The 56,258-nt window shown below is 69.5% G+C and carries 59 protein-coding genes; 39 read left to right on the top strand and 20 right to left on the bottom strand.

The genetic code is table 11. From position 1 onward, the window contains the following. Nucleotides 1-132 precede the first annotated feature (132 nt). Nucleotides 133-1,386 (top strand): IS256 family transposase, encoded by a 1,254-nt coding sequence (locus H036_RS0115505; RefSeq protein ID WP_017935717.1) that lies wholly within the window; start codon nt 133-135, stop codon nt 1,384-1,386. A gap of 412 nt (nt 1,387-1,798) precedes the next feature. Here H036_RS0115505 and H036_RS0115500 read toward each other — a convergent pair whose 3' ends face one another. The 5 genes from H036_RS0115500 to H036_RS23100 form a co-directional block, all read right to left on the bottom strand. Next, complete coding sequence (locus tag H036_RS0115500; RefSeq protein ID WP_017935716.1) at nt 1,799-2,689, bottom strand: NmrA family NAD(P)-binding protein; 891 nt, start codon at nt 2,687-2,689, stop codon at nt 1,799-1,801. 537 nt (nt 2,690-3,226) lie between these two features. Beyond that, nucleotides 3,227-3,841 (bottom strand): hemerythrin domain-containing protein, encoded by a 615-nt coding sequence (locus tag H036_RS0115495; protein WP_017935715.1) that lies wholly within the window; start codon nt 3,839-3,841, stop codon nt 3,227-3,229. Nucleotides 3,842-3,873: 32 nt separating this feature from the next. Further along, complete coding sequence (locus H036_RS0115490) at nt 3,874-4,743, bottom strand: SDR family oxidoreductase (protein ID WP_026146087.1); 870 nt, start codon at nt 4,741-4,743, stop codon at nt 3,874-3,876. Between the two features lie 203 nt (nt 4,744-4,946). Beyond that, on the bottom strand, nt 4,947-5,390 hold the full coding sequence (locus H036_RS0115485) for a MarR family winged helix-turn-helix transcriptional regulator (protein WP_026146086.1): 444 nt from the start codon (nt 5,388-5,390) through the stop codon (nt 4,947-4,949). A 308-nt stretch (nt 5,391-5,698) separates the two neighbouring features. After that, nucleotides 5,699-6,652, bottom strand: a complete 954-nt coding sequence (locus H036_RS23100) for a GGDEF domain-containing protein (RefSeq protein WP_017935711.1) — start codon at nt 6,650-6,652, stop codon at nt 5,699-5,701. Nucleotides 6,653-6,923: 271 nt separating this feature from the next. Between H036_RS23100 and H036_RS25945 the strand changes: the two genes are divergently transcribed. Beyond that, nucleotides 6,924-7,385, top strand: coding sequence for a nitroreductase/quinone reductase family protein (locus H036_RS25945; RefSeq protein ID WP_017935709.1), 462 nt, complete (start codon nt 6,924-6,926; stop codon nt 7,383-7,385). 86 nt (nt 7,386-7,471) lie between these two features. On the opposite strand, the gene H036_RS0115460 is transcribed toward H036_RS25945, so the two are convergent. Next, nucleotides 7,472-8,080 carry a dihydrofolate reductase family protein gene (locus H036_RS0115460; protein ID WP_232421885.1) on the bottom strand — a complete coding sequence of 203 codons (609 nt, stop codon included), beginning with the start codon at nt 8,078-8,080 and terminating at the stop codon, nt 7,472-7,474. Nucleotides 8,081-8,373: 293 nt separating this feature from the next. On the opposite strand from H036_RS0115460, the gene H036_RS23095 reads away from it, so the two are divergent. From H036_RS23095 to H036_RS0115420, 8 genes are all read left to right on the top strand, one after another. Beyond that, the gene (locus tag H036_RS23095) at nt 8,374-9,717 is read left to right on the top strand and encodes a peptidoglycan-binding protein (protein WP_017935707.1); all 1,344 of its coding nucleotides are present in this window, start codon (nt 8,374-8,376) and stop codon (nt 9,715-9,717) included. Between the two features lie 49 nt (nt 9,718-9,766). Beyond that, complete coding sequence (locus H036_RS0115450) at nt 9,767-10,228, top strand: SRPBCC family protein (protein ID WP_017935706.1); 462 nt, start codon at nt 9,767-9,769, stop codon at nt 10,226-10,228. Between the two features lie 28 nt (nt 10,229-10,256). After that, nucleotides 10,257-10,544 carry an EthD family reductase gene (locus H036_RS23090; RefSeq protein WP_017935705.1) on the top strand — a complete coding sequence of 96 codons (288 nt, stop codon included), beginning with the start codon at nt 10,257-10,259 and terminating at the stop codon, nt 10,542-10,544. A 20-nt stretch (nt 10,545-10,564) separates the two neighbouring features. Beyond that, nucleotides 10,565-11,431, top strand: coding sequence for an alpha/beta fold hydrolase (locus H036_RS0115440; RefSeq protein ID WP_017935704.1), 867 nt, complete (start codon nt 10,565-10,567; stop codon nt 11,429-11,431). 225 nt (nt 11,432-11,656) lie between these two features. After that, nucleotides 11,657-12,100 (top strand): TM2 domain-containing protein, encoded by a 444-nt coding sequence (locus tag H036_RS25760; protein ID WP_017935703.1) that lies wholly within the window; start codon nt 11,657-11,659, stop codon nt 12,098-12,100. 161 nt (nt 12,101-12,261) lie between these two features. Further along, complete coding sequence (locus H036_RS0115430; protein WP_017935702.1) at nt 12,262-13,524, top strand: EAL and HDOD domain-containing protein; 1,263 nt, start codon at nt 12,262-12,264, stop codon at nt 13,522-13,524. 74 nt (nt 13,525-13,598) lie between these two features. Continuing rightward, on the top strand, nt 13,599-13,835 hold the full coding sequence (locus H036_RS24965) for a DUF3099 domain-containing protein (RefSeq protein ID WP_036488683.1): 237 nt from the start codon (nt 13,599-13,601) through the stop codon (nt 13,833-13,835). 130 nt (nt 13,836-13,965) lie between these two features. Further along, entirely contained in the window at nt 13,966-14,271 is a 306-nt protein-coding gene (locus H036_RS0115420; protein ID WP_157417446.1) for a hypothetical protein, read from the top strand. A gap of 31 nt (nt 14,272-14,302) precedes the next feature. On the opposite strand, the gene H036_RS0115415 is transcribed toward H036_RS0115420, so the two are convergent. Beyond that, on the bottom strand, nt 14,303-14,527 hold the full coding sequence (locus H036_RS0115415; protein ID WP_017935699.1) for a hypothetical protein: 225 nt from the start codon (nt 14,525-14,527) through the stop codon (nt 14,303-14,305). Nucleotides 14,528-14,703: 176 nt separating this feature from the next. Here H036_RS0115415 and H036_RS0115410 point away from each other — a divergent pair, with 176 nt between their 5' ends. Both H036_RS0115410 and H036_RS0115405 read left to right on the top strand, forming a co-directional pair. Continuing rightward, entirely contained in the window at nt 14,704-15,267 is a 564-nt protein-coding gene (locus tag H036_RS0115410) for a GrpB family protein (RefSeq protein WP_017935698.1), read from the top strand. Between the two features lie 121 nt (nt 15,268-15,388). Then, nucleotides 15,389-15,685, top strand: coding sequence for a DUF4193 domain-containing protein (locus H036_RS0115405; RefSeq protein WP_017935697.1), 297 nt, complete (start codon nt 15,389-15,391; stop codon nt 15,683-15,685). 83 nt (nt 15,686-15,768) lie between these two features. Here the strand turns inward: H036_RS0115405 and H036_RS0115400 are convergent, their stop codons facing one another. Continuing rightward, nucleotides 15,769-17,448 carry an alpha/beta fold hydrolase gene (locus H036_RS0115400; RefSeq protein WP_017935696.1) on the bottom strand — a complete coding sequence of 560 codons (1,680 nt, stop codon included), beginning with the start codon at nt 17,446-17,448 and terminating at the stop codon, nt 15,769-15,771. A gap of 109 nt (nt 17,449-17,557) precedes the next feature. On the opposite strand from H036_RS0115400, the gene H036_RS0115395 reads away from it, so the two are divergent. Beyond that, on the top strand, nt 17,558-19,291 hold the full coding sequence (locus H036_RS0115395; protein WP_026146084.1) for a helicase: 1,734 nt from the start codon (nt 17,558-17,560) through the stop codon (nt 19,289-19,291). 12 nt (nt 19,292-19,303) lie between these two features. Here H036_RS0115395 and H036_RS0115390 read toward each other — a convergent pair whose 3' ends face one another. The 3 genes from H036_RS0115390 to H036_RS0115380 are packed head-to-tail and all read right to left on the bottom strand — an operon-like array spanning nt 19,304 to nt 20,790. Then, complete coding sequence (locus H036_RS0115390; protein ID WP_017935694.1) at nt 19,304-19,936, bottom strand: cytochrome b/b6 domain-containing protein; 633 nt, start codon at nt 19,934-19,936, stop codon at nt 19,304-19,306. Further along, nucleotides 19,929-20,615 carry a molybdopterin-dependent oxidoreductase gene (locus tag H036_RS0115385; RefSeq protein ID WP_017935693.1) on the bottom strand — a complete coding sequence of 229 codons (687 nt, stop codon included), beginning with the start codon at nt 20,613-20,615 and terminating at the stop codon, nt 19,929-19,931. Before H036_RS0115385 ends, H036_RS0115390 begins: the two co-directional genes overlap by 8 nt. Then, on the bottom strand, nt 20,599-20,790 hold the full coding sequence (locus tag H036_RS0115380; RefSeq protein ID WP_017935692.1) for a hypothetical protein: 192 nt from the start codon (nt 20,788-20,790) through the stop codon (nt 20,599-20,601). The genes H036_RS0115385 and H036_RS0115380 overlap by 17 nt, the downstream gene beginning before the upstream one ends. A 168-nt stretch (nt 20,791-20,958) precedes the next feature. Here H036_RS0115380 and H036_RS0115375 point away from each other — a divergent pair, with 168 nt between their 5' ends. From H036_RS0115375 to H036_RS0115360, 4 genes are all read left to right on the top strand, one after another. Further along, nucleotides 20,959-21,969: an ABC transporter ATP-binding protein gene (locus H036_RS0115375; RefSeq protein WP_017935691.1), complete on the top strand. Its 1,011-nt coding sequence runs from the start codon at nt 20,959-20,961 to the stop codon at nt 21,967-21,969. Then, complete coding sequence (locus H036_RS0115370) at nt 21,966-23,327, top strand: ABC transporter permease (RefSeq protein ID WP_017935690.1); 1,362 nt, start codon at nt 21,966-21,968, stop codon at nt 23,325-23,327. Before H036_RS0115375 ends, H036_RS0115370 begins: the two co-directional genes overlap by 4 nt. Before the next feature lie 61 nt (nt 23,328-23,388). Continuing rightward, nucleotides 23,389-26,553 (top strand): bifunctional YncE family protein/alkaline phosphatase family protein, encoded by a 3,165-nt coding sequence (locus H036_RS0115365; protein WP_017935689.1) that lies wholly within the window; start codon nt 23,389-23,391, stop codon nt 26,551-26,553. 119 nt (nt 26,554-26,672) lie between these two features. After that, nucleotides 26,673-27,200 carry a DUF1990 family protein gene (locus H036_RS0115360; RefSeq protein WP_017935688.1) on the top strand — a complete coding sequence of 176 codons (528 nt, stop codon included), beginning with the start codon at nt 26,673-26,675 and terminating at the stop codon, nt 27,198-27,200. A 16-nt stretch (nt 27,201-27,216) separates the two neighbouring features. Here H036_RS0115360 and H036_RS23075 read toward each other — a convergent pair whose 3' ends face one another. The 4 genes from H036_RS23075 to H036_RS0115345 all read right to left on the bottom strand — a co-directional run bounded on the left by H036_RS23075 (nt 27,217) and on the right by H036_RS0115345 (nt 30,364). Beyond that, a complete protein-coding gene (locus H036_RS23075) occupies nt 27,217-27,465 on the bottom strand; it encodes a VOC family protein (protein ID WP_198289992.1) in 249 nt (82 codons plus the stop codon). Continuing rightward, entirely contained in the window at nt 27,372-27,572 is a 201-nt protein-coding gene (locus H036_RS26185) for a VOC family protein (protein WP_442852443.1), read from the bottom strand. The genes H036_RS23075 and H036_RS26185 overlap by 94 nt, the downstream gene beginning before the upstream one ends. Nucleotides 27,573-27,703: 131 nt before the next feature. Continuing rightward, entirely contained in the window at nt 27,704-28,981 is a 1,278-nt protein-coding gene (locus H036_RS0115350; RefSeq protein WP_017935687.1) for a cytochrome P450, read from the bottom strand. A gap of 30 nt (nt 28,982-29,011) precedes the next feature. Continuing rightward, a complete protein-coding gene (locus tag H036_RS0115345; protein WP_017935686.1) occupies nt 29,012-30,364 on the bottom strand; it encodes a glutamine synthetase family protein in 1,353 nt (450 codons plus the stop codon). Between the two features lie 132 nt (nt 30,365-30,496). Between H036_RS0115345 and H036_RS0115340 the strand changes: the two genes are divergently transcribed. Together H036_RS0115340 and H036_RS0115335 are read left to right on the top strand one after the other, a co-directional pair. After that, nucleotides 30,497-31,309 carry an acetoacetate decarboxylase family protein gene (locus H036_RS0115340; RefSeq protein ID WP_017935685.1) on the top strand — a complete coding sequence of 271 codons (813 nt, stop codon included), beginning with the start codon at nt 30,497-30,499 and terminating at the stop codon, nt 31,307-31,309. Nucleotides 31,310-31,327: 18 nt separating this feature from the next. Then, complete coding sequence (locus H036_RS0115335; protein ID WP_017935684.1) at nt 31,328-31,825, top strand: MarR family winged helix-turn-helix transcriptional regulator; 498 nt, start codon at nt 31,328-31,330, stop codon at nt 31,823-31,825. A gap of 60 nt (nt 31,826-31,885) precedes the next feature. On the opposite strand, the gene H036_RS0115330 is transcribed toward H036_RS0115335, so the two are convergent. The 4 genes from H036_RS0115330 to H036_RS0115315 are packed head-to-tail and all read right to left on the bottom strand — an operon-like array spanning nt 31,886 to nt 36,033. Then, on the bottom strand, nt 31,886-32,623 hold the full coding sequence (locus H036_RS0115330; RefSeq protein WP_017935683.1) for a gamma-glutamyl-gamma-aminobutyrate hydrolase family protein: 738 nt from the start codon (nt 32,621-32,623) through the stop codon (nt 31,886-31,888). 12 nt (nt 32,624-32,635) lie between these two features. Beyond that, complete coding sequence (locus H036_RS0115325; protein ID WP_017935682.1) at nt 32,636-33,496, bottom strand: fumarylacetoacetate hydrolase family protein; 861 nt, start codon at nt 33,494-33,496, stop codon at nt 32,636-32,638. 56 nt (nt 33,497-33,552) lie between these two features. Then, entirely contained in the window at nt 33,553-34,512 is a 960-nt protein-coding gene (locus tag H036_RS0115320) for a catecholic dioxygenase (RefSeq protein ID WP_017935681.1), read from the bottom strand. 3 nt (nt 34,513-34,515) lie between these two features. Then, complete coding sequence (locus tag H036_RS0115315; protein ID WP_017935680.1) at nt 34,516-36,033, bottom strand: aldehyde dehydrogenase; 1,518 nt, start codon at nt 36,031-36,033, stop codon at nt 34,516-34,518. A gap of 196 nt (nt 36,034-36,229) precedes the next feature. Between H036_RS0115315 and H036_RS0115310 the strand changes: the two genes are divergently transcribed. Further along, nucleotides 36,230-37,741, top strand: a complete 1,512-nt coding sequence (locus H036_RS0115310) for an APC family permease (protein WP_017935679.1) — start codon at nt 36,230-36,232, stop codon at nt 37,739-37,741. A 69-nt stretch (nt 37,742-37,810) separates the two neighbouring features. Here the strand turns inward: H036_RS0115310 and H036_RS0115305 are convergent, their stop codons facing one another. Further along, a complete protein-coding gene (locus H036_RS0115305; RefSeq protein WP_017935678.1) occupies nt 37,811-38,698 on the bottom strand; it encodes a LysR family transcriptional regulator in 888 nt (295 codons plus the stop codon). Between the two features lie 84 nt (nt 38,699-38,782). Here H036_RS0115305 and gabT point away from each other — a divergent pair, with 84 nt between their 5' ends. The 19 genes from gabT to H036_RS0115210 all read left to right on the top strand — a co-directional run bounded on the left by gabT (nt 38,783) and on the right by H036_RS0115210 (nt 55,962). Next, nucleotides 38,783-40,135, top strand: a complete 1,353-nt coding sequence (gene gabT, locus H036_RS0115300; protein WP_017935677.1) for a 4-aminobutyrate--2-oxoglutarate transaminase — start codon at nt 38,783-38,785, stop codon at nt 40,133-40,135. Continuing rightward, entirely contained in the window at nt 40,132-41,517 is a 1,386-nt protein-coding gene (locus H036_RS0115295; RefSeq protein ID WP_017935676.1) for an NAD-dependent succinate-semialdehyde dehydrogenase, read from the top strand. Before gabT ends, H036_RS0115295 begins: the two co-directional genes overlap by 4 nt. Before the next feature lie 3 nt (nt 41,518-41,520). After that, nucleotides 41,521-43,011: an aspartate ammonia-lyase gene (locus H036_RS0115290; RefSeq protein ID WP_017935675.1), complete on the top strand. Its 1,491-nt coding sequence runs from the start codon at nt 41,521-41,523 to the stop codon at nt 43,009-43,011. Between the two features lie 291 nt (nt 43,012-43,302). Beyond that, entirely contained in the window at nt 43,303-43,746 is a 444-nt protein-coding gene (locus H036_RS0115285) for a flagellar FliJ family protein (protein ID WP_157417445.1), read from the top strand. Continuing rightward, a complete protein-coding gene (locus H036_RS0115280) occupies nt 43,743-44,816 on the top strand; it encodes a transglycosylase SLT domain-containing protein (protein WP_232421884.1) in 1,074 nt (357 codons plus the stop codon). The genes H036_RS0115285 and H036_RS0115280 overlap by 4 nt, the downstream gene beginning before the upstream one ends. Beyond that, nucleotides 44,813-46,168 carry a flagellar hook-length control protein FliK gene (locus H036_RS0115275; RefSeq protein WP_020485880.1) on the top strand — a complete coding sequence of 452 codons (1,356 nt, stop codon included), beginning with the start codon at nt 44,813-44,815 and terminating at the stop codon, nt 46,166-46,168. The genes H036_RS0115280 and H036_RS0115275 overlap by 4 nt, the downstream gene beginning before the upstream one ends. An 18-nt stretch (nt 46,169-46,186) precedes the next feature. Continuing rightward, nucleotides 46,187-46,690: a flagellar hook assembly protein FlgD gene (locus H036_RS23070; RefSeq protein ID WP_017935672.1), complete on the top strand. Its 504-nt coding sequence runs from the start codon at nt 46,187-46,189 to the stop codon at nt 46,688-46,690. A gap of 33 nt (nt 46,691-46,723) precedes the next feature. Next, nucleotides 46,724-47,740: a flagellar hook protein FlgE gene (locus tag H036_RS0115265; protein ID WP_017935671.1), complete on the top strand. Its 1,017-nt coding sequence runs from the start codon at nt 46,724-46,726 to the stop codon at nt 47,738-47,740. A 239-nt stretch (nt 47,741-47,979) separates the two neighbouring features. After that, nucleotides 47,980-48,297, top strand: coding sequence for a flagellar FlbD family protein (locus H036_RS24960; RefSeq protein ID WP_017935670.1), 318 nt, complete (start codon nt 47,980-47,982; stop codon nt 48,295-48,297). Beyond that, nucleotides 48,297-49,067 carry a motility protein A gene (locus tag H036_RS0115255; RefSeq protein WP_017935669.1) on the top strand — a complete coding sequence of 257 codons (771 nt, stop codon included), beginning with the start codon at nt 48,297-48,299 and terminating at the stop codon, nt 49,065-49,067. Before H036_RS24960 ends, H036_RS0115255 begins: the two co-directional genes overlap by 1 nt. Then, nucleotides 49,067-50,011, top strand: a complete 945-nt coding sequence (locus H036_RS23060; RefSeq protein ID WP_017935668.1) for an OmpA/MotB family protein — start codon at nt 49,067-49,069, stop codon at nt 50,009-50,011. Before H036_RS0115255 ends, H036_RS23060 begins: the two co-directional genes overlap by 1 nt. An 11-nt stretch (nt 50,012-50,022) precedes the next feature. After that, on the top strand, nt 50,023-50,442 hold the full coding sequence (locus tag H036_RS0115245) for a flagellar basal body-associated FliL family protein (RefSeq protein ID WP_157417443.1): 420 nt from the start codon (nt 50,023-50,025) through the stop codon (nt 50,440-50,442). Nucleotides 50,443-50,676: 234 nt separating this feature from the next. Continuing rightward, complete coding sequence (locus H036_RS0115240) at nt 50,677-51,552, top strand: flagellar motor switch protein FliM (RefSeq protein WP_232421883.1); 876 nt, start codon at nt 50,677-50,679, stop codon at nt 51,550-51,552. Then, nucleotides 51,549-52,460 carry a flagellar motor switch protein FliN gene (fliN, locus tag H036_RS0115235; protein ID WP_017935665.1) on the top strand — a complete coding sequence of 304 codons (912 nt, stop codon included), beginning with the start codon at nt 51,549-51,551 and terminating at the stop codon, nt 52,458-52,460. Before H036_RS0115240 ends, fliN begins: the two co-directional genes overlap by 4 nt. Before the next feature lie 19 nt (nt 52,461-52,479). Beyond that, a complete protein-coding gene (fliO, locus tag H036_RS24515; RefSeq protein WP_017935664.1) occupies nt 52,480-52,917 on the top strand; it encodes a flagellar biosynthetic protein FliO in 438 nt (145 codons plus the stop codon). Next, nucleotides 52,914-53,708 (top strand): flagellar type III secretion system pore protein FliP, encoded by a 795-nt coding sequence (gene fliP, locus H036_RS0115225; protein WP_017935663.1) that lies wholly within the window; start codon nt 52,914-52,916, stop codon nt 53,706-53,708. The genes fliO and fliP overlap by 4 nt, the downstream gene beginning before the upstream one ends. Continuing rightward, on the top strand, nt 53,698-53,991 hold the full coding sequence (locus tag H036_RS0115220) for a flagellar biosynthetic protein FliQ (protein WP_017935662.1): 294 nt from the start codon (nt 53,698-53,700) through the stop codon (nt 53,989-53,991). The genes fliP and H036_RS0115220 overlap by 11 nt, the downstream gene beginning before the upstream one ends. A gap of 7 nt (nt 53,992-53,998) precedes the next feature. Continuing rightward, a complete protein-coding gene (locus H036_RS0115215) occupies nt 53,999-54,766 on the top strand; it encodes a flagellar biosynthetic protein FliR (RefSeq protein ID WP_017935661.1) in 768 nt (255 codons plus the stop codon). Then, nucleotides 54,766-55,962, top strand: a complete 1,197-nt coding sequence (locus H036_RS0115210) for an EscU/YscU/HrcU family type III secretion system export apparatus switch protein (protein WP_017935660.1) — start codon at nt 54,766-54,768, stop codon at nt 55,960-55,962. Before H036_RS0115215 ends, H036_RS0115210 begins: the two co-directional genes overlap by 1 nt. Nucleotides 55,963-56,258 lie beyond the last annotated feature (296 nt).

The raw sequence follows: 56,258 nt of genomic DNA, 5'->3' as shown, positions 1-56,258 counted from the left end.
CCATCCGCCGCAGTTGAGTCCACGGGCGTGGTGTACGACGGGCCTGACCTGAGCGTGGCGTCCTGACACAGCGACGGCCACCGCGTGATCCTTCAGAAGACCTGCGAAAGCACGACTGAAGGAGTCACCACGATGACCGTCGCCCCCAACTCTATTGACCTGCCCACGTTCATGGCCGAGCACCTCCAGCGTGCCGAGCCCGACCTGCTCCGGGCGATGCTGTCCACGTTCGTGCAGGCGTTGATGTCGGCCGAGGCCGACGCGATCTGCGGCGCTCCGTATGGCGAACGGTCGCCCGAGCGGACCAACTCCCGCAACGGCTACCGGACCCGTGACTTCGACACCCGCACCGGGACGATCGAGGTCGCGATCCCCAAGCTGCGTGAGGGGTCCTACTTCCCCGACTGGCTCCTCGAGCGATGCCGGCGCGCCGAGCGGGCGCTGGCCACGGTGGTCGCGACCTGCTACCTGCTCGGTGTCTCGACGCGGCGGATGGAGAAGCTCGTCGAGACCCTCGGGATCACCAGGTTGTCGAAGTCTCAGGTCTCGGTGATGGCCAAGGAGCTCGACGCCCACGTCGAGGACTTCCGCACCCGGCCCCTGGACGCCGGTCCGTACACGTTCGTGGCCGCGGACGCGTTGACGATGAAGGTCCGCGAGGGCGGCCGGGTGGTCGCCACCCACGTCCTGGTCGCGACCGGCGTCAACGCTGATGGGCACCGCGAGATCCTCGGTGTGGACATCTGCTCGGCCGAGTCCGAGGCCGGCTGGTTGACCCTGTTCCGGGGCCTGAACGCCCGCGGCCTGTCCGGGGTCAAGCTCGTCACCTCTGACGCCCACACCGGGCTCGTGGCTGCCCTGGGGGCCACCATGGGCGACGCGTCCTGGCAGCGTTGCAGGACCCACTACGCCGCGAACCTGATGGCGATCTGTCCCAAGCACGCCTGGGGCGGGGTGAAAGCGATGCTGCACTCGGTCTACGACCAGCCCGACGCCAAGGCCGTGCACGCCCAGTTCGACAAGCTCCTCGAGGCCGTGGCCGACAAGCTCCCCGAGGTCCACGACCACCTCGACGAGGCCCGCGCCGACATCCTCGCCTTCACCGCGTTCCCCAAGGAGATCTGGCGCCAGATCTGGTCCAACAACCCCAACGAGCGGCTCAACCGCGAGATCCGCCGCCGCACCGACGTCGTCGGGATCTTCCCTGACCGCAACTCAGCGATCCGGCTCATCGGTGCCGTGCTGGCCGAGCAACACGACGACTGGATCGAAGGCCGCCGCTACCTCGGACTCGACGTCCTGGCCCGCTCCCGCATGGCCCTGATCAACACCGACGAGACCACCACCGAGAAGGAGGACCTGACACACGCCGCACTCACTGCCTAGAGTGCAGCCACCGGATCACGCGGTGGCCCCTTCATCCACCACGACCCTGGACTCGACCCAGGTCGACGCGCTGGATTCTTGAGTCGCCACGCAGTGCCCTCCCGGACCCGTCCCAGCGGCTCGCCGCACGGTGCGGGTGGCTGCTGGTTCGAGCCGGGCCGGATCCGGGGAGCTCACTCCTCGGCGGGAGGTGTCGGCGTTCCCAATCATCGCTACCTGGATGTCGCTAAGAGCATGGCCGACGACCACGTCCATACTTCGCGAGCGCCGAGCAGGCAGGTGACGCGCACGCCGTGACCACACGCTTGCATCACCGGGGTTCCGCCTGACGTGGTCGCTGCGGGTCCAGGTCGCCGCGGCGGCCACGCGCCGGTGCACTTCCGCCCTGGGCACCACTCGTGCTCAACCTGGGTCAGAATCGCGGCAGCGACGTTCCCGCTGGCCGGAGGAACGCGGCCCGCGCCTCGCCCAGCCAGGCCTCCAGCGGCAGGGGCTCGTGGCCGGTCGCCTTCCGCACGCTTTCGGTGACCCCGTCCATGGCGTCGTTGTTGATCCACTCGTACAGCTCCAGGCGCCCGTTCACCTGCCACGACGAGAGGCCGCCCTCGCGCAGGACCGAGCGTGCGGCCTCCGCGGTGATGGGGGCGTACTCCACGGTCCGCGCGAACACGGTCGAGATCCGGTCGGCGACGTCGGCGAAGCTCAGCGCCTCCGGACCGGTGAGGACCACCACGTCGCCGTCATCGACATCGGCCTCACCCGTGAGGACCGCGGCCGCGACGTCCGCCACGTCCCGTGCGGCCACGAGGGCCACCCGGGCCGCACCCGCCGGAACGGGCAGCAGTCCCTCGTCCCGGATGGCGTCGGTTGATCCCAGCAGCTCCTCCATGAACAACGTCGGCGCCAGGTACACGACCGGCAGACCGGTGCGGCCCAGATGCGTGGCGATCAGGCGATGGTTCTGCATGAACCTCACGGCGCAGTCGGGGTCCTGGAACCCGTCGTACGCCATCTTCACGATGCGGGGTCGATGTCCCGCCGCGACCAGCGCGTCGATGAAGATGATCTCCATCTCCGCCTGCCCCTCGATCTCCGGGCTGATCAGGAAGACCTGGTCGAACTGCTGCAGCACCTCCGGCGCGGGCGGGTCGTCCAGGCCGCCGACGACGTACTCCACGCCGGGCGGCAGGTCCACGGCACCGCCATCCGTCCGGACGATGGCCGTCGCGGGCGCGGCCGCGTCGTCGAGGTTCTCAAGCAGCCGGTAACCGACGTTGCCGGTGGCGCCGGTCACGAGGATCACGGCCTGGCCTTGTCCACCTTCACGAGTCTAGGGGGCAAACCGCCCACGGGGGCGTCCCGTATTTGGGGACGTTCGGATCCCCGCAGGGTCGTTCGCCAGCGGCACGGCGACGCGGTCCTCGGGGTGGCGCGCGGCGGAGTGATGGCGAGAGTCGCGGTTGCCGGCGGCCACGGGAAGGCAGGCGCCTCGACGGCGGGGCACGTGTCAGGCCACCGGCGGAATCACGAGACGCGAGACCAGTTCGTCGAAGAGCTCGCAGAAGCCGTCCTCCGGCTCAACCCGCGCACGGCGACGCCACGGGTGGCGTAGGTGTCGGCCGCGTGCCTGCCGATGACGCCACCGGCTCCGGCGACCAAGACGGTTTCAGCCATCCGAGCCTGGTACGCGGACCGGACGCCTTGGTGCTCTACGTGCTGTGGCGGGCGGTCGCCACAGCGGCGTACCGACTGAACGGATCTCCCGCCGTCCGCTTAGTCCGTGGAGGTGCGCCTATCCGCCGCCCGTCGGACGTCGCCATCCGCCGAGACCCGGATCGGGTCAGCCGCGGATCTTGGCGGTTTCGCGGGTGAACTGGCGGCGTCCGATCAGGTTGTAGGCCAGCCGAGCGGGGGCCGGCACGACGTGGAGGAACCTCAATCTCTCTGCGTCATCGGCTTCCTCCGTGATGTGGCCGAGCATCACCAGACGTCGCTTGAGCGGGATCGCGTTCATACCGTGCTTACCGAGCGCATCCCACTCCTTCTGCGTCACCGTGACCGAGACGATCGGAAGCAGCTTGTGCTCCTCCTCAGCGAGGTGCGCGATCAGTGTCGGCATCATCGCTTCGACGAGATCCGCCATCCGCTCGCTCGCGGCGGCGTCCGCGCCCGCCGTCCACGCCGGTAACTCTGCGCCGATGGCAGCGACGGCATGGTCGACCTGTGCGTGTTGGGCGTCCATCCGGTCCATCAGCTCCGGGTCGAGAGGAGCTCGTTCGCGCAGCAAGGGGAAGAGCAGCTCGTCCTCGCCGGTGTGGTGCGTGTGCAGGAAGTCCAACATCTCCCGGGCGTGCGCGCCGACGACCTTGGATCGCGCACGGTCGTTCGCCGCGGAGCGGAACAGTCGGGAGAGCTGACCCAGCTCGCGCCGGAGGACGCGGTGGATCAGGACCATCTCATGAGTGTCTACGCCCGGTCCGGTGGCGCTCACCGTGACACCTGGGCCTGCCGGGCGACCTGGAGGGCTTCACGCGCCGTCGTCACTGGACGGCCGATGAGCTTGGCCAGGGCATCGCTGTCAGTGAACAGCTCGCCACGAGCAAGGCCGGCGTCGGCATCAGCGACAGCGGCGGCCATCTCGGCTGGCACCCCGGCGGAGGTCAGCGCGCTGGTGTAGTCAGCCACCGACATGTCTTGATAGGCGATCCGGGTGCCGAGGACGTCGCTGATCGTGGCGGCAAGCTCGGTCAGGGTGAACGGCGCGCCGCCGAGCTCGTACGTCGCTCCCAGGTGCTCATCGTCGCTCAGCGCCGCGACGGCGGCGGCCGCGAGGTCGCTCCGGCTGGCCGCGCTCACCCGACCGTCGCGCGCGCTGCCCAACAAGGCCTGATACTGAGTGATCACAGGAAGCTGGTCTGTGTAGTTCTCCAGGTACCACCCGTTGCGGAGGATGACGAAGGCCGAACCGCTGTCGCGCAAGTACTGCTCGGTGCGGCGATGCGCGTCGGCGAGCGCCATCCGCGCGGTCGAGGCGTTGAGGATGCTCGTGTACACGATCCGGGACACGCCCGCTCGGATGGCTGCGTCGATGGCGTTGCGGGCGTTGTCGAACCGCTCCCCGACGGTGGTCGTGGACACCAGCAGCAGTGCGTCGGCGCCCGCGAATGCGGCGTCGAGGGTGCTCGGGTCAGCGAAGTCGGCACGCCGAACCGTGACTCCGTTCTCTGCTAGACCCGTGAGCTTGTCGGTGTCGCGGCCGGTGGCCACGATCTGGGCCGCAGGCGTGCCGGCGTCGAGGAGCTGTTCCACGACAAGCCGTCCTAGGTGGCCGGATGCTCCGGTGATGACAGTGGACATGTTGGTTCCCTTCGTGGCGTGCATCGAGATGAAAGGGACGTGTCCACGCTGGCGACGCCGCAGACGCGGCGACCGTCGTACGACAAAAGGACATCGTCAGGATCATTGACCATAATGGTCAATGATCCTGAGCAATCAAGAGTGGCTGCCTGCGTTGCCTCAGATCCGGCTCACGCCATGGTGAGGGGCGGCCCGGCGCGGGCCTACCGCGCGTAGGGGTCGGTGATCTCGCGAAGTTGACCCAGGATCTCGCCCAGCAGCGTGAAGTTGCGCGCACCCAGGTGGGCCTTCCACTCCGAGAGGATCTCGTCGAGTGTGGCCATGGCTACCTTCACGGCCTGACGTCCACGTGGCTCGATCACGATCAACCGGGCGCGACCGTCCTTGGGGTCGGGGACCCGGCGGACATAGCCCAGACGTTCCAGCTGGTCGACCAGGACGCCTGCACTTTGCTTGCTCATCTGGGCTTCACCAGCAAGGTCTGTCAGGCGAGAACCATCCGGCGAGACCCGTTGAAACACCCGGCACTGAGCGAGCGTCCAGTCGCTGAAGCCGGCGTCCTGGAGGGCCCTGAAGATCCGGTCCTCGGTATATCGGTAGGGGATGAACATTGCCGTCCCCAGGTCAACTGGCCGCTTGTCATCCACGCCGATCTCACTCCATCACCCACGGGGCCCACGAGGTTTTGCAAGCGCAGGGACACCTACGATGCCGTGACGTCGAGCTCCCTGCGGAGTGACGTCCACCAGAATGCGATGATGCTAACCATGCGGCTCGTCGTTGACGGCGAGACCTTCGATGTTCGGGAGCGCCCGACCAACCTGGCTGCTACGACTGCGACTGGCTGAGCGGCCCCAACGTCGGCTATGGCTTCACGTGCTCGTTCCTTCTAGAAGGCCGCCCACCAAGGCAGCAGGTGAGCGCCGATAGCGGAAGCCCACGAGGCGTAGGCCGATCAGAGCGTCGAGAGGGATCTCGTCTTGCGGGCGGCCTTGGCCTCGTACATCAGTGCGTCGGCATCGGCCAGGGCGCGGGACACGCAGCCCTGGCCCGAGGTCGGGATGACCGGTGCGGCACCGACGGAGGCCGCGACGCCGGCGGCCTCCAGCGCATCGGCGTAGCGCCGGGCGATGACGTCCAGATCGGCTACCGGCACGTCGTCTACGTAGACGGCGAACTCGTCGCCGCCGAGCCGCGCGACCGAGTCGCCGCGACGGGTCGCCCCACGCAGCACGTTCCCCGCCGTACGCAGGAACGCATCACCGGCGTGGTGACCCTTGGTGTCGTTGATGGTTTTCAGCCCGTCGAGGTCGATCATCAACACCCCACCGTGCTCGCCCAGGGCAGCCACGCGCGCCTCAGCATCGGCGGTGACGATGTCCCAGCCGCGCCGGCTCAGCACGTCGGTCAGCACGTCGGTGTTCGCCGCGGCGTCCGCCATGACCGCGGAGTTCCGGTGGACCGCCGCGGCCCGAACCAGGCGCAGCTGGCGAGACAACAACGTGGACAGGAGACCGAGCAGATCGGAGTCGAGCTCGTCGGTCGACTGCATCGGCTCCGCGCCGACGCCGCACAGCGTGCCGAAGAGCGAGCCGTCGCCCTCCACGATCGGGAACCCGGCATAGGAGCGCACGTCCGCGACGGCCGGCAACGCGGCGTAGTCGGCATCGCGCTGTGAGTCGAGCACGATCCGTGACGCACCGCCCAGCATCCGGCGGCAGAACGTGTCCTCCCACGGCACCCGGTCACCGACCTGGAGCAGCACATCTCCGCTGACGTGCAGGTGCACCTGCTCGACCCCGTCGATGCGGCTCACTGACCAGTCAGTGAGGCAGCTGTGCGCCCGGAGGTAGTCGACGACGCTCTTCGCTGAGGCAGCGAAACCCTCGAGATCGGCGGTCGCGTCCATGGCCCGAAGACTAGCGATCCGAAGCACCGCGGCTGTGCACGGCCGCAGGATCTTTACCCGCCACCCTGCGGACGTCCGGCGTGCTTGGCGATGTTGGTCAGCGCTTCCTGAGTGGTCCGGTACAGGCTCGGGCCCACCTCGGCAGGCGCAGGATCGGCACCGGTGCCCCGGCAGGCGTGAACGGACTGCTGCTCACCGGCGGAGCCCTGGCGCAGCACCCGAGCGCGGAGTCCCCCTTCCCCGCGGGCGACCGCGCTGGTTGGATGCACATGTGGCTGCCGACTATGCGAGGCCGGGCTGGTTCACCCAGCGTGTGTTCAACCCTGCCGTCCGCTGGCTGACGAATCACGGAGTGAGCCTCAAGGGCAGCCGAGTACTCGAGGTGCGCGGGCGCAAGTCCGGAGAGCCCCGCCAGACGGCGGTCAACCTGCTGACTCTCGACGGCGCCACCTACCTCTACGCCCCGCGCGGGCTGACCGAGTGGGTCCGCAACGTGCGCGCCGCCGGCGGCGAGGCGGCCACGATCCTGGGGAAGCGCCGGGAGGAGTGGACGGCACTCGAGGTCACCGACCCCGAGGAGTACGTCGCGACCGCCCGGGCCTACCTCAAGGCGTGGGCGTGGGAGGTCGGCGCCTTCTTCCCGAAGGGGATCAGCGCCACGTCATCCGACGCCGACCTGCTCGCGCTCGCCAGCACCAAGCCCGCTTTCCGGCTGACGGCGCGGCACGTCTGAGCAGTCTGGAATAGCCGAAGGCGCCCCCGGGTCTCCGCAGGCGACAACGTCCTTGCTCTAGACCTGAGCCGGATTGTCACGGCGTATCAAGTGGCGGTCCGCACACGGTGGCGCACGTAGACCACTCCGTTGTTGAACCGTCGGTGGTCCAGCAGTTCAAGGTCCAGGCGGATGCCTTGGGGCAGGGCCGGTTTGCCGCTGCCCACGAGGACCGGGCACAGGAGCAGTACGCACTCGTCGACGAGCCCGTGCCGGAACGCCTCCGCCCCGATGGTCGCGCCGCCGATGCTCAGGTCCGAGCTGGACTCCTCCTTCAGCCGTCGAACCACGTCGGGCTCGAACCGCCGCTCGATTCTCGTCCGCGCCGTCGACGCCACTTCGAGCGTCGATGAGTACACGATCTTGTCGGCGTCGCGCCAGATCTCCGCATATTCGCGGACAACGGCCGGTTCGTTCGCAAGCCAGTCGTCGCTCTCCCAGATGCGCATCGTCTCGTACATACGACGGCCGTAGAGCGACGTGCCGATGTGCCGCTCATGCTCATTCCAGAACGCGTGCACCTCCTCGTCAGGCACCGACCAGTCGAAGGAGCCGGTCTCGTCCTCGAGGTAGCCGTCGAGCGAGGTGTTGGCGGCGTAGATCAACGTGCCCATGGGGTGCCTCCGGCCGGACGGGAACGACAGGCGCAGCGTCACAAGCGGCACCGTAGAAAGTATCGACGTGAATCACCGACCCTGCCACCCAAGGACGAGATCGACATCGACCTGGTCGCAGCGCAGACACCACCCACACGCTCGTGCCGCGATGAGTGCGTCCAACCGTCGCGGCGCGGCGGAGGGGCGTGGCCCGGCCCGCAACTCGCCATCTCCTCGGCCATAGGCTGCCCGCGGATCCGCGCCCAGGCGAGGGTGCTGGCTCCTAGGATCTCCCCCGACAGGTCGACCGCGAGCCTCGCCCGATCCCCCGGCACCGGACAGCAAGGACCAGCATGCGCAGCACCGCAGGCCAGACGACTACTCCTCCCCTTGCCGCCGTCGTTGCCGCAGCCTTCACCGTCATCGTCGCCATCGCGGCCCTGTTCGTCGTGCCCGCCCGTGCCGATATCGCGACCGCGATCGCGGGCCGTACGACCACCACGAGGATCGTCGACCCCTTCGCCCCCTACGAGAAGAAGACCCTTCGCTTCGGACAGACGAACACCGCGACCAAGGTCCTGAAGACCTACCTCAAGGTCACCCCGATCAACCGCCACTTCGGGCGGTCGACCCGTCGAGCGGTCAAGGCGTTCCAGAAGGCCCACCGACTTCCCCGGACCGGCCGGGTCGGCCGGCGTACGTGGGCAGCCCTGCGCGCGAGGTTCTCCTACACCGTCACCGTCACGAACGGATCGGGCCTGCCCCGACAGCTGTTCGCGCCGTACTTCCAGTCCTACCGCGGCACCGACCTCGCGGCGGCGACGGCGGCCTCCGGCGCCCGCTACGTGGACATCGCCTTCCTCGAGACCGCCGGATCGGGGTCCTGCACCCTGCAGTGGCGCGACGTCGGCGCGGCGACGCAGGGCGGCGTCTTCACCGCCGGCATCAAGCAGGTCCGCGCGAACGGCGGTGACGTGATCATGTCCTTCGGCGGAGCCGCGGCGTCAGCCAGGCTGAGCGAGCTCGCCGACTCCTGCACCAGCGTGAACGCGATCGCCACCGAGCTCGAGCGGGTCATCAGTCTCTACGACCTCAAGCGCATCGACTTCGACATCGAAGGCGCCGCCCTGGACGACCGCGCCGGTGTCGATCGACGCAACCAGGCCCTCGCCAAGGTCGCGGCCTGGGCCGCGGCGGCCCACCGTCCTCTCGACGTCCAGTACACGCTCCCGGTCGCCACCTACGGCCTGCTGGACAACAGCCTCTACCTGCTGCGGTCCGCGGTGGCCAACGGCGTCCTCGTCGGGATCGTGAACGTGATGACCTTCGACTACTACGACGGGACGCGACACGAGATGGCGCAGGACACCATCAGCGCCGCCACCGCCGTCCAGAAGCAGCTGAAGACCCTCTGGCCGGCGAAGACCGGCGCGCAGCTGTGGGCGATGGTCGGCGTCACCGAGATGCCTGGCATCGATGACTTCGGCCCCGGCGAGACCTTCAGCCTCGCCGACGCCGCGACCGTGCGGACGTGGGCGAGCGGCAAGCACCTCGGCAACCTGTCCTTCTGGGCGCTGCAGCGCGACAACGGCACCTGCGCCGGGAGCGTCGGAGCCGACGACTGCTCGGGGATCACCCAAGCGCCGTACGCCTTCACCAAGGCGTTCGCCGGGTTCACCAGCTCGTCCTCGTGGTGACGTGATCTACCGTGCACCTCAGAAACGTCAACCGCAGGTAGGAGACCTGATGTCGCAACGCATCTCGGTCGAGCGTCTGATCGACGGCACCCCCGCTGAGATCTACGCCGTCGTCACCGATCCCGCCGCCCATGTTCAGATCGACGGATCCGGCATGCTCGTGGCCACTCCTGAGGCGCCTCGGGTCTCTGCCGTGGGCGACACGTTCACGATGGAGATGGACAGGGCTCCGCTCGGTGATCTCCCGATGGGTCGGTACGCCGTGGTGAACACCATCACCGCTATCGAGCCCGACCGCCTCGTCGAGTGGGCCGTCGGGGGCGAGGGACGTACGCCGATCGGTCACGTCTACGGCTTCCTGATCGAGCCGGTCACCGACGGCACCACGCGCGTCACCTCCTACTGCGACTGGTCCGGGCTGCATCCCAAGCTCGTCGGCAAGATCAACTTCCCCGTCGTGCCTGCCGCGATGATGGAGCAGACCCTCGAGCGGTTGGCCCGCCTCATCTGATATCGACACCGAAGGGTGGCAACTGCCGATGTACCGACTGACAGTGGTCTACGACGAGCCGGCCGACAAAGAGGCCTTCGAACGCCGCTACACCGAGGAGCACATCCCCCTCGTCAAGGCCGTGCCCGGGCTGGGCAGCTTCCAGCTCAGTCACCCGCAGGGCGGCGCGCCGTACCTCGTCGCCGAGCTGTTCTGGCCCAGCGTGGACCTCTTCAAGGCCTCGGCCGCGACCCCCGAGATGGCCGAGACCAGCAAGCACGCGGAGGGCTGCGGCACGACGTTCACGGTCTACACGGGCGACGTCGCCGAAGTCTGAGCGAGCCGTAGGCTCGGTCCGTGTTCGATGACTTCGTCGTGGAGCGTATCGATCTCGGGGATGTCACCATCCGGGCGCGCTTCGGGGGCCAGGGCACTCCGGTCGTCCTCCTCCATGGCCACCCCCGCACACACACCACGTGGCACGAGGTTGCGTCGCGACTGGACGCCGAGCACGCCGTCGTCTGCCCCGATCTACGTGGGTACGGCGAATCGACCCTGCCTCCCGATGAGGCGGACCACTCCCAGTCCAGCAAGCGCGCCATGGCCGGCGACGTCGCACGTCTCATGACGCGTCTCGGCCACGACCGCTTCGCCGTTGCGGGACACGACCGGGGCGCCCTGGTCGCCTTCCGCACGGCGATGGACCACCCGCATCGCGTCTCGCACCTCGTCGTCATGGACGGGCTTCCCGTCATCGAGCACCTCGAACGGACCGATGCCCGGTTCGCCCGGGCATGGTGGCACTGGTGGTTCCTAGGGCAGGTCGACAAGCCGGCGGAACGGTTCATCAACGCCGACCCAGGTGCCTGGTACTCCACGCCGCCACCGGAGGCCATGGGTGCGGCCAACCACGCCGATGTCTGGGCCGCGCTGCGCAACCCGGGCGTCGTCCATGGGATGTGCGAGGACTACCGGGCGGGTCTGGGCATCGACCGCGACCACGATGAGGCCGACCGCCTGGCCAAACGACGTGTCCTCTGCCCCACGCTGCTTCTCGAGTCGGCCCGCGACGACCTGGACATCCAGGGCGACCCGGTCGCGATCTGGCAGCCGTGGCTCGAGCTGCCGATCCAGCACCGGGTGATCGACTCGGGCCACCACCAAGCGGAGGAGGCACCCGACGAGGTCGCCCGGGCGGTGTCGGAATTCCTTGCGAGGCCCTGATCGCAGAGCTGCTCTGCGACTTGGAATGTGTCTCGATCCGTGGCGGGATTGGTCGTGCCTTGTCCACCGCGACCACGGCAACGGCCGCCCCTCTGGACCGGTTCGGCAATCTGCCGAAACCACATCCGGCACGTTCCGCTGTGTGACATCTTCTTGGCAGTCAGCCGAATCTCATTCAGGCTGCGTTGCGCGGTCCGCGTTCGAACCATGTGGAGGGGCATTTCAATGGCAGAGATCATCGGCGTCGACGGCACCGAGCTACGCGTAGGAACCGATGACGGTGCCGTCATCGCCGTCCCCATCGGATTGATTCGGTTCGCGAATCCCACCATCGGCCAGCACGTCAATGTCTACCGCGACGGCAATAATTATGTCGTCACCCCTGCTATGCCTGCCGCCGCTGCGGTGACGGCGAGTGGCACGAAGACAGACTTCGGCACGGTCGTCGCGCCCGGCACATCTCCCAAGAGCCGCGGACTGGCCAGCATCCTCGGCTTCTTCCTCGGCGTTCTCGGCGTCCACCGGTTCTACTTGGGCAACATCGCGCTCGGCGTCTGCATGCTGCTGTTCGGTTGGTTGACGCTCTTCATCTGGCCCTTCGTCGACTGGCTCGTCGTCCTGTGCGGCGGCGCGAAAGACGGCCAGCGTCTACCGGTCAAGAACTGGTAGCACCGTGCTAGCGATCTGACCACCTGGCTGAAACGCAGCGGGCCCCGTCATTCCGCCGCGCAGGCGCGGAGAACATGCGACCCTTGCCGCGACGTACATGCGCGGCTGGCAGTTCGACCTGGCCGCTGAACCAACCTGGCCCGGGAAGAAATAGCCGCCTCATGACCGCTCTGCCGAAGGTGGTGAGTGACGTCGAGCAGCGGGGCGCCATGACGCCCCCCGCGGTCGCCGTCGGTCGTCAAGCGGTCGTCGACCGCGACGGCCACGTGATCGGCTACGAGCTCCTCTACCGACCGCTCCTGGACGGTGCTCCCCTCCCCTCCGGGGAGCAGATGACCGCCGACGTGGTTCTGGGCGCACTGACCATCGGGGTCGGCCAGCTGGTCGGCGACAAGATCGTCTTCTGCAACGCCGAGCGTGGCGTGCTCACCGGAGAGACCCCGGTCGCCCTCCCGTCGCACCGCACGGTCATCGAGGTTCTGGAGACCGTCGCCGTCGACGACGAGGTGGTCGCGGGCTGTGCGGCGCTGGTGGCGCGGGGCTACCAGCTCGCGCTCGACGACTTCGTCTGGATCGAGGGCGCAGAGCGGCTGCTCGAGCTCGCCTCCATCGTGAAGCTCGACGTCCGCGCCGGGACCCGTGAAGAGGTCGAGGCCTTGGCCCGCCGCTGCGCGCCGTACGGCGTCCGGCTGCTCGCCGAGAAGCTCGAGACCGACGACGAGGTCGCCTGGGCCCGGGCTGCGGGCTTCGATTACTTCCAGGGGTACGCGATCGAGCGACCGGAGGTGGTGCGCTCCTCGTCCCTGCCCTCGTCGGTTGCCGCCCACGTCGAGCTCGCCGCGACGATGTTGACCGAGGACATCGACTTCGACGACTTCGAGCGGCTGCTCCGTCGCGAGCCTGGGCTGGTGGTCCAGGTACTCCAGCTCGCCGCACTCGGCGCCGGCCACGGGCTGCGCCGTGAGCTGCAGACCCTGCGCGAGGCGCTCATGATGCTCGGCACTGTCCGCGTCAAGCAGTGGGTCGCCCTCACCCTGCTCTCCGGACGGCCGGGCACCAGCACCGACGCACTGGCCACAGCGCTCGTGCGTGCCCGCACCTGCGAGCTGCTCGCCCGGTCTCGAGGGCTCGGCGATCCGGCGTTCGCCTTCACCGCCGGGCTGCTCTCCGCCCTCGACCTGCTGCTCGGAATCCCCCTCGACGAGGTCGCGGCTTCCTTCGACCTGCCCGCTGCGGTGTCGGACGCGGCATTCCACAAGACCGGGCCGGTCGGGGCGATGGTCGCGGAGGTGACGGCGTACCAAGCCGATATCGCACGTGGCCGGACCACTCGGCGGGCACCGGACCTTGACGGCGCCGCGGCTGCCGCATTCGGCTGGGCGATGCCGTTCGTGAGCACCTTCGCCGACTCGCCCGCCGGCTGAGCCACATCGCTTCGCCGTGGTCGGATCTTCACTCCCTTCTTCCTCCTCCGGCATCCGTGCCATCGTGATCAGTGATGAGAAGAGACCGCCGGCCTTTCAACGTCACCGACGTACGGCGAGCGCAGAGCGAGCGCCTTCGCCGGCGTCGGCGCTGGTACGTCGCGCTGATGGGCACGTGCGTGGCACTGATCGTGCTGGCGTGGAACGTCGTTCGGCTGTGGTCGACGACTGCGGCCGTGGTGATGTCGGTCGTCGCCGCGGTACTCCCCCCGATTGCGGTCATCATCGCCAACTGGAGCGAGGACCACTGACGAACACCGCTGAAGTCGGCCTGGCGATCGCCCCGCCGCACGAGAGCAAGCGTGCTTCACCTGCATCGTCCGAGCCCCGCGCGATCAAGCCTCGTTAGTCAGCTGGACCGCCGAGTGGGAGACTTCCCGCATGCGCCACCTACCGGGACACTGGCGGACCGCGGCGGTGGGCCTGCCGGCCCTGTCGCTCGCGCTGTTCACCCTTGGTGCGATCACCTCGAACTGGATCTACACGCTCGCGAGCCTGCTCCTCAGCGCACCGTGCGGCATACCGCTGTGGATCCTCGCTCTCGGCCTGGCCATGCTCCCTTCGCCATTGCAAGGAGCGATGGTCATCCTGGCTCTGACGGCAGGCGCCTTCGGCAACGTCGTGATCGCACGCATCCTCTGCGATTCGGGGCGCAGCCTCTGTCATCGGCTGCGCGCAGCGGCCTAACCACCACGGCGCCCCTGCGTCCCGGGACCGGTTAGAGGATGGCGCCCCGGGGTGCGAGCTCGATGGAGGCGATGCCACGGGCGAAGAGCACGAGCAGCCGATCCCCGTGCTTGCAGCGAAGGACGTTCGCGTCAGATGCCAGCGCCAGGACAACGTGTTCGAAGGCCACGTCTTCATCGGAGGCTTCCGGGTCCTCGTACAGGACGTCGGTGTGGTCGCCGCTGGTGAACCGCACGCGGATCACGATGTCTGTCATGAAGGCACGTTAGCCGCGTCCGCGGTCATGTGCCACGGTCACCGATCGCGCTGGCGGCGCAGCGAGGCTCGCTCGATCAGCGTGTTGGACGTGGCCGTCTTCCAGGGCCGCCAGAGTGCGACGGCGATCGGTGAGGCGGGGCAGGGTCAGCGACCGGGTGGTGAACACTTGTCGGCGTGGTGGGAGAACGTGGATCGCGTCGGCCGGATGTCACAACTGTCGAACTCGTCGGTGGGATCGAGAAGCGCGACCTCATCCTGGCCGACCACGACCCGCGATGGCTCGAGGCGTACAGCGAGCACGAAGGACGCATCCGTACGGCGCTGGGCGTCGTGGCCGCCCAGATCGAGCACATCGGCTCGACTTCGGTGCCTGGACTCGCCGCGAAGCCGATCATCGACATCCTCGTGACCGTCGCGGACGCCACGGCGGAGGAGGACTACCTCGATCGACTGCTGGATGCTGGCTACGAACTCCGAGTCCGCGAGCCCGGTCACCGCCTGGTCCGCACTCCCGCCCGCGATGTCCACGTGCACATCGTGGAAGTCGGCGATCCTGCTGCTCGCGACTACCTGCTCTTCCGCGACCACCTGCGGGCAGACCCCGAGGACCGCGGTCTCTACGAGCGCACCAAGCGTGACCTGGTCGACCAGGACTGGGCAGACATGAATGCCTATGCGGAGGCGAAGACCGAGGTCATCGCCGTGATCATGAAGCACGCCCGAGGCTCGCTCTCCTAGCCCCACCGGCCCATGAGCAGGTGGCAGGCCGAGGCGACCGCGCTATTCGAGCTTGCCGAAATGAAGGCCGCAGCGCCGTACGGGGCTAACCTTCGCGCTCCGCCCCGAGAGGAAGCTTCACATGGCCACTGACTACGACGCATCCCGCAAGACCGAAGAGGAGCAGAAGGAGGAGAGCCTCGAGGCTCGTCGCCTGACCGCGGGTGAGCACGACAAGAACTCCGGCAAGGTCGACGAGGACGAGACCGAGCTGGCCGAGACGTATGAGCTTCCCGGCGCAGACCTGTCGCACGAGACCCTCGACATCGAGGTGACGCCGAAGCAGGCCAACGAGTTCACCTGCACGTCCTGCTTCCTCGTGCAGCACGTGTCGCGACGCGCCTCGGTCGGCCCCGACGTCTGCAACGACTGCGCCTGAACGATCGGCGAAACCGCCGCGCCTCCCCCACCGCACCCGACACGGGAGCGGTGGGAGGGCGCCTGGTGCTCGCAGTGATGCGCTCAGAGGCCTCCGATCCCGGTGCTCGTGAGCAGGTTGCGCAGCGAGCCGAGCCGGTCACCGTGGCTGGACCCGACCGAGGGTGCGATGCCGGCGGCCGTCGCCGTGGCCGGCGTTGCGGCCGGCGGCGGGACAGGCGGGCACTGCACGTCGGACCGGTTGTTGCCCGGCTTGCGGGGATCGAGCGTGCCGTGGAGCAGGTACGCCGCGATCCGGTCGTCGGTGCAGCTGACGCCCGATAGCGAGCCGGCGTGCGTCGTACCTCCGACGCCCTCGATCAGCCTGGCGCCCGGGAAGCGCTTGCGCACCTCGATGGCGCCCGGCCACGGGGTGGCCGCGTCGTTGGTCTCCTCGATCAGCAGGATCGGCGGCACACGCCTGCCGTCGACGTGGACCGGCGTGCTCGCCGGGGCCGGCCAGGTGTTGCAGGGCGCGTTGAACCACGTGTTGCCCCACGTGAGGAACGGCGCGAACGACGCGATCCGGTAGGCGTCCCGCTCCTGCGTGCGCCAGGACGGCCACGGTGCGTCGGTGCACGAGACGGCCAGGTAGGAGGCGTACTCGTTGTCGGCGCCGGGGCCCGTCGGGTCGTCGTACCACGCCTTCGCAGGACCTAGATCACCGTGTGCGGCGGCGACCAGGACGTGGGCGAGGTCGTCCCAGTTGTAGACGTAGTAGGCGGCACTCTGGAAGCTGTCGGCCCAGTCGGCCGCCCCGAAGTTCGGGTCGGGGTCGTACGTCAGGTCGTCGAGCACCTTGTAGTAGAGCGCCCGCACGGCCTTGCCGTTCGTGCCCAGACCGTAGGCGGCGTTGTTGTCGGCCACCCAGTCGAAGTAGGTGTCGATGTTGCGGTCGAACTGCTTGTTCTGCGCGAGGTTGGCCTGATACCAGACGTCGCGCGGGTCGACCACGCCGTCGAACACGAACCGGCGTACGCGGTCGGGGTGCAGGGTCGCGTAGACCTGGCCGAGGTAGGTGCCGTAGGAGAAGCCGTAATAGTTGATCTTCTTCACGCCGAGCGCCTTGCGGATGCTCTCCATGTCGGCGACCCAGTCGGTGGTGTGGTCGTGACGGAGGATCTCCGCCGCGGCAGAGGTCTTGCAGTCGTGGGAGTACGCCGCGGTCTTGGCGAGCCAGAACCGCTTGGTCCCGGCCTCGGGCTCGTACGCCGGCCGGCCGGGCGCGTTGTAGTCGCCGTCGCAGGTCAGCGACGGCACGCTGTCCCCGACACCACGCGGGTCGAAGCCGATCCAGTCGTACGGGTCGCCACCACCCTCGGGCACGGCGGGCCCCAGCCGGGAGTACTCCAGCCCTGAGCCGCCCGGGCCACCCGGGTTGACCAGCATGACGCCCTGAGCGGCAGCATCGCTGGTCTTGTGCAGGACTCGCGAGACGGCGAGCCGGATCTTCGTTCCGTGCGGGTGCGCGTAGTCGAGCGGGACGGTGAGCATGCCGCACGACGCGCCGGCCTTCTGCAGGCTGGCGCTCGAGCACGTGCCCCAGCGGATCGGCGGCGGGGTGTAGCCCTTCGACCGGTGGCCCGGATGCTGCGGGCCGGTGTGCTCCGCGGTCAGAGCACGATGGTCGGTGCTGGGGTGGCTGGGTGCCGCTTGCGCACCTGGCGTGGTGAGGCCGGCCCCGACCAAGGTCGCGACCGCGATGAGTCCAACGGATCTCCGCATCTGGATTCTCCCGAGTGGTGAGGTGGCCGATCGGCCTGCTCCCACTCAACCCCTGAGAGGAACCTGAGAGAAACCCCGAAATTGGGGAGGCCGCGATAGCGTCCGCGGGGTGCCCAGTACTAGCCGATCCAGCGCTCGTCGACGCAGCGCGTCCCCGCGCCGCAGCGGGGCGCGAGCATCGCAGCGGCCGCTGCCGGTCGCCGGGCCGGGCGAGCGGCTGTGGGTGCTCGACGTGCCCTACGGCACGCAGGTCGACGGCGCCACCTGGCACCCGGCCGTCAAGACCCACCTGTACGTCGGGCGTGCCCTGCCCGCGCACCTCGCGCCCTACGCTCCGGGTCCGTACACGCTCGGTCGGTTCGTCGAGAACACGCTCAACCCGGGCAGCCCGACACCCAGCCCCGAGCCCACCGACGCGCTCGAACCCCGGAGGATCCAGTTCGAAGCAGCCGATGCGATCGCGGCGCGCGCCGCGGCCGGCGGGCGGCAGTTCCTGCTGGCCGACGAGCCCGGCGTGGGCAAGACGATCGCCGCAGTCCTCGGAGCGACGGCGGTCGGCGACCTGCGCGCTGCGCGACGGGTGCTCGTCGTCGCCGACCGGCCCGCCGCGATCACGATCGGCCACTGGTGTCGCACGATCACGGCACTCGGCGACGGGGGTCTGGAATGGGTCGTGATCACGTGGGACCGGCTCGAGAAGGTCAAGGACCACACCTGGGATGTGATCATCGCCGACGAGGCCCACGCGCTGCGACGTACGACGACGAAGCGGTGGAAGCTCTGGGCGCGGATCTCGGGGCACGGGAAGCCGCACGAGGTGGCACCGTTCGTCATCGCGACGACCGCGACGCCCGGACACACGCCGCTCGAGTTGCCCTACCTGGCTCCGGCCTATGCGCAGGTCCTCGGCGAGCCGATGCGGGAGTGGACCTCGGCGACCCAGCCCGGGCCGGCGTTCGCCACCGCGCTCGAGCGCCACGGCGTCGGGGTCGAGCAGGGCCGATACGGCGCGACGTGGACCAGCGACCCGGCGAGGCGGGCCGCAGACCTCAACCTGGTGCGCGGCTGGCTCGCCGACGAGCGGCCTCCGGCGATGCTGCACCGGGCGGCGCCGTGGGGGCCGGTGCCGATCTCCGGCATGCCGGTGACGCTCACGCCGACGGAGCGGACGGCGTACGAGGCCGAGTGGGGTGAGTTCTGCCGCGAGATGGACGTCGCCCGCCGCGGCCGCAACGTCGCGAAGGGCCGTGCCGCGCTGCTGCGCTTCCGGCAGAAGGCCGGCCTCATCCGCGTCGACTCGACCGTCGACTGGATCGCCCAGCAGGTCCAGGCCGAGCGACAGGTGGCGTGCTCGGTCGAGTTCGTCGCGACCGCCGCCGACCCGATCGCCGACCGGCTGCGTGACTCCGGCATCGAGGTCGCCACGATCTACGGCCGCGACCGGTTCGACCCCGAGGCCGAGCGGCTCCGGTTCCAGACCGGACAGGCGAAGGTCTGCGTCTTCACCACCGTCGCCTCGATCAGCCTGCACGCCGGCGAGACCCTCGCCGAGGGCCGCCGGGCGAGCACCGAGCCGCGGGTCGGCGTCTTCCACCAGGCCCGCTTCTCGGGCATCGCCGGACGGCAGGTGACCGGCCGCACCCATCGCGACCACCAGGTCTCCCCGTGGCACATCGCGTACGCCGAGGGCACCGTCGAGGAGCAGGTGGGCAAGGTGATGGTGGAGCGGATCGCCGCAGCCTCCGACACGGTCGGCAGCGACACCACCGGACTCGCTGACCTCGCCCAGCTCCTCGGGGCCGACTGGTTGCCGTCCAGGACCCTGACCGAGGACGGCGCCTGACCGGGTCTCGACTCAGGGATCGAGCTCTGGCCTGTCGACCTCGTCCGCCCAGGCAGCGTGCTCGGCGCGCGCCCAGCGGGCCGAGACCCTTCCCGTGCGCATACCCCGGCGAGCCTCCGGGTCCCTGAAGGCGTAGACCGTGTGGCCGATCACCAGCAGCCCGAGCGCGAGTGCCGACCAGTCGTGCACGAAGGTCGCGCCGGAGCGCCAGGAGAGCCGGACGAGCCCGGTCCAGTACATCAGCGCGCCGGTCCCCAGCAGGACCCCGGTGGCGCCGGCGACCAGCCACGCGTTGATCTTCTGGCCGGCGTTGAACTTGCCCACCGGGATGGTGCCGCCGCGACGGGACCGGCTGCGCAGCCAGCTCCAGTCCGAGGACGTGAACCGGTTCAGCCGTCGCAGGTCGAATCGGTAGGCCGCGGACGCCAGGCCCACCAGCATCGGGACCGGCAACGCTAGGCCGCTCCAGACATGGATGGTCTCGACGAGGTGGCGGTGGCCGACGGCCAGCATGATGGAGCCGTTGTAGAGGATCACGGCGGTGACCAGGCACGTACCCATCAGGATCGCGACCAGTCGGTGCACCACGCGCTCGGCGCGGACGAACCGGTCGAGGTCCGCCCCGACCTTGGGGCCCTCACTCACCGATGATCCCGTTCAGCGGGTAGCCGCGGTCCTCCCAGTAGCCCGGACGGTTGTTCGGCGTCACGTCGATCTTGGAGAGCCACTTCGTGCTCTTGTAGCCGTACATCGAGCCGGAGTAGATCCGCACGGGACCGCCGTGGGCGTGGGTGACAGGTTTGCCGTACATGGTCAGCGCCACGATGACGTCACTGCGGCGGGCCTGGTCGAGAGTCATGTTGACGGAGTAGGTGCCGTCGAAGGATCCGAACCGCACGCCCACCGCGTCGGTGGCCGGCGCGGCCGCCTCCAGCAGGTCGGCCACCCGGACGCCCGACCACGAGACGTCAGGTACGCGCCAGCCCGTGACGCACTGGAACGTGTCGGTGAACGACGTCTGGGGCAACGCCTGCAGATCAGCCAGTGAGTATGTCGCCGGGCGCCCGACGAGGCCGGAGACCTCCAGGGAGTACGACGCGGCGTCGCGCGAGGCGACCGGGCCCGTGACCGAGTAGTAGCGCCACGTGTCACCGAGTGGCACCAGCCCGGAGAGACCGGTCGGGTCGTGCAGCTGTACCGGGGCCAGCGCGCTGCTCAGCCATGCCTGGATCCTGCTGCCGGTGACCACGCCGACCGCGCCGAGGCCGAGGAGACCGAGGACCACGCGGCGGCCGACCGGCGCACCCTCAGGACCTGCGGCCACGGAACCCCACCACCAGGACGACCACGCCGACGAGGACCACGATCGGGCCGATGACCGCCCACGTGGTCGTGCCACTCATCGAGCTGCCCTCGATGACACCCGTCCCCTGCAGGGTCCAGAGCAGCCCGAGGAGCACGACGACGACTCCGACGACGACCCACAGCGGTCTGGCCATGTGTCAACTGAACCACGCGGATGGTCAGCCGGACCGAGCCGTTCACCCACGGTTCGGCTGCGCGACCCCTTGAGTAAAGCCGGAGGTGTGGTCGCCCTCCCTAGCGTCTTGTTCGCCAGAGTGTCGGCCACCGTGCCAGCACCGCGTCGGCATGGTGAGAGGCAGCACATGGGTTCTCGCGCGGTCCGGGTCCGCGGCATTCGAAAAGACTTCGGTAACGTCATCGCCCTCGACGGCGTCGACATCGATGTCGACGCCGGCTCCGTCCACGGCCTCGTCGGGCCGAACGGCGCCGGCAAGACCACCCTGCTCGGCATGCTCCTCGGACTCTCCTTCCCCGACAGCGGCGAGCTCGAGATCCTCGGTCGCACGGTCGGACGTGACCTCGCTGTCCCCGACGGCGTCGCGGGCTTCGTCGACGGGCCGGGTCTCTACCCGGCACTGACCGCCCGCAAGAACCTCCGATCGCTCGCGACGCTGCGCGGGTACGCCGCCTCGAGTGTCGAGGACGCGCTGGGTCAGGTCGGCCTCCTCGAGGTCGCCGACGATCCGGTGGGCGGCTTCTCGCTCGGGATGCGCCAGCGACTCGGCCTTGCCGCGGCGCTCCTCGGCGACCCCCGCCTCCTCGTGCTCGACGAACCCGCGAACGGCCTGGATCCGGCCGGCAAACGTCAGGTCCACCGCGTGATCGGGTCCCTGGCCGAGGCCGGCGTGGCTGTCATCATCTCCAGCCATCGGATGGACGACCTCGCGGCCCTGTGCAGCGACGTCACCCTGCTCTCCGCCGGCCGGGTGGTGTTCTCCGGACCACTCGGCAAGCTCGCCGCCGAGAGTGGCGACCTCGACTACCGCCTCGTCTCCTCCGACGGCGCCCGCGCCCGCGAGGTGGCGGCCCGCACCTCCGGCATCAGCATTGTGTCGGGGCCAGGGATGACCGGCGGCGCCCTGGCGTCCGACGCCGCTCTCGTCGTGCGTGGCTCGGTGCCCGCGATGGACGAGCTGATCAGCCGCATCGTCGGCACCGGCCTCGCCGTCCGCGAGCTCAGCCCGGTGACTCCGCCGCTCGAGGCGGCCTTCCTCGCCCTCACCGGCAACACCGCCGACGCCGCCGACGCCGCCGACGCCGCCGACGCCGCCGACGCCGACATCATCGACGCCACCGGGGAGCGCATGCGATGAGCACGGTCACCCTCGTCCACCCGAGCCGATCGGATGCGCCTGCGACGGTTCGTCCGGCGTCGTTGCGTCGTACCTTCCGATTCGAGCTGGTCAAGCTCGTCGCCCAGTGGCGCATCCGCCTGATGCTTCTCGTCTGCCTCATCGTGCCGGGCGCCTTCGTCGCCGCTGTGGGGCAGCAGAGCTCGCTGCCCGCGGACACCGTCTTCGGCCGCCAGATGGCGCTCACCGGCTGGGCCGGGCCGCTCGTCATCCTCGCGTTCGTCGGCACGTGGGCGTTGCCCCTGCTCACGTCGCTCGTCTCCGGTGACGTCTTCGCGGTCGAGGACCGACTCGGTACGTGGCGTCACCTCGTCGTCGCTGTGCGGTCGACGCGGCGCATCTTCGCCGCCAAGGCGCTCTCCAGCCTGATCGTCGTGCTCGCGATGGTGGCCTGCCTCGCGATCTCGGCCACCGTGGGTGGGCTGCTCGGCATCGGCAGCCATCCGCTGGTCGGCCTCGACGGCCACACCCTCGGCGTGGGCGACGCCGCCGGCCGGGTGACCATCGCGTGGCTCTGCGTCGCGGTGGCGACCCTCGCGTACGCCGCGATCGGGCTGCTCGGCTCCGTCACCCTGGGTCGCTCGCCGATCGGCCTCCTCCTGCCGGCCCTCGTCGCGCTGCTGCTCCAGGTCCTCGCGCTGCTGCCGCTGCCCGCCGCCGTACGCATGGCGCTTCCGAGCAACGCCTTCGTCGCCTGGCGCGGTCTGTTCACCAGCCCCGCCCAGATGGGGCCGATCTGGGCCGGACTCGCGGTGAGCGTGGCGTGGGCGGTCGTCGCCACCGCGCTGGCTCACCACCACTTCGTGCGCCGCGACTTCACGGACCTCACGAACGACGGCTCGGCGCGCCGCATCATCGTCGGAGGGTTGGTGCCGCTCGCCGGCCTGACCGTCGTCACAGCGGTCGTGCTCGGCGGGGCCACGCCGGCCGACGGTTCCGGCGTCACCCGGGCCAAGCTCCAGGACTCGCTGTCGACGACCTTCAGCCATCTCTACGTGCTGCAGACCGACGAGCTGCAGCGTCCCACCGTCACCGAGGTCACGATGCGGACCAGGTCCTCGTGCGACAAGGGTGGCCCGAACGACCAGGACAGCGGTCCCGGCAACGACTGGCGCTGCATCGTCTCGTGGCACACGCCCGGTACGGCCTTCGTCGGCCAGGCCACCTTCCAGCTCGACGTCACGGCCGATGGTCGCTACGTCGCCGACGGTGATGGCCCCAAGGAGGTCAACGGCTCCTTCCAGGTCCACACCGTCGACGGGGACACCCCCAACCCCCTGTGGCAGTTCGACGGCCTCGTGGACCTGCTGACGAAGTAGCACCTGCACCACCTCGAGAAGCGGCACTCCTCCCACCCGCAGTTGCAGGAAAGGACAGTCCATGCACGTCACACGTCGGCGTCGTCGTCTTGAGGGCACCTCAGCTCTCAGAGGCATCCTGAGAGGCAAGCGTCTGCGCCTCCTCGCAGCGGGCGGTGTCGCTCTCGCCCTCACGACCGGTGGCATCGCCGCCGCGTCCACCGTCGGGTTCGGCACCCACACCGTCGGTTCCACCTACTCCGACGGCAGCGTCCAGGTCTCCGACGACCAGACGATCAACCCGCTCGGTGACCGCCTCGAGACGCCGTTCGGCAAGATCATGGGTTCGGCGATCAGCCCCACCGGGCACATCCTCGCGACGACGAGCACGGACCACTCCGTCGACGTACAGATGTTCAACCTGGACACCTACCAGCCCGTCTCCGCCGCCGGCACGGCCCCCGTGGGCGACGCGAAGACAGCCAACACCTTCGTGAACGCGGCGGTGAACGCCGGCTTCCCCTCGATGACCTACGTCAACACACCGGCCGGCCAGACCAGCGCGAACACCTGTACGCCGGGCGGCACGAGCGCCGACGGCACGATCGGCCAGGGCAACCCGACCTTCTCGCGCGATGGTTCCAAGCTGTGGGTGCCGGTCGCCTGCGGCTTCGACGTCTACTCCGTCGACGCGACGGGCAACCTCAGCGCGCCGAGCACGGTCTTCCTGCCCGTCGTCACCGCTGCCCACCCGATCGTCACCAGCACGGCCAACCCGTTCGCCACGACGACGACCGAGCTGGCCCTGACGGCAGGCTCCGTCTTCGGGCCCGACGGCAACCTCTACGCCGCGCTCAACGGCCAGGACGCGGTCGACGAGATCGACCCGGCCACGGGATCCGTCCTGGCGCAGTGGAAGGTCGGTGTCGCTCCGCGCCAGCTGTCGTTCGTCGACGGCAAGCTGTACGTCGCGAACGAGGGCGGCGCGGCGAACCCGACCGGCACCTCGATGCAGTCCTACGGCTCGACCGTGGGAGCCAACGGCACCACGGGCTCCTCGACCGGCGGCACCGTCTCGGTGATCGACCCGACCGTCACCACGGGTGTCGCGGCGACGATCACGGTCGGCCTCCATCCCACCGCGACCTACACCGACGGCAAGACGCTGTACGTCGCCAACACCGACGACGACACCGTCTCGGTGATCGACCCGGCCACGAACGCCGTCGTCCAGACGATCAGCACCCAACCGTGGGTGAACGCGAGCGACGGCGGCAAGAACCGCGGTACGGCGGTCGGCTACGAGCCCGACTCCATCGACCTCCAGAACGGCCACCTCCTGGTCTCGCTGGGCCGCGCCGACGCCATCGAGGTCTTCACCCTCGGGGCCGACGCACAGGACCCGGTGAGCGAGATCGGCCTCATCCCGACGGACTACTACCCCTCGGGCGTCTTCACGGATGCCGCCGGCAAGGTCGTGGTCGCCAACCGTCGCGGCATCGACGCGCGCGGCCCGAAGCTCAGCTACAGCCAGGGCCTCAACACCACTACCGCCACCGGGCACGGCACGCACGCCACGACCGCTTCGCTGACCCGCTTCACGTGGCCGACCGACGCCGCGATCAAGGCGGACACCGGGACCGTCTTCCAGCAGAACGGCTGGAGCACCGATCCGTCGATGAGCACCACCCAGAAGGTCACCACCTGCAAGACGGTCAAGGTGAAGGTGAAGCTCAAGGGCAAGGCGAAGAAGAAGGCGAAGAAGCACCACAAGAAGCTCTACAAGGTCGTCAAGAAGCGGGTCTGCTCCACGAGGACCGTCACCGTGCCCAGCGCCAACCCGGTCCCGACCCAGATCGGTCAGGCCTCCTCGAAGATCAAGCACGTCTTCCTCATCGTCAAGGAGAACCGCACCTACGACCAGCTCTTCGGTGACATGAAGCAGGGCAACGGCGACCCGACACTGGCGCAGTTCGGCCAGGAGGTCACCCCGAACCAGCACGCCCTCGCCACGCAGTTCGGTCTCTACGACAACACCTACGACATCGGCACCAACTCCGCCGAGGGTCACAACTGGATGATGATGGGCGACAACCCGGAGTACACCGAGTCGTCGGCCGGCGAGTACACCCGCTCCTACGACACCGAGGAGGACGTCCTGGGCCACCAGCGCTCCGGCTTCCTGTGGAGCGCGGTCCAGGCCGCGGGCGCCACGGCCAAGAACTACGGCGAGTACGAGTACGGCGAGGGCAAGCCGGCCGGCTCCACGTGGCAGCAGTACTACTGCGCCGCGACGGCGTACGACGCCCATGCCGACGCCTCGCCGTTGACCTCGGGCCCGCTCGCCGGCGCCCACTACGGCTCGGTCATCCCCTCGCTCAACGCGATCAGCGACCCGCTCTCGCCGGCCTTCGACACCTCGATCCCGGACATCTACCGCGAAGCGATCTGGGAGCAGGACTTCAAGAGCCAGCTCGCCAGCTCGGCCGGCGCCGAGAAGGGTGTGCCGAACTTCAACATGATGTGGTTCTCCAGCGACCACACCAGCGGCCAGGCCAGCCCTGAGGCACAGGCCGCCGACAACGACGTCGCCGTCGGACGGGTCGTCGACGAGATCTCGCACTCGTCGATCTGGAAGGACTCGGTCGTCTTCGTGGCCGAGGACGACAGCCAGGCCGGCGCGGACCACGTCGACGGCCACCGTGCCCCGATCCAGGTCATCAGCCCCTGGGCGCAGCACGGCAAGGTCGTCGACACCTACTACTCGCAGATCAGCATGGTCCGCACGATCGAGCAGATCCTCGGCGCGCAGCCGTTGAACGAGAAGGTGGCCGCGGCCACGCCGATGTACGGCGCCTTCAGCACCCAGCCGAACAACGCCCCCTACAACTCGATCGCCAACCAGGTCCCACTGACCGAGGGCCTGAGCGGTGGCACGCCGGCGTGTGGCAACGACACCCTCGGCCGGACCGGCGCGGCTGCCAAGGCGCTGCAGAAGAGTGAGGCAGCTGCGACGGACGTTCCCGCCGCGGAGCAGGCGGTTGCCAACGAGTGGGACACGTGGGCGGCCCAGCAGCACCTCAGCGGTGCGATGGCCATCGCCGACTATGCCAACCCGGACCTGATGAACCGCTACACCTGGTACCGCGCTCACGACTGGAGCACGCCCTACCCCGGCGACACGCAGATCTTTGCTCCGTCGCGCGTTCCGGGTGCCAACGTGCCCAACACGGACACCGACCAGTGACGGCGGCGAGCACCGCCGCCGTGATGGTGGTCGTCAAGCACTAGGCATGCCGACACGACAGGGCCCGGAGTCTCCGACTCCGGGCCCTGTCTCGTTCGCGGATCCAGCATGATGGTCGGGTGGTCACGTCCCTGTCGGCCGCCGCGACCGCGGCGCTAGCAACGGCCGCCTTCACCTACCCGGAGATCGGCGCAACGGCGGACACTCCCCCGCCCGGCTACCGACACTTCGTGCGCACCCGACGCATCCCTGGCGCGGACCTCCACCGCGTCGGGGCGCGCCTCCTGGCCTGGCAGGCTCACGAGCGCGCCGGCCTCCGGCTCGCCGCGTCCGCACCGTCGGCCGAGCCAGGCGCTGTCGTCCTGATGCGCCTGGGCGTCGGACCGATCGCCGTCCGCATCCCGTGCCGTGTGGTCTACGTGATCGACGAACCGGACCGGATCGGCTTCGCCTACGGAACGCTGCCCGGCCACCCCGAGAGCGGCGAGGAGTGCTTCCACCTGCAGCGCGACGACCTGGGCCAGGTCACCTTCACGGTCAGCGCCTTCTCCCGGCCCGCGACCACGCTCGCGCGCGCCGGCGGCCCCGTGGCCCGATGGGCGCAGGACCGGATGACCGACCGCTACCTGCACGCGCTCGACCTCTGACCCGCGTCGCGATGTATCAGTCCTGGATGTACACCAGACCGTTGCCGAAGGGGTCGTCGAAGAAGAACATCGGGCTGCCACCGCCGATCGAGATCGGCGCCTCGTTGTGCAGCGTGACCCCGGCATCCGTGAGCCGCTCGTAGGCGGCCTCGGCGCTGGTGGTGCCCAGTCTCACCGCGACCGGGATCTCGCTGTCGGCCGGCAGCAGGACGATGCCGACCGAGGATCCGGGGGGACCACCTCGATCATCCGCGCGCCGGGCCACGGCTCGCCGTCGTAACGCACCTCGCAGCCCAGCACGTCGCGGTAGAACGCCAGCGCTCGGTCCTGATCGGGCACCGGCACTGTCACACTCAACACCTTCGTCGTCATCACCATGCGCCCACACTTCCACGGCTGCCGGGCGCGTGCCGGCCGCTCTTCCCTGGCCATGTCCCGAAGCACTCGACCCCCGGCCCATCCGGGCCGGGGGTCGAGCTGTGACTGACAGACTGAGGCTGGGCTCAGGCCTCCTTGATCCTGACCGGGAAGCCCTTGATGCCGTTGACGAAGTTGCTCCGCACGCGGCGTACGTCGCCGACGAGCTGGATGTCGGCGAGCCGGGGCAGCAGCTCCTGGAACATCAGCTTGATCTCCAGCCGTGCCAGGTTGTTGCCCAGGCACAGGTGCGGGCTGCCCTTGCCGAAGGTCATGTGGTCGACGTTGGTCCGGGTGACGTCGAGCTTGTAGGGATCGGCGAAGACGCGCTCGTCGCGGTTGCCCGAGGCGAACCACATCACGACCTTGTCCCCCTCCTTGATCTCCTTGCCGCTCAGCTCCACGTCGCGGGTTGCCGTACGCCGGAAGTGGTAGACCGGCGACGCCCAGCGCAGCAGCTCCTCGACACCGGTCTCCATCAGCGCGGGATCGGCGGCCAGCAGCTCGAGCTGGTCGCGCTGCTCGAGCAGGCCGAGCATCGACTGGCTGATCGCGTGCCGGGTGGTCTCGTTGCCGGCGATGACCAGCAGCGAGAAGTAGTTGTTGAAGTCCGCCTGCGAGAGCTCCACGCCGTCCTGCGGCATCTTGTTGGCCAGGATCGAGACCAGGTCGATGCCCTCGCCGCCGATGCGCGACTCGCGCAGCTTGTTGCCGTAGGCCCACACGTCGAGCACGGTGGGCGAGCGGAACGGCAGGTGCTTGTACTTCTCCGACTCCGGGTCGTCGAGGCGCACCTTGGCGTAGTCGGGGTCGGTGTTGGCCACCATCTCGTTGCCCCAGGCGATCAGCTGCGGGGTGTGATCGGCGGGTACGTCGAGAAGTCGCGCGAGCACCTGGATCGGGAAGTCAGCACTGATCAGCTTGACGAAGTCGATCTCGCCGTCGTTCTCCGCGGCGGCGGCGAAGGCTCGGTCGACGGTCTGCTTGGTCAGCTGCCGCAGGAACGCCTCATAGTTCTTCATCAGGTTGCGGGGGCTGAACTCGCGGTGGATCAGGTGGCGCAGCGCCACGTGCCGCTGGCCGTCGGTCTCCAGCAGCGAGCGCCGCGCGTCGGCGAGGTCGTCGTCGATGTCCTCGAGGTTGACGAACTTCGTCGAGGTGAAGGTCTCCGGGTCGCGGTCGACGGTCCAGACGTCCTCGTAGCGGGTGACGTTCCAGAAGCCCTGGCCGTCAGGCTCGGGGTTCCAGTGCACCGGCTCCTCGGCGCGCAGCACGTCGAACTGGGCGTAGCCGCGCTCGTCGGCGAAGCCGTCGATGTCGGCGAGGTCGACCTCCGAGAGGGCGACAGGGGCGTGGCGGGGCATGGCTGTATCTCCTCGAGAGCTGAAGCTGGCTCAGATGTGGGTGGCGTACTCGCGGAACTCCCAGTCGGTCACAGCCGACCGGAAGCGCTGGATCTCGTCGCGCTTGTAGGCGAGGAAGGTGCTGATGAAGGGCGCACCCAGGAGCTCGCCGATCTCCTTGTCCTTCTCCAGGGCATCGAGGGCCTCGTCGAGGCTCTGCGGCAGCATCTCGGAGCGCTCGGGGTCGTAGCCGTAGCCGACCAGCGCCTCCGGCGGCTCGGTCTTGTTGCGGATGCCGAGGATCGCACCGGCGAGCATGCCCGCGATGGCGAGGTAGGAGTTGGCGCTGGCATCGCCCAGGCGCAGCTCGAGCCGGGTGGCGCCGCCGCGCTCCGGCGGGACGCGCAGCATGGCGCTGCGGTTGTCCAGGCCCCAGTCGATCAGCCACGGAGCGAGCGTGTCCGGGCCGAAGCGCTTGTAGGAGTTGATCGTCGGGTTGGCCACGGCCGCGATCGCCGGGGCGTGGGCGATGATGCCGCCGATGGCGTGGCGCGCCAGCTCGGAGAGGCCGTCCTCGGCGTTCGCGTCGTAGAAGAGCGGCGTGCCGTCGGCGTCGACGGCCGAGAAGTGCAGGTGGAAGCCGGAGCCGCCCTCGTCGTTGAACGGCTTGGGCATGAACGTCGCCAGCTGGCCGCGGCGGCGGGCCAGCTCTTTGACGGCGTCCTTGAAGCGGTGCGCCCGGTCGCCGGCGTCGAGCGCGTCGGAGTGCCACATGTTGATCTCGTACTGGCCCGAGCAGAACTCGTGGTTCGCCGCCACGACGTCGAGGCCGTAGTTGCCGAGATGACGCAGCGCGTCGAGCAGCGTGTTCTCCGGGTCGCCCTTGCGTCCGGTGGTGTAGACGTGGCCGGAGCTCTCGCCGTACCGCTTCCAGCCGGTGGCGGAGCCGGGGTCCTGCTCGAGGACGTAGAACTCGAGCTCGGGTCCGACGATCGGGGTCAGTCCGAGCTCCTTGAACTGCCCGACGATCTTGCGCAGCACGTTGCGCGGGCTCTCCTCCGAGGGCGTGCCGTCGGCGTTGTAGAGGTCGCCGATGCAGTGCGCGACGCCCGGCTCCCACGGCACCGGCTGGAGCGTGCTCAGGTCGGGGAAGGCGATGATGTCGGGCAGCCCGGCGGAGATCCCGCCGTCGAAGTCGACGACGCCACCGAGTGGGGTGGTGGCGTAGACGGACTTGCAGAACGCCACCCCGCCGCCGACCGTGCGGGCGAAGTGGCTGGCCAGGACGTCGCGGCCACGGTCGACGCCGATGATGTCGGAGTAGCCGAGGCGTACGACGTCGATGCCGTCCGCGCTCAGCCTGTCCTGGGCTCCGGGAAGACCGGACGTGTCGAAGTGGCTCACGAGATGTCCTTCCAATCGTTTGGATCCGAACAATAATCCTGTGAGCCCGCCCACACAAGCCCTTCCCGAACCCTTGTGGGAGCCGTCGGGTTCTCGTATCGTACGGATCCAAACGATCTTCAGGAGTGCACCTTGCGCCAGCTCAACGGCTTCCTCTACCCGCGCACCGAGACGGGCCGCGCGACGCTGATCCCCAACCCCCCGTGGCAGTACTCCGGTGACCTTCTCACCGTCGAGTACCGCACCGATCCCGCGAAGGTGAAGGCGCTGCTCCCCGAGCCGCTCGACCTGGCCCCCGAGGACCCGGGCGCGGTCGCGCTGATCTGGGCCGACTGGCAGTCCTGCTCCAGCAGCCGCGAGGAGCTCCTCGACCCGATCCGCTCGCAGTACAAGGAGGCGTTCGTCGTCGTACGGTGCTCCTTCCGCGGCGTGACCTACTCCCGCTGCGTCTATATCTGGGTCGACAAGGACTTCGCCATCGGCCGCGGCCTGCACCAGGGCTATCCGAAGAAGCTCGGCTCCATGTGGCAGACCCGCCCCCACCCCTTCAGCCAGGGCGCCCCGCAGATCGGCCCCGGCGGCGTCTTCGGCGCCTCGCTGGCCGCGGGCGACCGGCGGCTCGCAGAGGTCGTGCTGACGCTGCGCGAGGAGTCGGAGACCAACGGCTTCGTCAACGGCCACCCGATGGCGCACCACCGGATCCTGCCCGGCATCGCCGGCGGCCAGGACGCGTACGCCGAGCTCATCTCCTCGGGCTCCTCCTCCTTCGAAGCCGGCCAGGCCTGGTCCGGCGACGTCGACCTGAAGCTGTTCGAGTCGCCGACCGAGGAGCTCGCCGACCTCACCGTCGAGGAGATCATCGGCGGCTACTACCGCCAGGTCGGCGTCATCTGGGACGGCGGCAACACGCTGGCGCGACAGACCGCTGACGGATCCTGGGTCTGACCAAACTAAGGTGCCTGCATGCCAGATCAGCACTCGCTAGCCGAGGTCGAGCGCGCGACGCGCGAACGAGTCCAGCACCTCCCGCTGGACTTCACCGCGTCGCACGCTCTGCTGAGCCTCTACCGCGCCGCCAATGCGGTCCGGGGCCGTCTGACCAACTCGGTGCTGCGACCCAACGACCTGACCTGGACCGGGTTCCTGGTGCTGTGGACGCTCTGGATCTGGGACTCCATGGAGACCCGCGAGGTCGCCGAGTCGGTCGGCATCAGCAAGGGCACCCTGACCGGCGTCTCCAAGACGCTGCTCTCGCGCGGCCTGCTCGAGCGCATCCCGAGCACCGTCGACCGCCGGTTGGTCAACCTCAAGCTGAGCCCAGAGGGAGTGCGGCTGATGGAGCAGATCTACCCCGAGTTCAACAAGACCGAGTCGACGGTCGTCGGCGACCTGGACAAGGTGCAGCTGACCTCGATGACCGACGCGCTGCGCACGCTGGTCGAGACGTCGGAGCGGTACTGACGTAGTTGCTCCGCTGATCGTGGAGGGTTGTGCACACCTGGTGCGCACAACCCTCCACGATCAGCGCGATGCGTCGACCAGCGCCCGCAGCACACCCAGCTGGGCGTCGTTCTCGGCCCACGTGTCCTCGGGATGCCACTGCACACCCAGGAACCAGCCTCGGGGGTCCTCCAGCTCGACCGCTTCGACCACGTCGTCGGAGGCGCGCGCGATCACCCGCAGCCCGGTGCCGAGCGTCGCCAGGCACTGGTGGTGGTAGCAGCTGACGTCCAGCTTCTCCCCCAGCACCGCGGCGAGCGCGGAGTCGGGGGCGACCGCGGTGGCATGCACGCGGTGACGGTGGTGGCGACCCTCGCCGTACTCGGTGTCCATGTCCTGCACGACGGTCCCCCCGAGCGCGGCGTTGACCACCTGCAGCCCACGGCAGATCGCCAGCAGCGGGATGCCACGCTCCAGCGCGATCCGCGCGACCGCGAGGTCGAAGGCGTCCTGCTCCTCGTCGACGTCGTAGAGCGTCGGGTGCGGGTCCTGACCGGTCCAGTGCGCGGCGAGGTCGCCCCCACCCGGCAGGAGTACGCCGTCGGCGACCTCCAGCCGAGCCGCGACCTCGTCCGGGTCGGCCACGCCGCCGGGGGCGTGCGGGTGCACCATCAGCGGCTCCCCGCCCGCCGCCCACACCCCCTCGACCAGGTTGCGGGAGGTCACCTCGGCGCCGTAGCGCAGCGCCGAGGCGCTCGTGGAGAACCGGGCCGGGATCAGGATCCGCGGCCGGCGCTCGGCGGTGTCAACGGTGCTCATCGGGACACGGACTCAGTGGGTCGGCGGCTGCGGCTTGCGGATCCCGCGGAACTCCCAGTCGCCGCCCTTGGCCGTGGAGAGGACCTCCTCGGACTCGGTCGGCTGGGCGCCCACGTCGGTGCGGATCGGGGTCGGTCCGGACACGATGTGGTTGCGCAGCGTGCCGAGCCCCTCGACCTCGACCTCGACGATGTCGCCGGGGTAGACGGTGCGGGAGACCGCGGGCGTGCCCGAGAGCAGCAGGTCGCCAGGGTGCAGGGTGATGGTGCGCGCGATGTCGGCGACGAGGTAGTGCATGTCCCACTCCATCTCGTCGGTGTTGCCGTCCTGCTTGACCTCGCCGTTGACCAGGGTGCGGATGCGCTTGCCGCGGAAGTCCCAGCCCTCGATCACACCGGGGCCGACCGGGCACAGCGTGTCCGCGCCCTTGACCCGCAGCATCGACCCGGAGTCGGTGTCGCGGAAGTCGTGCAGGCCGTAATCGTTGGCGACGGTGTAGCCGCGGATGTAGTCCCCGGCCTCCTCCGGCGAGATGTTGCGGGCCGTCCTGCCGATCACGATCGCGATCTCGCCCTCGTAGTTGAGCCACTTGCAGCCCTCCGGGCGCACCACGGCGGAGTCGTGGGCGTTGAGCGCGGTGACCGGCTTGTGGAAGTACGTCGGAGCCGGCGGCAGCGACGTACCGAACTCCTGCACCCGGCTGGAGTAGTTCAGGTGGACGCAGATGATCTTCTGCGGGGTCACCGGCGGCAGGTGGATCGCGTCCGCGATCGCCACGACGCGGCCGTCGCCGGCCACCAGGTTCTCGCCGTCCCGGACGACGTCGACGGCGTTGCCGTCGAGCAGGATGCGGCGGGTCTCACGCAGGGTCATGGAGCTTCTCTCGTTTCTCGATCGGGTGCTGGCGCTGGCTGGGCCGGATGCCGGGCTCAGCCCGCGGCGGGGATGTCGGCGCCGGCCAGGTTCATCTGGCGGGCGTAGTCGGGGTCGAGCGGCGTCTGCTTCGCGCCGGGGAACCCACCCTCGGGCCGGTCGAACCACAGGTGCACCTGGCCGGTGCCGACCGAGTTCTCGTACTCGCCGTACTGACGACCGGGTGCGGTGCACGACTCCTCGCCGATCGCGCCCATCATCATCTGGTAGTGCATGAACTTGGCCTCCGGCCGGAAGCGGAGGAACTCGGGCATGGTGTCGATGACCCGCTTGTGGTCACCCGCCTTGAACCACTCGATCCGCTCCAGGTCGGCGGCGAGCGCCTCGGGGCTGAAGATGTGCTCCTGCCCGGCGGCCTCGTGGTCGCGCAGCTTGCGCAGCGGCCAGAAGGTGTGTGACAGCGCGCCCGAGGCGAGCAGCAGCACCTTGCGGTCGGACTCGGCGATCGCCTCGCCCAGCGCACGACCCAGCCGGTAGCTGTCCTCGCCGTCGGCGGTCTGGCACACGCCGATGGAGATCCACTTCTTCTCCGGCAGGCCGTCGCCGAGGAACTCCCACAGGTTGGTGGTCGCATAGAAGATCGGCAGCTCGTGGTCGTCGATCGGGGTGATCCAGGTGGAGTGGTTCGCCGCCTTGCTGGCGATCAGGTGGGCCAGCTCGGGGTCGCCCGCGAAGTCATAGTGACGACGCTCCATGCCGCGCGGCAGCTCCTCGGAGGTGAACAGCCCGCTGCGGCGGTCCTGCGCTGTCACCACGAACTCCACCGTCGTGGCCCAGTGCGAGTCGAGTACGACGACGGTGTCGTAGTCGAGGGTCTCGAAGACCTCGCGACGCAGCTGCTGCAGCCCCGAGACCAGGGTGCTGTCCTCGCCGTTGTTGAGCTCGCGACGGATCTCCTCGGGCAGGACGATCGTCGGAACGTGCGCCAGCAGACCGGCGCCCACCACCTCACCCATGACTCACTCCTTCCAGCCGCTGGGGCTGCTGTGCTCGATCGTCCAGCCCTCCGGGCTGAACACGCTGTTCTTGATGTCGGTGTAGAAGTCGAAGGACCAGATTCCGCCCTCGCGGCCGATGCCGGACTTCCCGTTGCCGCCGAAGGGGGCCTCGAGGTCACGGACGAAGAAGCAGTTCACCCAGACGGTGCCGGCGTCGAGCTGCGCGGAGACGCGCTCCGCGGCCTCCACGCTGCCGGTGACCAGGGTCGCGGCCAGGCCGAAGCGGGAGTCGTTCGCCTTGCGGACGGCCTCCTCCTCGGTCTCGAAGGACTGGATCGTGACGACGGGGCCGAAGACCTCCTCGGTCATGATCTCGGAGTCCTCGGGCGCATCGACCAGGATCGTGGGGCGGAAGAAGAGGCCGCCGAGGTCGTCGTTGGGCCCGCCACCGAGCAGCGGCCTGGCACCGTCGGCGAGGGCGCGCTCGACGAAGCCGCTGATCTGCTCGAAGTGGCGGCGCGAGATCAGTGCGGAGACATCGGTGGCCTCGTCGCGCGGGTCGCCTTGCACGATCTTCTCGGCACCGGCCACGACGCGCGCGGTGAACTCCTCGACCAGCGAGGAGTGCACCAGCATCCGCGCCGCCTTGAGGCAGACCTGACCCGCGTTGTCGAACTGCTCGACGGCGATCTCGACGGCGAGGTCGAGGTCGGCGTCCTCCAGCACGACCAGCGGCGACTTGCCGCCGAGCTCGTAGGAGAGCGGCACGATGTTCTCCGCGGCGGCCTTGGCGATCACCCCGGCGGTCGGCACCGAGCCGGTGAAGGCGAGCCGGTTGATCCCCGGGTGGGCGGTCAGCGGGGCGCCCGCCTCGGCGCCGGTGCCCTGCACGACGTTGAAGACGCCGGCAGGCACGCCCGCCTCGTGCATGATGTCGGCGAGCAGGCTGGCGGTCAGCGGCGCCCACTCCGGCGGCTTGACGACGACGGTGTTGCCTGCGGCGAGCGCCGGGCCGATCCGCCAGGTGGCGAGCATCAGCGGGGCGTTCCACGGCGTGATGATGGCGACCACACCGGCGGGGTCGTAGCTGATCCGCTGGCGGTGGCCGCGACCCGGCACCTCCATGTCGGGGTGGGCGAGCTTGTGCTCGGCGAAGTCGGCGAAGGCGCGGAAGTTCGTCGCCACGCGCGGCATCACGCCGCGGCGGTGGCTGCGGATCAGCGACCCGTTGTCGCGCGTCTCCACCTGCGCGAGGTCCTCGATCCGGGCCTCGACGCCCTCGGCGACGCGACGCAGGACGGCGGCCCGCTCGGCCACCGGCAGCGCGGCCCAGGCCGGGAAGGCAGCCCGAGCGGCGGCCACGGCGCGGTCCACCTCGTCGGCGCCGGCGGCGTGCACCCGCGCGATGACGGTCTCGTCGATCGGGGAGATGTCGTCGAAGGTCCGGTCCGACGCGACGCGCTCGCCACCGATCCAGTGGCGGACATCGACGTCGACGCCCTCGACGGTCGCGATGTGCTCATTCCTGGGCAGGTTCATGGCTCCTCCATCAGCGGCGCGACACCGGCGCCCCCAAGATCGTTTGGATCCAAACGTATTGCTCGGGACCGCGCCGGTCAAGGCAATCGTTTGGCAACAAACATTTTTCCCAGAACCTCTCGACAGGTCGTTTGGAAGCAAACTAGTGTGCGTGCGCTACATCACAATCGTGCGTCACCGCCCCAGGAGGTACCCGATGACCGCACCCACTGAGCCGGCCGCTGTCGACTCCGAGCCCGGAGAGAGCCTGGCTGCCAACAAGCTCGGCATCGCCGGCATCGTCTTCTTCGTCGTCGCTGCGGCTGCGCCGCTCGTCGGCATGACCGGCGCCGTACCGGTCGCGATCGGTCTCGGCAACGGCGCCGGCGCCCCGGGCGCCTACCTGGTCGCCGGCATCGTGCTGCTCCTCTTCAGCGTCGGCTACTCGACGATGAGCCACGAGGTCAGCAACGCCGGCGCCTTCTACGCCTACGTCGGCCGAGGACTCGGCAGCGTCGCCGGTGTCGGGTCGGCGTTCGTCTCGCTGGTCGCCTACCTGGCCGTGCAGCTGGCCATCTACGGCTTCTTCGGCTCGGTCGCGGCCTCGCAGCTGAACGACAAGCTCGGCACCAACCTGCACTGGTGGGTGTGGTGCCTCATCGCCTGGGCCCTCGTCACGCTCCTCTCGATCCTGCAGGTCGACATCGGCGCCAAGGTGCTCGGCGTGCTGATGGGTGTCGAGGTGCTCTCGCTCTTCGTCACCGCCCTCGCGGTGATCTTCCAGGGCGGCGGTCCCGACGGTCTCGACTTCGCGGCGTCGTTCGCCCCGAGCAACGTCTTCGCCGGCGGCCTCAACGGTGGTGCGGGCATCGCGCTGGCCTTCGCGTTCGCCTCCTTCATCGGCTTCGAGGCCACCGCCATCTACGCCGAGGAGACCAAGGACCCCAAGCGCGCGGTCCCGATCGCCACCTACACCGCGATCGTCCTCATCGCGGCGCTCTTCGCGCTCACCTCGTGGGCGATCGTCAGCGGCATCGGCAGTGACCACGCTGTCGACAACGTCATGAAGATCTCCGACGGCCTGAGCAACCCGGCCGAGGTCGTCTACTCGGTCGCTCGCGAGTTCGTCGGCGGCTGGATGGCCACGCTGATGAGCTGGCTGGTGCTGAGCTCGCTGTTCGCCGGCCTGCTCGCGTTCCAGAACAGCGCGGCGCGCTACTTCTTCGCGCTCGGCCGTGCCCGCGTCCTGCCACGGGCGCTCGACCGGGTCAACCGGCACGGCGCGCCGGTCTACGGCGCCGTCGCCACCTCGGTCGTCGCGGGCATCGTCATCGTGGTCTTCGCGGCAGCCCACAAGGACCCGTTCCTGAACATGTTCAGCTGGTTCAGCTCGATGACCGTCCTGGCCATCCTGCTGGTCGAGGCGCTGGTCTCGCTCTCGGTGGTCGTCTACTTCCGCAACAACCCGCACTGGTGGCGGACGATCACCGCGCCGATCCTGTCCATCCTCGGCCTGGGCATGGCGTTCTACCTGGTGATGGCCCGCTTCGGCCTGCTGGCCGGCACCGTCGCCAAGGGCGTCGACCCGACCACGCAGTCCTTCGGCCTCTCCACACTCGGCTGGTTCCTGGTGCTGCTGCCGGTGATCAGCCTGGTCGTCGGCCTGGTCGTCGGCGCGCTGCGCAAGAACAGTGAGAACGCCGACGCGATGGCCGACCTGGCCAGCTGAGGTCCGCAGTTCCCCCGGTCACCAGGCCCGTCCCGCTCGCGGGGCGGGCCTGATGGCATCCCGGACGGGTCACTCCCGCGGCACGGCGTAGTGCGCCGTCACCCACGCGCTCAGCCGTACGGCGATGGCCTGCATCGCGGCACCCGCCACACTGCGACCGTCCCACGCCGCGACCAGCCGCACGCTGAGCAGCGAGCCGTCCGGCAGCTCTACGGCCAGCGGGACCAGGCCGTACCGCGGGTCGTCGGAGACCATCGCCACGCCGCGCCCCGACGCAGCCAACGCCTGGGCGACCGTGCCGTTGGCCGCCTCGGTGAACACCTCGACCGAGAGCCCGGCGGAGACCAGGGCCGCGTCCAGCGCCTCCCGGGCGGTGAAGGTCGAGGGCAGCCCGACCAGAGGCCGGTGCGCGAGCTCGTGCAACGCGATCCGGCCGCGGCCCGCCCAGGGATCGTCGACGCGCACGTAGGCCCACACCGGCAGCACCGCGAGCGGCAGCCACCGCGAGGGCCGGCTCGGGCGGCCGGTGCCGATCGCCAGGTCCGCACCGCGCTCCAGCATCGCCGTCGTGGTCAGACCGTCCGCCGGCACCACGTCGACGACCGGCTCGTCGGGGGCCATCGTCGCCACGAACGGAGAGACCACGTCGGTCAGCGTCACCATCGGCGCCGCCACCCGGAGCCGCTCGATCCTGCCCGCCGCGTGGTAGGCGGCCGCTGCCTCGAGCGCTGCCGCGTCGGCGAGCAGGCGGCGTACGGCGGGGAGGAGCTCGCGACCGGTGCGGCTCAGCGTCAGCCGCCCGGCGCTGCGTTCGAAGAGCGCGACACCCAGGTCGCTCTCCAGCTGGCGCAGCTGCCGCGAGAGTGCCGGCTGGGTGACGTGCACCCGCTCGGCGGCGGCGCTGACCGTGCCCGCGTCGGCGACCGCGGCGAAATATCGCAGGTGGTGGAGCTGCATCGCTTCATCCTATGCCTCTAGAGCATGGGGAAGAGACGTAACAAGTATTGGACAGCATAGGCCGCTGGTTCGGACACTGGCTTCATGAGCACGTCCACCGACCTCAAGACCGTCAACGGGGTGGCCCAGCAGCGCCGCCTCGTCACCGACCTGCCGGGCCCCCGCTCCACCGAGCTGATGGCCCGCAAGCAGGCTGCCGTCGCCAGTGGCGTCGGCACCACCATGCCCGTCTTCGTCGAGCGCGCGGCGGGCGGGATCGTCGTCGACGTCGACGGCAACCACCTCATCGACCTTGGCTCCGGCATCGCCGTGACGACCGTCGGCAGCTCGGCGACCGCCGTCGTCGAGCGCGCCAAGGCGCAGCTCGAGGCGTTCACGCACACCTGCTTCATGGTCACGCCGTACGACGCCTACGTGGAGGTCTGCGAGGCACTCACCGAGCTGACCCCTGGTGAGCACGCCAAGAAGTCGGCGCTGTTCAACTCCGGCGCCGAGGCCGTCGAGAACGCGGTCAAGATCGCCCGCGCCCACACCAAGCGCGACGCCGTCGTGGTCTTCGACCACGCCTACCACGGCCGCACCAACCTCACCATGGCGATGACGGCCAAGCAGATGCCGTACAAGCACGGCTTCGGACCGTTCGCCGGCGAGGTCTACCGCGCCCCCATGTCCTACCCCCTGCGCGACGGGGGGCTCTCCGGTGCCGAGGCCGCGGCCAAGGCGATCGACGTGATCGAGAAGCAGGTCGGCGGCGACCAGGTCGCCTGTGTAGTCATCGAGCCGATCCAGGGTGAGGGCGGCTTCATCGTCCCCGCCGACGGCTTCCTGTCGGCCATCGCCGCCTGGTGCACCGCCAACGGCGTCGTCTTCGTCGCCGACGAGATCCAGGCCGGCTTCTGCCGCACCGGCGAGTGGTTCGCCGTCCAGCACGAGAACGTCGTCCCCGACCTGATCACCACCGCCAAGGGCATCGCCGGCGGTCTGCCGCTCGCAGCGGTCACCGGCCGCGCCGAGATCATGGACTCCGTCCACGGTGGCGGCCTGGGCGGCACGTACGGCGGCAACCCGGTCGCCGCGGCCGCCGCGCTCGGCGCGATCTCGGAGATGAAGGAGCACGACCTCAACGGCCGCGCTCGCGAGATCGAGGAGATCATCAAGGGTCGCCTGGAGAAGCTGCAGGCGCAGCACCCGGCGATCGTCGACATCCGCGGCCGCGGCGCCATGGTGGCCGTCGAGCTGTGCAAGCCCGGCACCCTGGAGCCCGACGCCGACCTCACCAAGGCGATCGCCGCCGGCGCCCACCAGGCCGGCGTCATCGTGCTGACCTGCGGTACCTACGGCAACGTCTTCCGCTTCCTGCCGCCGCTGACGATCAGCGACGAGCTGCTGAACGAGGCCTTCGACGTACTCGAGCAGATCATGGCGGAGAAGGCATGAGCGGCAAGACGTTCGTCGTCGAGAACCCGGCCACCCTCGAGCCGATCCAGGAGGTCGCCGACCTTGGTGTGAGCGACGCGATCTCGGCGGTCGACGCCGCCCACGCGGCTTTCCCCGAGTGGGCCTCGACCGCACCGCGCCGCCGCAGCGACGTGCTGCGCAAGGCGTTCGAGCTGATGCTGCGGGACCGTGATCGTCTCGCGACCCTGATCTCGCGGGAGAACGGCAAGTCGATCGCCGACGCCACCGCGGAGGTCACCTACGCCGCGGAGTTCTTCCGCTGGTTCAGCGAGGAGGCGGTCCGCCCGGGCGGCGACTACGGCGAGTCCCCCGCCGGCGGCACCCGCACCATCGTGACGCACCGCCCCGTCGGGGTGGCCGCCCTCGTGACGCCGTGGAACTTCCCGGCGGCGATGGCCACCCGCAAGATCGGCCCGGCGCTCGCCGCCGGCTGCACCGCCGTGCTCAAGCCGGCCGAGGAGACCCCGCTGACGGCGTTCGCCGTCGGCGAGCTCCTGCTCGAGGCCGGCCTGCCCGAGGGCGCGCTGCAGATCGTCCCGACCACCGATGCCCCCAGCGTTGTGGGCGCGTGGCTGGACGATGCCCGAGTCCGCAAGATCTCCTTCACCGGCTCCACCGGCGTCGGCCGCCAGCTGCTGAAGCAGGCGGCCGAGCGGGTCGTCAACGCCTCGATGGAGCTCGGCGGCAACGCCCCCTTCGTGGTCGCCGAGGACGCCGACCTCGACGCGGCCGTCGCCGGTGCGATGATCGCCAAGTTCCGCAACGGCGGCCAGGCCTGCACCGCCGCCAACCGGCTCTACGTGCACGCCTCGGTGGCACGCGAGTTCTCCGACCGGCTCGGTGCCGCGATCGAGAAGCTGGTCGTCGGCAGCGCGCTCGACGGCGCCGAGATCGGTCCGCTGATCACCGCCCGGGCGCTCCAGCGCACCACCGCGACCCTGGAGCAGGCCATCGACGCCGGCGCCCGGGTCGCCGCCCAGGCGCAGCTGCCGGACCTGCCCGGTCACTTCCTCGCGCCGACGCTGCTCACCGATGTCGACCCCGGCGCCGCCGTGGTCAACGACGAGCTCTTCGCGCCGATCGCTCCGGTCGTGACCTGGGAGGACGACGAGCAGCTGCTCGGCTACGTCAACAGCAGCGAGTACGGCCTGGCGGCGTACGTGTTCTCCGGCGACCTCAAGCGGGCCATCAGCCTCGCCGAGCGGTTCGACGCCGGCATGGTCGGGGTCAACCGCGGTCTGGTCTCCGACCCGGCCGCGCCGTTCGGCGGCGTGAAGCAGAGCGGCCTCGGTCGCGAGGGCGCCCGCGAGGGCCTGCTCGCCTTCACCGAGACCCAGTACCTCAGCGTGGACTGGAGCTGAGCCATGACCGCATTCGACACCACCAGGATCGACACCAGCAGGATCGAGCACGGCCGCATCGAGCACGACCTGCTCGGCGACCGTGAGGTGCCGGCGGAGGTCTACTGGGGCGTGCACACCCTGCGCGCGCTGGAGAACTTCCCGATCACCGGCATCGCGATCGGCTCCAGCCCCTACCTGGTCGAGGCGCTCGCCTCGGTCAAGGAGGCGGCGGCCTGCGCCAACCACGACCTCGGGCTGCTCGACGACGAGCGGTTCGCGGCCATCCAGGAGGCCTGCGCGGAGATCCGTGGCGGCGCACTCTCCTCGCAGTTCGTCGTGGACGTGATCCAGGGCGGCGCCGGCACCTCGACCAACATGAACGCCAACGAGGTCATCGCCAACCGGGCGCTCGAGCTGCTGGGCCACCCCAAGGGCAGCTACGACGTGCTGCACCCCAACGAGCACGTCAACCTGAGCCAGTCGACCAACGACGTCTACCCGACCGCGGTCAAGATCGCGATCGTCAAGGCGACCTACGCGCTGCTCGAGGCGATGGGCCAGCTCGAGGCCAGCTTCGCCCGCAAGGCCGAGGAGTTCCACGACGTCTTGAAGATGGGTCGCACCCAGCTGCAGGACGCCGTACCGATGACCCTCGGTCAGGAGTTCAACGCCTACGCGATCATGCTCGGCGAGGACCGTGCCCGGCTCGCCGAGGCCGTCACGATGCTCTACGAGATCAACCTCGGCGCGACGGCGATCGGCACCCAGCTCAACGCCCCCGCCGGGTACGTCGAGGCGGCCCGCGCCCACCTCGCCCGCATCACCGAGCTCCCGCTGGTGACGGCGGCCGACCTGGTCGAGGCGACCCAGGACTGCGGCGCCTTCGTCCACCTCTCCGGCGTGCTCAAGCGGGTGGCGGTGAAGATCAGCAAGGTCTGCAACGACCTGCGGCTGCTCTCCTCCGGTCCGCGTGCCGGCCTGGGCGAGATCAACCTGCCGGCCCGCCAGGCCGGGTCGAGCATCATGCCCGGCAAGGTGAACCCGGTGATCCCCGAGGTGGTCAACCAGGTCGCCTTCGAGGTCATCGGCTTCGACGTCACCGTCACGATGGCGGCCGAGGCCGGCCAGCTGCAGCTCAACGCCTTCGAGCCCGTCATCGGCTACTCGCTCTCCGCCGGTCTGTGGCGGATGCGGCAGGCGATGATCGTGCTGGCGGAGAAGTGCGTGGACGACATCACCGCCAACCGCGAGATCCTGCGGCTGGCCGTCGAGAACTCCATCGGGCTGGTCACCGCGCTCAACCCCTACATCGGTTATCGCGCCGCCACCGAGATCGCCCAGGAGGCGCTCATCACCGGTCGTGGCGTCGCCGAGCTGGTCCTCGAGCGTGGCCTGATGGACGCCGAGCAGCTCGCCCAGGTGCTGCGTCCCGAGGTGCTGGCCAACCTGCAGCGGCCCACCCCGGCCGAGGACGCGGCGGCGACCGAGGCCGTGGAGGCCGCCCAGGCCTGAGCCTGCGCGACACCGGCACACAACAAACGGTGACGGGTTCCCGACACCGACGAGTTCAGAGATGGGTAAAGGGGCACGCCTGTGCCCCTTTACCCATCTGTCGTCTGGGTGGGCCGCGGGCGGCGGCGGTGAGGAGCGGCCGACGGCCGCGAGATGCCGCACCTCTGCTCGCAATTGTCTCCGCACCGGCTCAGGTCCCCCGCAGGTCCGCCGATGGAGCCGGTGAGCAAGGAACGCTCAAGACCGGAAGCCGACGGATCGGCACAGTGTCAACAGCAGGAAGTCTGTGCCTTGAGTGCTACCCGATCCGTGGCCGATCGCGGCCTGCGCGCCGTCGCGCGCGTCCGCGGTGTGCGGGAGCACGACAGCCGGCTCGGTCTGCAGATGGCACTGGCCGAGCAGCAGGCCCTCGAGGAGCGCGCGACCGCGCTGAACGACCGGCTCGCCGCACTGCCGGGCGACGCCGCCGTCACGCCCGCCGAGCTGCTGATCTTCCGCGCCGGCACCGCCGCCCTGGGCGCGCACCTGCGCGATGCTCGCGAGGAGGCCTCCTCCCACCACGCGGTGGTCGAGGGCGCACGTGCTCGCTGGCACGCCGACAAGGCCCAGCTCTCCGCCGTCGAGAACCTCCTCGAGCGTCGCGCCGTACGTCGTCGCGCCGAGCGGGCCAAGGCCGAGGCCAAGGAGCTGGACGACCTCGCCTCGGTGCGGTGGGCCCGGGAGGCGCACCGATGAGCAGCATGACCGTGGAGGCAGGCGGCCTGAGCGACATCAGCAGCCGGATCGAGCAGATCCAGAGCCAGCTGGCCGCGCTCAGCGGCACCACGACGACCACGAGCACCGACAGCACCTCCAGCGACTTCTCCACCGCGCTGCGGGCCGCGACGTCGAGCACCAGCACCACCGGCGTGGTGGCCACCAACGACGGCAGCACCATCGCGCCGCCGCCCGGCTACGGCACCTCGTCGAGCGGCGCCACCGGCAGCGACGTGGTCACCGACGCGCGCCGCTACCTCGGCGTCCCCTACCTCTGGGGCGGCACCGACCCGAGCAAGGGCCTGGACTGCAGCGGTCTGGTCCAGCAGGTCTACGGCGACCTCGGCATCAGCCTTCCGCGTGTCTCCCGGGACCAGGCCGACACCGGCACCGCCGTCGGCAGCCTGGCCGACGCCCAGCCGGGCGACCTGCTCTTCTTCGGCTCCCCGATCCACCACGTCGCCATCTACGAGGGCAACGGGATGATGATCGAGGCGCCGCACACCGGCCAGAGCGTCAAGGAGATCAAGGTCTCCGACTTCGGGGAGCCGGTCTCGGAGATCCGCCGCGTGCTCGGCACCTCCGCCGACACCTCGGCCCGCGTCTCGACGATGACCGCGGTCGACACGAGCGCGGTCGACACGAACGGCGCGGCCGGCGTCGGCAGCGCCACGCCGTACGCCTCGGTGATCAACGCCGCCTCCGCCCGCACCGGCGTGCCGGCCGACCTCATCGCCGCGGTCGCGAAGCAGGAGTCCGGCTTCAACGCCAAGGCCGTCAGCAAGGCCGGTGCCGAGGGGATCATGCAGCTGATGCCGGCGACGGCGAAGGGGCTGGGCGTGACCAACCCGCTCGATGCCACCCAGTCGATCAACGGCGGTGCCGACTACCTCGCCAGCCTGCTGAAGCGGTTCGGCGGCAGCACCACCCTCGCGGTGGCGGCCTACAACGCCGGCCCCGGAGCGGTTCTCAAGTACGGCGGCGTCCCGCCCTACTCCGAGACGCAGAACTACGTCCGCAACGTCCTCGCCCTGACGGAGGCCTCGTGAGCATCGCTCCCTTCACTTCGACGCAGACCGGGCACAAGTCCGCCGGCGCGCTCGGCAAGGCCGGCCACGGCGGTCAGGACGGCCAGGCCGGTCAGGCCGGCGCCGACAGCGCGCTCGGCTTCCTGGCCCAGCTCGCCGCCGCGGTCGGGAGCGTCGGGCCGCTCGGCCAGACCCTCGCCGTACCGGGCATGACCTCGGGCCTGCCGGGCGGCGCGCCCGGAGAGGCCACCCCCACCGCCGGTACGACGACGGCAGCAGCCGACGCCCTCACGCAGAGCCCGACCACCGGTCTGCCGACCGCGCTGCTGAGCTCGCTCGACGACGTGACGGCGGCGCAGCCCGGCGCCGGCTCGGGCACGATCGCGCAGCCCGGCGGCACGCCCTTCGGTCGGCTCGCGGGCCAGCTCGGCCTGGGCGCCCGGAGCGCGACGACGGCGCCGACCGGGGCGAGCGCGGCGACGCAGACGGCTCAGGCTGCGACTCAGCCCACCAGCGCGAGCGCGGCTGCCGCGCCGACCACCCCGGGCTCGACGGCCGACGTCAGCACGCTGACGGCTGACCTGCTCGCCACCGCGGCGGGCGACCCGGCACCGCACCGCCACGCCTCTGCGGCGACCGGCGCCGACACGAACGGCGCCGACACGACCAGCTCGGCGAGCACGAGCACCCTCACCGCCTCGTCAGCATCGGCCACCGACCCGTCGCTGGTGCCGGTGACCACCCCGCTCCCGGGAGCGTCACCGGACGCGGCCTCCTCGATCGCGGCCGTCACCGACAGCCTCGCGGCCGCCGCGACCTCGACCTCGGCCACCTCCGTGGTCGCCGACCAGCAGCCGGAGCAGACCGCGGCCGTGCTGCGCCAGGTCTTCCCCGAGGTCACCAAGGTGGCCGCCAGCGGGCAGGGCACCCACCGCCTCGCCATCACACTGCACCCCGAGGATCTCGGCGAGGTACGAGTCACGGTCGTGGTCCGGGCCGGCTCGGTGCAGGTCAACGTCGCGACCGATCCCGTCAACGGTGCCGCCCGCACCGCGCTGGAGCACGGTGCCCCCGAGCTGCGCCGGCTGCTCGAGGCGGTCGGCACCGACGCCGAGGTGCGGTTCCGCGAGTTCGGCACCGGCACCACCCCGAACAGCACCACCGGCGGCGCGACCGACGGTGGCCGTCAGCAGTCGCAGACCTTCGCGCAGGCCCAAGCCCAGGCCGACACCGGCAGCGGTGGCCGGGGCCGCGCGGCGTCGTACGCCTCGACCGACCAGCCCACCCCACGCGACACCTCCGTCGCGTCCGAGTCCGACCCGTCCGTCCCGACCGCTCGTCGCGCCACCTCCGGCGTGGACCAGCTGATCTGACCAGAGGAGACCCTCCCCGTGACCGTGACCCCGATCAGCAGCGACAACGGCATCTTCGCCGCGAACTCGGCCTCCACCGCGAGTAGCACCGGCTCGACCAGCGAGGACTCGGACATGTTCCTCCAGCTGATGGTGGCGCAGATGAAGTACCAGGACCCGATGAACCCGACCGACACCTCCACCATGCTGACCCAGAACGCTACCTTCACCGAGGTCCAGGCGATCCAGGAGATGCAGAGCGAGATGGGCATGGTGCTCTCCAGCCAGCTCGCCTTCGGCTCCGCGGCGATGATCGGCCAGAACGTCAGCTGGGTCGACGCCAACGGCAAGACCCAGTCCGGCACCGTCTCGGGCGTCTCCTACACCACCTCGGGACCGGTGGTCAGCGTCGGCGACCAGCAGGTCTCGCTCAACTCGATCGGCGCCATCGGCGACATCGCGGCCAGCAGTTCCAGCGACACCACCGGCGACACCAGCACCTCCGGCACCACCTCTGGCACCACCTCCGGCACCAACGCCTGATCCCCCCACCACCACCGAACAAAGGAAAGCGCGATGCTTCGTTCACTCTTCGCCGGCATCAGCGGCCTGCGCGTCAACCAGACCATGCTCGACGTGACCGGCAACAACATCGCCAACGCCAACACGGTCGGCTTCAAGAGCTCGCAGACCGTCTTCTCCGACACCCTGTCGCAGATGCTGACCGCCGCCTCGGCGCCGGCCAACAACGGCAGCCTCGGTGGCACCAACGCCATCCAGATCGGCCTCGGCACCCAGCTCGCCGCGGTGAAGACCAACTTCACCCAGGGCGCCAACGAGACCACCGGTGTCCCCACCGACATGATGCTGAGCGGCGACGGCTTCTTCGTGGTCAGCGACGGCGCGAACAAGTACCTCACCCGCGCCGGCGCGTTCTCCTTCGACCAGAACGGCAACCTGACCGCCCCCGACGGCAAGCTCGTCCAGGGCTACGCCGTCACCAGCTACAACGCCGACGGCACCCCGAACTACGACAGCAAGCCCGGCGCGACCGACACCACCGGCACCGGGCTGGAGACCATCACCCAGCAGATGAACGACAAGGTGACTGCGCCCGCGACGACCAACGGCCTGCAGGACTACTTCGACGCCGAGGGCGCCGCCGCCACCCCGCCCGTGGTCTACAGCACCACGCCCGGCACGCCGGCGGGATCGGTGGCCTACCCGAACCTGCAGTCCTACGAGATCGGCAGCGACGGCACCATCACCGGCACCTACTCCAACGGCGACAAGCTGGCCATCGGCAAGATCGGAGTCGCCAACGTGCAGAACCCGCAGGGCCTGGAGAAGTCCGGCGATTCGGAGTACGTCTCGAGCGCCAACTCCGGCCTGATCGAGTACGCCGCGGCCGGCGAGGTCACCGACTACGGCCAGAACGCCAAGATCACCACCGGCGCGCTGGAGATGTCGAACGTGGACCTCTCCACCGAGTTCACCAACCTGATCCTCGCCCAGCGCGGCTTCGAGGCCAGCTCGAAGATCATCACCACCTCCGACCAGATCCTCGACGACCTGATCAACATGAAGCGCTGATCCCACCTGCCCTACGCATCGGCGGGCCGTTCCCATCTCGGGGACGGCCCGCCGACGTCGTCTCGGCCCGTGCCCCGGACAAGTTGGCGGCCCGTACGGCGTGTCGGCCGCCGTTTTCGTCCGGGGTACGGCAAAGGACTGTCTCAGGTCCTGGGCGCCCGCGCCGATCAAGCACAGTGACCGGCCACGGATGGCCGGCCGCTGACCGCGAAATCCCGCACAAGGACGGTGCGACCCGAATGATCACGCTCACCCGCCTCTCGGGTTCGGTGTTCCTGCTCAACGCCGACCTGATCGAGCGCGTCGACAGCACCCCGGACACGATCATCACCCTCGTCGACGGCAAGAAGTACGTCGTCGCCGAGACCATGACCCAGGTGCTCGACGCCGTCGTCGCCTTCCGCGGCGAGGTCGTCGCCCTGGGCTCCCTGCTGGACGCGGTCCATCCGTACCTCAACCGCAAGGTCACCGACGTGCCGGAGTCAGGCCAGCCGAAGCTGGCGACTGTCTCCGAGTTCGCCACGCCGCACCCCCGCCGTACTGGAAACGAGGACTGATGGACGCCGCCACCCCGATTGGGATCGTCCTAGGCTTCATCGTCATCATCGTCGCCAACATCATGGAGGGCGGCCACCCCGGCAGCCTGTTCCTGCTGCCGCCGATGCTGCTCGTGTTCGGCACCACGATCCTGGTCACCGTCGCCGGCGGCACCATGGTCGATGCGAAGACCGCGGTGAAGTCGATCAAGCGCGCCTTCACCGGCAAGGTCCAGCCCGCCTCCGACCTCGTGCCCGCCATCGTCAGCCTGGCCGAGCGCGCCCGCCGCGAGGGCCTGCTGGCCCTCGAGGACGGCCTGCGCGAGATCGACGACCCGTTCCTGGTCAAGGGCGTCACGATGGCCATCGACGGCACCGACCCCGAGGAGCTGCGCGAGATCCTCGAGGCCGAGGTGCACGCCAAGAAGGCCGAGGACCGCCAGGCGGCGAAGTTCTTCGCCGACGCCGGCGGCTACTCGCCGACCATCGGCATCATCGGCACCGTCATGGGCCTGGTGCACGTGCTGGAGAACCTCTCCACGCCCGAGAAGCTCGGCCCGCTCATCGCCGGCGCGTTCGTCGCCACCCTGTGGGGCGTGCTGTCCGCCAACGTGCTGTGGCTGCCCCTCAGCAACCGGCTGCGTCGCCTCGGCGCGCTCGAGGCCGCCCGGATGGAGCTCACCATCGAGGGCGTCTCCGCTATCCAGTCGGGCTCCAACCCGCGCCTGGTCGCCGAGAAGCTCCGCTCGCTGCTGCCGTCCGACCAGCAGACCGTCGAGGAGGCGGCCTGATGTCTTCCCGGGCAGGTCGGCCCCAGCCGGTACGCCGCCGACCGAAGGGCGATGACGAGCACGAGGAGCACGAGGGCGGCTCGGAGCGCTGGCTGGTCACCTACGCCGACATGGTGACCCTGCTGATGGTGCTCTTCATCGTGATGTTCGCGATGTCGACCGTCGACTCCACCAAGTACGCACAGCTCAAGGACGGCCTGGCCAACGGCTTCGGCCGCTCGGCCGAGATCCTGTCGGGCTCCAGCCCGCTGCTCGACGACCAGGGCCCCACCTCCAGCGGCTCGCAGGTGATGGACAACAGCCTGGTCACCAACATGCCGGCACAGGAGACCCAGGCGATCAAGGACCAGGTCGACAAGGCGCAGATGCAGGCCAAACAGCGTGCCTACGCCGACGCCGAGACGCAGGTCAAGTCGCTGCTCGGGCTGTGGAAGAAGATGCAGCAGGCGCTGGCCAAGAAGGGGCTGGCCGACGACGTACAAGCGACCGTGGACGAGCGTGGCCTGGTCGTCTCGCTGGTCTCGCGGCACGTGGTCTTCCGAGCCAACCTGGCCGACCTGACCCCGCGCGGCGAGGAGATCATCGACACCGTCGCTCCCGTGCTCAAGGGCATCACCGAGCCGATCGACATCGACGGCCATACCAACCAGGTGAAGGTCAAGCCGAAGTACTACCCCGACGACTGGGGCCTCTCGACCGCCCGCGCCCTCTCCGCGCTGCGGCGCCTGGCCGACATCGACGGCATCCCGGACAAGCGGCTCCAGGCCTCGGGCTTCGGCCACACCAAGCCGCTCGAGAACCCCTCGATCAAGGGCTCCCAGCAGATCAACAAGCGAGTCGACATCGTCGTTCTCTCCCAGGCCCCGGCGGAGACCCGGGCGCTCTACCAGCAGGTCCAGCAGGACCTGGAGAAGTCCCAGAACCAGACCGGAGTGCAGCCGTGACCATCACCGCCATGCCCACCACCGAGGACGAGAAGAAGAAGCCTCGCCGTCGCGGTCGCACCATCATCGCGGCCGTGGTGGTCGTGCTCCTGCTCGCCGGCGGTGCCTACTTCTTCCTGCTCAAGCCGTCGGGCCCGACCAAGCCGGAGCCGGGCACCGTCGACCCGCTCGACTCGATCCAGATCAACCTGGCCGGCGGCCACTACCTCCGGCTCGGCATCGCTCTGCAGCTGCGCAAGGGTGCCGGCACGGAGATCGACGGCAGCAAGGCCCTTGACGCCGCGATCAACCTGTTCAGCGGCCAGTCGATGACCGATCTCGACCAGGGCCAGCCGCGCAACAACCTCAAGACCAAGCTCAGCCAGAAGCTCACCGAGCTGTACGACGGCGACGTGATGGGCGTGTACTTCACCGAGTTCGTCACCCAGTAACAACGTCCGCCAACGTCCGCCGAGCTTGTCGAGGCGCCTCGACAAGCTCGGCGGACGGACGTCCCCCTGGCCCGTTCTGACTAGTAGGTCAGGACCTTCGGGCAAGGCCGAACGTCTCAGATGCTCGGCCTCAGCGCCGATCCCGGGATCGTGACGATCGCTCCCCCTCCGCCGAGCCTGCGCCCGGGCCACTCTGGTTCCCGGTCGCGTCGGCGCGCCCGCAACACGGAGCCGGTGGCCTACGACTTCCGTCGGCCGATCCAACTCTCCCGCGAGCACCAGCGGATCCTGATGCTGAGCTTCGACGGCTTCGCCCGTCAGGCCACCACCGTCTTCACCTCCTCGCTGCGCACGGTGTGCCAGGTGACGCTGCAGACCATCGAGCAGCGCACGTACAACGAGTACGTCGACTCGCTGGGCAACCAGACCTACATGACGCTCTTCGCGGCCGACCCGATGGCGGGCCTCGGCGTACTGGAGATGCCGATCGCGGCGATCATGTCCTGCGTCGACCACATGCTCGGTGGCCCGGGCAGCAACGATCAGCCCGACCGGCCCCTGACCGAGATCGAGGGCGGCGTCGTCAAGAGCTTCATCGATCGCCTCCTCGGCGAGATGCGCTACTCGATGGCCACCATCCTTCCGCTGGAGCCGGCCGCCGCCGCGGTGGAGTACAGCCCGCAGTTCGCCCAGGCCGCCAGCCCGGCCGACGTGATGGTGGTCGCCGAGTTCGAGCTGCGGATCTCCGAGCGTCCCCACCGGATGACCATCTGCCTGCCGTTCAGCGGCCTGCACCCGCACCTGAGCAACGCCTCCCACCCGGGTCCGGTCTCCGACCGCGAGCGCGCTGCCCGCGTCCACGCCGCCGATCTGCTGCGCCAGCAGATGGACCACGTGCCGGTCTCGGTCGCGATCCGCTTCCGCTCGACCCAACTCGGCCCGATCGACCTGAGCCAGCTGCAGACCGGGGACGTGCTGCGGCTCTCCCACCCCGCCTCCGCGCCGCTCGACGTCACCGTCGACGGCAGCACCTTCGCGCACGCCACCCCCGGCGCTCGCGGCCAGCGGCTCGCCGCTCTGATCGTGGACACCCCCAAGGAGAACTCATGACCTCGTCGCTCGGCGACCTCACCCTCGACGACCTCGCCGCTGCCGCTGCCGAGGCCGCCGCCGAGGTGCTGCCCTCGGCGACGCCGCTGACGGCCGGTCCGGCCCAGCCGGGCTCGGTCCACGTCACCGCCGCCTTCGCCGGTGCGGCCGTCGCCGAGCTCGACGGCCCGGTTCCCGGCCGGGTCGCGGTCCTGGTCGGCAAGGACCTGGTCGACGCGCTGGCCGAGTCGCCCCTGGGCGGTCTCGACCTGGCCGCAGCCGCCCAGCCGGCGCTCGACGCCACCGCCAACGTGCTCGGCGGCCGCGCCCGCCCGGCGACGCAGGTCGACCTCTCGCTGGTCGTCGGCGACCTGGGCGGCGAGTTCACCACCGTCCCGCTCATCGGCGCCGGCATCGCCGCCGCCGTGCTGGTCCCGGTGAGCACGCTGCAGCAGGCCCGGCCGAACCTCGACCGGGCCCCCATCGAGGGTGCCCCCTCCCCCGCCGGCGGCTCCGCAGGTACGCCGGCCGGCTCCGTCGCGGAGCCGGTCAGCTTCGACACCCCGCTCCAGGCGCCCCCGGGCAGCGGCGCGCCGACGGGCACCCGCACCGTCCCGCAGCAGCGCCAGTCCGCCACGCCGCACGGTGGCGTGGTCTCGCAGGGCTCGCTGGCGACAGCCATCCGCGGCATCGAGATGCTGCACGGCGTCGACATGGAGGTGACCGTCGAGCTCGGTCGCACCCGGATGACCGTGCGCGACCTGCTGGCCCTGTCGCCCGGCGCCGTACTGGAGCTGGACCGGGCGGCGGGCAGCCCCGCCGACCTGCTGGTCAACGGTCGGCTGATCGCGCGCGGCGAGGTCGTGGTGGTGGACGAGGACTTCGGTTTGCGCGTCACCGAGATCCTCGACGACGCCGCCGTCGTCTGAGCCACCGAGAGATCCTCACGTGACTGAACTCGCCCTCCGACTGGTCTTCTCCCTGGCCGTGGTCGTCGGCCTGCTGCTGCTCCTCGCGCGGTTCGCCGGACGACGCTTCCAGGGCAGGACCGGTGCGGCCATCCAGGTCGTGCACCGTCAGCCGCTCTCCCGTGGTTCGGGAGTCGCGATCGTGACGATCGCCGACCGCGTGCTGGTGCTCGGGACCACCGAGCACCAGGTCACCCTCCTCACCGAGCTCGAGCCCGATGAGCTCGTGCAGCACGACTTCTCGCAAGACCTTGTGCACGCCACGACCGCGGAGGAACCGCGCGTCCATGCTGTGCCGACCCACCGCGCCGCCTCGCAGCAGACCAAGGATGGTCCGCTTGCCGGCTCGGTGTTGTCCCCGGAGACCTGGCGCCAAGCGCTCAAGGTCGCCCGTGGGGCCACTCGCGACGCCTCATGAGCGCCCGCACGCTGCTACGGCGTACGGCGACCCTCGCCACGCTGACCACCATCATCGTGCTGACGACTGTCAGCGGGGCACTGGCGGCCCCCAACGGACCGACCGGTCCGGGCGGCAGCTCGAACAGCACGGTCAACGTCGACCTCAGCGGCCTGGCCAACAAGCCGTCCACCTCGCTGGTCACCATCCTGGCGCTCACGCTCCTCAGCGTGGCCCCGGCGATCCTGCTGACCTGCACCAGCTTCACCAAGATCCTGGTCGTGCTCGGCCTGACCCGCAACGCGATGGGCCTGCAGACCACGCCGCCGAACCAGGTGCTTGCAGGGCTGGCGCTGTTCCTGAGCCTGTTCATCATGGCTCCGGTGGTCTCGCAGATCAACGACGCCGGCGTACAGCCCTACCTGCACGGGCAGAAGACGGCGGCCCAGGCATTTGACGCCGGCATCAAGCCGCTGCGCACCTTCATGCTGAAGAACACCGACGACCACGAGCTGCAGCTGCTCACGAGTGTCGCCGACCGGGACCTGCCCAAGAACCGCGACGACGTCTCGCTGGCGACCCTGGTCCCGGCGTTCGTGCTCTCCGAGCTCAAGGACGCCTTCATCATCGGGTTCATCATCTTCATCCCCTTCCTGATCATCGACGTGGTGGTCAGCGGGGCGTTGATGGCGCTAGGCATGATGATGATGCCACCGGTGATGGTGTCCCTACCGTTCAAGCTGTTGCTCTTCGTGCTCGTCGACGGCTGGGCGCTGATCATCAGATCCTTGGTGGCCAGCTATGCGCATTGACGCCCTTCCGCTGATCACCGACACCCAGGTCATGCACCTGGCACTCCAGGTGATGCTGGTGTGCCTCAAGCTCTCGGCGCCGATCCTGCTCACCTCGCTGGTGATCGGCTTCGTGATCTCGCTGTTCCAGTCGATGACCCAGATCCAGGAGGTCACGCTCGCCTTCGTGCCGAAGGTGGTCGGCGTCGGCATCGTCCTGCTGATCAGCGGAAACTGGATGCTGCACACCTTGATCAGCTTCACCCAACACCTGTTCGAGCAGGTCCCCTCGCTCCTCAACTGAGCTGCCGATGACCATCTCGATCGACGGCACCGCACTGATCGCCTACCTGCTGGCCTCGGTGCGCATCATCGCGTGGCTCACCTTCGCCCCGCCGTTCAACAACCGCTCGATCCCGCCCATGGCCAAGGGCGTGCTCGGGATGGGCCTGGCGTTCGCGATCTCCCCGACGCTCGCCGCCTCCTCCCTGCCCCGTACGACGCCGGAGCTCATCCTGGTGACCGGCACCCAGGTGATGATCGGCGCGGCGATGGGATTCGCCACCCAGCTGCTGTTCGGCGCCATCCAGGCGGCGGGGTCCCTGATCGACCTTTTCGGCAACTTCCAGATCGCCGCGGCGTACGACCCTCTGTCGATGAACACCAACAGCGTCTTCGGCCGCTTCCACGAGATGCTCGCCGTGATGCTGCTGTTCGCGTCGGGCGGGGACCTGCTGGTCGTCGGCGGCCTGCTCAACACCTTCCACTACCTGCCGCTGATGGCCTCCCCCGACGTCTCGAGCTGGGCCAGCGTCCTGACCACCTCCTTCGGGATGTTCTTCTCCATCGCGATCCAGATCGCGCTGCCGATGATCGCGGTGCTCTTCATCGCCGACCTCGCGCTGGCGCTGCTGACCAAGGTCGCGCCAGGGCTGCACGCGATGAACGTGATGCTCCCGGCCAAGATCGGCCTCACCCTGCTGCTGGTCGGGATGTCCTTCCCGGTCCTGCCTGAGGCGCTCGACCGGCTCACCACCCTGATCAACCAGGCGATGAGCACGATGGCGGGCGGCTCCTAGTGGCGGGCGAGAAGACCGAGAAGCCGACAGCGAAGCGCCGGCGCGAATCACGCAAGAAGGGCCAGGTCGCCCGCACCCCCGACCTGGGGCAGTGGCTGACCATCCTGATCGTCTCGATGCTGGTCGGTCCGCTGCTCACCCGCCAACTGCACTCCTGGCAGGCGATTTTCGAAGCGTCGCTGCGCTCCATCTCCGACCCGGACCCGGCCAAGGCACTCGACCTGATGGGCACGGCCATGCGGCACGCCTTCTTCTCGATCGTCACGCTCGGCTGCATCGTCATGGTCATCGGCGTCGCCTCGGCCATCGCGCAGGGCGGCATGGTCGTCGCCCCCAAGGCGGTCAAGCCGAACTTCAAGAAGCTCGACCCGATCAGCGGCTTCAAGAAGCTCTTCGGCCCCCAGACGCTGTGGCAGGGCGCCAAGATCCTGCTCAAGAGTGCGGTGGTGGCGTTGATCGGCTACCTGGCGATCCGCTCGATCATGCCGCTCATCGGCGGCCTGATGCCGATGAGCACCGTGATCGGTGTCGTGGAGGGCAAGGCGATCAACCTGCTGCGCACCGTCGCCGTCGTCGGGCTAGCGCTCGCCGGCGCCGACTACATGATGGCCAAGCGCCGCATGGACAAGCAGATGAAGATGACCAAGGACGAGGTCAAGGACGAGCACAAGCAGGCCGAGGGCGACCCGAAGGTCAAGAGCGCGATCCGCTCGAGACAGCTGGCGATGGCACGTTCCCGGATGATCAACGGCGTCGCCGATGCCGACGTACTCCTGGTCAACCCGACCCACGTCGCAGTCGCGCTCAAGTACGACCCGGCACAGGGCGCCCCGCGCGTGATCGCCCGCGGCGCCGGCGCCATCGCCGCCCGGATCCGCGCCAGGGCCACCGAGTCCGACGTACCCCTCGTCCAGGACATCCCGCTCGCCCGCGCCCTCTACCGCTCCTGCGAGGTCGGCCAGGAGATCCCCCGCGAGCTCTTCGCCGCCGTCGCGCAGGTGCTGGCGTTCGTCATCTCGCGCCGTGGCCACGGCCAGGGCGGCGGCGAGCACACCACCCCCCGCGCGCTCCTCGAGGACCTTCCCGAGGTGCAGACCGCAGGGCGTCGGCGGCGTACCGAACGCGCCCCGCGCGCCCTCCGGTCGGTGTCCGCCGCGCCGCCGAGTGCGGCTGAGCAGCTGCTCGACGAGGAATAGCCGAGAAGTCACTTTCTCCGCGTCGAGAGGTCACTTTGGCGGCCGTCCACGCCCGCCGAGCTTGTCGAAGCGCCTCACGCCCGCCGAGCTTGTCGAAGCGCCTCACGTACGCCGAGCTTGTCGAAGCGCAGGCGGTCGGCGGGGTGGCTGAGAGACAAACGAGAAGCGTGGGCCAGTCCCAGCGTGGTCACGTGTCTTGGCCGGGTTGGGTGCCTTCGCTTGGCTCGCGTCGGGCCACCAGGCGTGTGATCGGGTACGGCGAGCATTTCACCCGATGCGGCCAGCAAAGAGGGTTG

The organism is Nocardioides sp. Iso805N, from assembly GCF_000364605.1.
Taxonomy (GTDB): domain Bacteria; phylum Actinomycetota; class Actinomycetes; order Propionibacteriales; family Nocardioidaceae; genus Nocardioides.
The sequence above is the reverse complement of the archived record's forward strand: the minus strand, read 5'-3'. Positions and strand labels throughout refer to the sequence as shown.

Bases quoted from the DNA above. Each gene is read 5' to 3' on its own strand.
- H036_RS0115265 (WP_017935671.1), top strand. From the start codon at position 46,724: ATGCTTCGTTCACTCTTCGCCGGCATCAGCGGCCTGCGCGTCAACCAG.
- H036_RS0115420 (WP_157417446.1), top strand. From the start codon at position 13,966: ATGCGCCACCTACCGGGACACTGGCGGACCGCGGCGGTGGGCCTGCCG.
- gabT (WP_017935677.1), top strand. From the start codon at position 38,783: ATGAGCACGTCCACCGACCTCAAGACCGTCAACGGGGTGGCCCAGCAG.
- H036_RS0115450 (WP_017935706.1), top strand. From the start codon at position 9,767: ATGTCGCAACGCATCTCGGTCGAGCGTCTGATCGACGGCACCCCCGCT.
- H036_RS23100 (WP_017935711.1), bottom strand. From the start codon at position 6,652: ATGGACGCGACCGCCGATCTCGAGGGTTTCGCTGCCTCAGCGAAGAGC.
- H036_RS26185 (WP_442852443.1), bottom strand. From the start codon at position 27,572: ATGACGACGAAGGTGTTGAGTGTGACAGTGCCGGTGCCCGATCAGGAC.
- H036_RS0115405 (WP_017935697.1), top strand. From the start codon at position 15,389: ATGGCCACTGACTACGACGCATCCCGCAAGACCGAAGAGGAGCAGAAG.
- H036_RS23060 (WP_017935668.1), top strand. From the start codon at position 49,067: ATGTCTTCCCGGGCAGGTCGGCCCCAGCCGGTACGCCGCCGACCGAAG.
- H036_RS0115280 (WP_232421884.1), top strand. From the start codon at position 43,743: ATGAGCAGCATGACCGTGGAGGCAGGCGGCCTGAGCGACATCAGCAGC.
- H036_RS0115430 (WP_017935702.1), top strand. From the start codon at position 12,262: ATGACCGCTCTGCCGAAGGTGGTGAGTGACGTCGAGCAGCGGGGCGCC.
- H036_RS24960 (WP_017935670.1), top strand. From the start codon at position 47,980: ATGATCACGCTCACCCGCCTCTCGGGTTCGGTGTTCCTGCTCAACGCC.
- H036_RS0115325 (WP_017935682.1), bottom strand. From the start codon at position 33,496: ATGACCCTGCGTGAGACCCGCCGCATCCTGCTCGACGGCAACGCCGTC.
- H036_RS0115295 (WP_017935676.1), top strand. From the start codon at position 40,132: ATGAGCGGCAAGACGTTCGTCGTCGAGAACCCGGCCACCCTCGAGCCG.
- fliP (WP_017935663.1), top strand. From the start codon at position 52,914: ATGAGCGCCCGCACGCTGCTACGGCGTACGGCGACCCTCGCCACGCTG.
- H036_RS0115330 (WP_017935683.1), bottom strand. From the start codon at position 32,623: ATGAGCACCGTTGACACCGCCGAGCGCCGGCCGCGGATCCTGATCCCG.
- H036_RS0115495 (WP_017935715.1), bottom strand. From the start codon at position 3,841: ATGGTCCTGATCCACCGCGTCCTCCGGCGCGAGCTGGGTCAGCTCTCC.
- H036_RS0115335 (WP_017935684.1), top strand. From the start codon at position 31,328: ATGCCAGATCAGCACTCGCTAGCCGAGGTCGAGCGCGCGACGCGCGAA.
- H036_RS0115220 (WP_017935662.1), top strand. From the start codon at position 53,698: ATGCGCATTGACGCCCTTCCGCTGATCACCGACACCCAGGTCATGCAC.
- H036_RS0115310 (WP_017935679.1), top strand. From the start codon at position 36,230: ATGACCGCACCCACTGAGCCGGCCGCTGTCGACTCCGAGCCCGGAGAG.
- fliN (WP_017935665.1), top strand. From the start codon at position 51,549: ATGACCTCGTCGCTCGGCGACCTCACCCTCGACGACCTCGCCGCTGCC.
- H036_RS0115365 (WP_017935689.1), top strand. From the start codon at position 23,389: ATGCACGTCACACGTCGGCGTCGTCGTCTTGAGGGCACCTCAGCTCTC.
- H036_RS0115350 (WP_017935687.1), bottom strand. From the start codon at position 28,981: ATGCCCCGCCACGCCCCTGTCGCCCTCTCGGAGGTCGACCTCGCCGAC.
- H036_RS0115290 (WP_017935675.1), top strand. From the start codon at position 41,521: ATGACCGCATTCGACACCACCAGGATCGACACCAGCAGGATCGAGCAC.
- H036_RS0115380 (WP_017935692.1), bottom strand. From the start codon at position 20,790: ATGGCCAGACCGCTGTGGGTCGTCGTCGGAGTCGTCGTCGTGCTCCTC.
- H036_RS0115320 (WP_017935681.1), bottom strand. From the start codon at position 34,512: ATGGGTGAGGTGGTGGGCGCCGGTCTGCTGGCGCACGTTCCGACGATC.
- H036_RS0115400 (WP_017935696.1), bottom strand. From the start codon at position 17,448: ATGCGGAGATCCGTTGGACTCATCGCGGTCGCGACCTTGGTCGGGGCC.
- H036_RS0115255 (WP_017935669.1), top strand. From the start codon at position 48,297: ATGGACGCCGCCACCCCGATTGGGATCGTCCTAGGCTTCATCGTCATC.
- H036_RS0115490 (WP_026146087.1), bottom strand. From the start codon at position 4,743: ATGTCCACTGTCATCACCGGAGCATCCGGCCACCTAGGACGGCTTGTC.
- H036_RS0115370 (WP_017935690.1), top strand. From the start codon at position 21,966: ATGAGCACGGTCACCCTCGTCCACCCGAGCCGATCGGATGCGCCTGCG.
- H036_RS24965 (WP_036488683.1), top strand. From the start codon at position 13,599: ATGAGAAGAGACCGCCGGCCTTTCAACGTCACCGACGTACGGCGAGCG.
- H036_RS0115245 (WP_157417443.1), top strand. From the start codon at position 50,023: ATGCCCACCACCGAGGACGAGAAGAAGAAGCCTCGCCGTCGCGGTCGC.
- H036_RS0115315 (WP_017935680.1), bottom strand. From the start codon at position 36,033: ATGAACCTGCCCAGGAATGAGCACATCGCGACCGTCGAGGGCGTCGAC.
- H036_RS0115305 (WP_017935678.1), bottom strand. From the start codon at position 38,698: ATGCAGCTCCACCACCTGCGATATTTCGCCGCGGTCGCCGACGCGGGC.
- H036_RS0115215 (WP_017935661.1), top strand. From the start codon at position 53,999: ATGACCATCTCGATCGACGGCACCGCACTGATCGCCTACCTGCTGGCC.
- H036_RS25760 (WP_017935703.1), top strand. From the start codon at position 11,657: ATGGCAGAGATCATCGGCGTCGACGGCACCGAGCTACGCGTAGGAACC.
- H036_RS23090 (WP_017935705.1), top strand. From the start codon at position 10,257: ATGTACCGACTGACAGTGGTCTACGACGAGCCGGCCGACAAAGAGGCC.
- H036_RS0115505 (WP_017935717.1), top strand. From the start codon at position 133: ATGACCGTCGCCCCCAACTCTATTGACCTGCCCACGTTCATGGCCGAG.
- H036_RS0115415 (WP_017935699.1), bottom strand. From the start codon at position 14,527: ATGACAGACATCGTGATCCGCGTGCGGTTCACCAGCGGCGACCACACC.
- H036_RS23095 (WP_017935707.1), top strand. From the start codon at position 8,374: ATGCGCAGCACCGCAGGCCAGACGACTACTCCTCCCCTTGCCGCCGTC.
- H036_RS0115375 (WP_017935691.1), top strand. From the start codon at position 20,959: ATGGGTTCTCGCGCGGTCCGGGTCCGCGGCATTCGAAAAGACTTCGGT.